45 protein-coding genes are annotated in these 40,759 nt (G+C 67.0%); 27 read left to right on the top strand and 18 right to left on the bottom strand.

Annotated elements, in window-relative coordinates:
• From xdhC to K1Y73_RS11680, 11 genes are all read left to right on the top strand, one after another.
• Nucleotides 1-697, top strand: a 697-nt coding sequence (xdhC, locus tag K1Y73_RS11730) for a xanthine dehydrogenase accessory protein XdhC (protein ID WP_225028483.1), incomplete at its 5' end; no start/stop codon positions are given.
• Nucleotides 694-2,247, top strand: a complete 1,554-nt coding sequence (locus K1Y73_RS11725; RefSeq protein WP_225028482.1) for an ABC transporter ATP-binding protein — start codon at nucleotides 694-696, stop codon at nucleotides 2,245-2,247. The genes xdhC and K1Y73_RS11725, both read left to right, overlap by 4 nt.
• Before the next feature lie 95 nt (nucleotides 2,248-2,342).
• Entirely contained in the window at nucleotides 2,343-3,437 is a 1,095-nt protein-coding gene (locus K1Y73_RS11720) for an ABC transporter permease (RefSeq protein WP_225028481.1), read from the top strand.
• Nucleotides 3,437-4,369, top strand: a complete 933-nt coding sequence (locus K1Y73_RS11715; protein WP_225028480.1) for an ABC transporter permease — start codon at nucleotides 3,437-3,439, stop codon at nucleotides 4,367-4,369. The genes K1Y73_RS11720 and K1Y73_RS11715 overlap by 1 nt, the downstream gene beginning before the upstream one ends.
• Nucleotides 4,370-4,424: 55 nt before the next feature.
• Nucleotides 4,425-5,516: a BMP family ABC transporter substrate-binding protein gene (locus tag K1Y73_RS11710; protein WP_225028479.1), complete on the top strand. Its 1,092-nt coding sequence runs from the start codon at nucleotides 4,425-4,427 to the stop codon at nucleotides 5,514-5,516.
• Nucleotides 5,517-5,677: 161 nt separating this feature from the next.
• A complete protein-coding gene (locus K1Y73_RS11705) occupies nucleotides 5,678-6,964 on the top strand; it encodes an NAD(P)/FAD-dependent oxidoreductase (RefSeq protein ID WP_225028478.1) in 1,287 nt (428 codons plus the stop codon).
• Nucleotides 6,965-7,057: 93 nt separating this feature from the next.
• On the top strand, nucleotides 7,058-8,134 hold the full coding sequence (locus K1Y73_RS11700; RefSeq protein WP_225028477.1) for an NAD(P)/FAD-dependent oxidoreductase: 1,077 nt from the start codon (nucleotides 7,058-7,060) through the stop codon (nucleotides 8,132-8,134).
• A gap of 90 nt (nucleotides 8,135-8,224) precedes the next feature.
• Nucleotides 8,225-8,569, top strand: a complete 345-nt coding sequence (locus K1Y73_RS11695; protein ID WP_225028476.1) for a carboxymuconolactone decarboxylase family protein — start codon at nucleotides 8,225-8,227, stop codon at nucleotides 8,567-8,569.
• A gap of 78 nt (nucleotides 8,570-8,647) precedes the next feature.
• Nucleotides 8,648-9,223 (top strand): EF-hand domain-containing protein, encoded by a 576-nt coding sequence (locus K1Y73_RS11690; protein WP_225028475.1) that lies wholly within the window; start codon nucleotides 8,648-8,650, stop codon nucleotides 9,221-9,223.
• Between the two features lie 59 nt (nucleotides 9,224-9,282).
• Nucleotides 9,283-10,095, top strand: coding sequence for a glycoside hydrolase family 25 protein (locus tag K1Y73_RS11685; RefSeq protein WP_225028474.1), 813 nt, complete (start codon nucleotides 9,283-9,285; stop codon nucleotides 10,093-10,095).
• 86 nt (nucleotides 10,096-10,181) lie between these two features.
• Entirely contained in the window at nucleotides 10,182-10,487 is a 306-nt protein-coding gene (locus K1Y73_RS11680; RefSeq protein ID WP_225028473.1) for an Mpo1-like protein, read from the top strand.
• A gap of 70 nt (nucleotides 10,488-10,557) precedes the next feature.
• Here K1Y73_RS11680 and K1Y73_RS11675 read toward each other — a convergent pair whose 3' ends face one another.
• Entirely contained in the window at nucleotides 10,558-13,056 is a 2,499-nt protein-coding gene (locus tag K1Y73_RS11675) for a GcvT family protein (protein WP_225028472.1), read from the bottom strand.
• Nucleotides 13,057-13,222: 166 nt separating this feature from the next.
• Between K1Y73_RS11675 and K1Y73_RS11670 the strand changes: the two genes are divergently transcribed.
• The 3 genes from K1Y73_RS11670 (at nucleotide 13,223) to K1Y73_RS11660 (ending at nucleotide 16,237) form a co-directional block, all read left to right on the top strand.
• Nucleotides 13,223-13,612: a hypothetical protein gene (locus K1Y73_RS11670; RefSeq protein WP_225028471.1), complete on the top strand. Its 390-nt coding sequence runs from the start codon at nucleotides 13,223-13,225 to the stop codon at nucleotides 13,610-13,612.
• Nucleotides 13,613-13,650: 38 nt separating this feature from the next.
• Nucleotides 13,651-15,066, top strand: coding sequence for a PepSY-associated TM helix domain-containing protein (locus tag K1Y73_RS11665; RefSeq protein ID WP_225028470.1), 1,416 nt, complete (start codon nucleotides 13,651-13,653; stop codon nucleotides 15,064-15,066).
• A gap of 250 nt (nucleotides 15,067-15,316) precedes the next feature.
• Complete coding sequence (locus K1Y73_RS11660; protein ID WP_225028469.1) at nucleotides 15,317-16,237, top strand: PRC-barrel domain-containing protein; 921 nt, start codon at nucleotides 15,317-15,319, stop codon at nucleotides 16,235-16,237.
• Nucleotides 16,238-16,306: 69 nt separating this feature from the next.
• On the opposite strand, the gene K1Y73_RS11655 is transcribed toward K1Y73_RS11660, so the two are convergent.
• The 3 genes from K1Y73_RS11655 to K1Y73_RS11645 are packed head-to-tail and all read right to left on the bottom strand — an operon-like array spanning nucleotide 16,307 to nucleotide 18,472.
• Entirely contained in the window at nucleotides 16,307-17,101 is a 795-nt protein-coding gene (locus K1Y73_RS11655) for a metal ABC transporter permease (RefSeq protein ID WP_225028468.1), read from the bottom strand.
• Entirely contained in the window at nucleotides 17,094-17,921 is an 828-nt protein-coding gene (locus tag K1Y73_RS11650) for an ATP-binding cassette domain-containing protein (protein WP_225028467.1), read from the bottom strand. The genes K1Y73_RS11655 and K1Y73_RS11650 overlap by 8 nt, the downstream gene beginning before the upstream one ends.
• Nucleotides 17,918-18,472 carry a Fur family transcriptional regulator gene (locus K1Y73_RS11645; protein WP_225028466.1) on the bottom strand — a complete coding sequence of 185 codons (555 nt, stop codon included), beginning with the start codon at nucleotides 18,470-18,472 and terminating at the stop codon, nucleotides 17,918-17,920. Before K1Y73_RS11645 ends, K1Y73_RS11650 begins: the two co-directional genes overlap by 4 nt.
• A gap of 81 nt (nucleotides 18,473-18,553) precedes the next feature.
• On the opposite strand from K1Y73_RS11645, the gene K1Y73_RS11640 reads away from it, so the two are divergent.
• Nucleotides 18,554-19,579: a zinc ABC transporter substrate-binding protein gene (locus K1Y73_RS11640; protein WP_225028465.1), complete on the top strand. Its 1,026-nt coding sequence runs from the start codon at nucleotides 18,554-18,556 to the stop codon at nucleotides 19,577-19,579.
• A gap of 25 nt (nucleotides 19,580-19,604) precedes the next feature.
• On the opposite strand, the gene K1Y73_RS11635 is transcribed toward K1Y73_RS11640, so the two are convergent.
• Nucleotides 19,605-19,799, bottom strand: a complete 195-nt coding sequence (locus K1Y73_RS11635; protein ID WP_225028464.1) for a hypothetical protein — start codon at nucleotides 19,797-19,799, stop codon at nucleotides 19,605-19,607.
• Nucleotides 19,800-19,893: 94 nt separating this feature from the next.
• On the opposite strand from K1Y73_RS11635, the gene mtnA reads away from it, so the two are divergent.
• Nucleotides 19,894-20,982, top strand: a complete 1,089-nt coding sequence (gene mtnA / locus K1Y73_RS11630) for an S-methyl-5-thioribose-1-phosphate isomerase (RefSeq protein ID WP_225028463.1) — start codon at nucleotides 19,894-19,896, stop codon at nucleotides 20,980-20,982.
• Between the two features lie 67 nt (nucleotides 20,983-21,049).
• Here mtnA and K1Y73_RS11625 read toward each other — a convergent pair whose 3' ends face one another.
• The 12 genes from K1Y73_RS11625 to K1Y73_RS11570 form a co-directional block, all read right to left on the bottom strand.
• The gene (locus K1Y73_RS11625) at nucleotides 21,050-21,829 is read right to left on the bottom strand and encodes a succinate dehydrogenase iron-sulfur subunit (RefSeq protein WP_225028462.1); all 780 of its coding nucleotides are present in this window, start codon (nucleotides 21,827-21,829) and stop codon (nucleotides 21,050-21,052) included.
• Between the two features lie 7 nt (nucleotides 21,830-21,836).
• Nucleotides 21,837-22,133 carry a hypothetical protein gene (locus K1Y73_RS11620; protein WP_225028461.1) on the bottom strand — a complete coding sequence of 99 codons (297 nt, stop codon included), beginning with the start codon at nucleotides 22,131-22,133 and terminating at the stop codon, nucleotides 21,837-21,839.
• Nucleotides 22,133-22,450 carry a hypothetical protein gene (locus K1Y73_RS11615; RefSeq protein ID WP_225028460.1) on the bottom strand — a complete coding sequence of 106 codons (318 nt, stop codon included), beginning with the start codon at nucleotides 22,448-22,450 and terminating at the stop codon, nucleotides 22,133-22,135. Before K1Y73_RS11615 ends, K1Y73_RS11620 begins: the two co-directional genes overlap by 1 nt.
• Nucleotides 22,450-22,839 (bottom strand): succinate dehydrogenase, encoded by a 390-nt coding sequence (locus K1Y73_RS11610; RefSeq protein WP_225028459.1) that lies wholly within the window; start codon nucleotides 22,837-22,839, stop codon nucleotides 22,450-22,452. Before K1Y73_RS11610 ends, K1Y73_RS11615 begins: the two co-directional genes overlap by 1 nt.
• Complete coding sequence (gene sdhA, locus K1Y73_RS11605) at nucleotides 22,839-24,644, bottom strand: succinate dehydrogenase flavoprotein subunit (RefSeq protein WP_225028458.1); 1,806 nt, start codon at nucleotides 24,642-24,644, stop codon at nucleotides 22,839-22,841. The genes K1Y73_RS11610 and sdhA overlap by 1 nt, the downstream gene beginning before the upstream one ends.
• Before the next feature lie 12 nt (nucleotides 24,645-24,656).
• Nucleotides 24,657-25,028, bottom strand: a complete 372-nt coding sequence (gene sdhD / locus K1Y73_RS11600; protein ID WP_225028457.1) for a succinate dehydrogenase, hydrophobic membrane anchor protein — start codon at nucleotides 25,026-25,028, stop codon at nucleotides 24,657-24,659.
• Nucleotides 25,029-25,035: 7 nt separating this feature from the next.
• Nucleotides 25,036-25,422, bottom strand: coding sequence for a succinate dehydrogenase, cytochrome b556 subunit (sdhC, locus tag K1Y73_RS11595; protein WP_225028456.1), 387 nt, complete (start codon nucleotides 25,420-25,422; stop codon nucleotides 25,036-25,038).
• Nucleotides 25,423-25,686: 264 nt separating this feature from the next.
• The gene (locus tag K1Y73_RS11590; protein ID WP_225028455.1) at nucleotides 25,687-26,715 is read right to left on the bottom strand and encodes a MaoC family dehydratase; all 1,029 of its coding nucleotides are present in this window, start codon (nucleotides 26,713-26,715) and stop codon (nucleotides 25,687-25,689) included.
• Nucleotides 26,716-26,742: 27 nt separating this feature from the next.
• Nucleotides 26,743-26,946: a DUF1737 domain-containing protein gene (locus K1Y73_RS11585; RefSeq protein ID WP_225028454.1), complete on the bottom strand. Its 204-nt coding sequence runs from the start codon at nucleotides 26,944-26,946 to the stop codon at nucleotides 26,743-26,745.
• 10 nt (nucleotides 26,947-26,956) lie between these two features.
• Nucleotides 26,957-27,505 (bottom strand): NnrU family protein, encoded by a 549-nt coding sequence (locus tag K1Y73_RS11580; protein ID WP_225028453.1) that lies wholly within the window; start codon nucleotides 27,503-27,505, stop codon nucleotides 26,957-26,959.
• Nucleotides 27,506-27,544: 39 nt separating this feature from the next.
• Nucleotides 27,545-28,405: an HpcH/HpaI aldolase/citrate lyase family protein gene (locus K1Y73_RS11575; RefSeq protein ID WP_225028452.1), complete on the bottom strand. Its 861-nt coding sequence runs from the start codon at nucleotides 28,403-28,405 to the stop codon at nucleotides 27,545-27,547.
• A gap of 131 nt (nucleotides 28,406-28,536) precedes the next feature.
• Nucleotides 28,537-29,286: a sulfite exporter TauE/SafE family protein gene (locus tag K1Y73_RS11570; protein WP_225028451.1), complete on the bottom strand. Its 750-nt coding sequence runs from the start codon at nucleotides 29,284-29,286 to the stop codon at nucleotides 28,537-28,539.
• Nucleotides 29,287-29,438: 152 nt separating this feature from the next.
• Between K1Y73_RS11570 and mdh the strand changes: the two genes are divergently transcribed.
• Complete coding sequence (mdh, locus tag K1Y73_RS11565) at nucleotides 29,439-30,401, top strand: malate dehydrogenase (protein WP_225028450.1); 963 nt, start codon at nucleotides 29,439-29,441, stop codon at nucleotides 30,399-30,401.
• A gap of 83 nt (nucleotides 30,402-30,484) precedes the next feature.
• Here mdh and K1Y73_RS11560 read toward each other — a convergent pair whose 3' ends face one another.
• Complete coding sequence (locus tag K1Y73_RS11560) at nucleotides 30,485-30,838, bottom strand: cupin domain-containing protein (protein WP_225028449.1); 354 nt, start codon at nucleotides 30,836-30,838, stop codon at nucleotides 30,485-30,487.
• Between the two features lie 140 nt (nucleotides 30,839-30,978).
• On the opposite strand from K1Y73_RS11560, the gene K1Y73_RS11555 reads away from it, so the two are divergent.
• The 10 genes from K1Y73_RS11555 to K1Y73_RS11510 all read left to right on the top strand — a co-directional run.
• Nucleotides 30,979-31,554 carry a GNAT family N-acetyltransferase gene (locus K1Y73_RS11555; protein WP_225028448.1) on the top strand — a complete coding sequence of 192 codons (576 nt, stop codon included), beginning with the start codon at nucleotides 30,979-30,981 and terminating at the stop codon, nucleotides 31,552-31,554.
• A gap of 154 nt (nucleotides 31,555-31,708) precedes the next feature.
• Nucleotides 31,709-31,858, top strand: a complete 150-nt coding sequence (locus tag K1Y73_RS11550) for a hypothetical protein (RefSeq protein ID WP_225028447.1) — start codon at nucleotides 31,709-31,711, stop codon at nucleotides 31,856-31,858.
• Between the two features lie 10 nt (nucleotides 31,859-31,868).
• Nucleotides 31,869-32,528 carry a class I SAM-dependent methyltransferase gene (locus K1Y73_RS11545; protein WP_225028446.1) on the top strand — a complete coding sequence of 220 codons (660 nt, stop codon included), beginning with the start codon at nucleotides 31,869-31,871 and terminating at the stop codon, nucleotides 32,526-32,528.
• 97 nt (nucleotides 32,529-32,625) lie between these two features.
• Nucleotides 32,626-33,816, top strand: coding sequence for a hypothetical protein (locus K1Y73_RS11540; RefSeq protein ID WP_225028445.1), 1,191 nt, complete (start codon nucleotides 32,626-32,628; stop codon nucleotides 33,814-33,816).
• 283 nt (nucleotides 33,817-34,099) lie between these two features.
• Nucleotides 34,100-35,293: an ADP-forming succinate--CoA ligase subunit beta gene (sucC, locus tag K1Y73_RS11535; RefSeq protein ID WP_225028444.1), complete on the top strand. Its 1,194-nt coding sequence runs from the start codon at nucleotides 34,100-34,102 to the stop codon at nucleotides 35,291-35,293.
• A gap of 43 nt (nucleotides 35,294-35,336) precedes the next feature.
• Nucleotides 35,337-36,101: a hypothetical protein gene (locus K1Y73_RS11530; RefSeq protein ID WP_225028443.1), complete on the top strand. Its 765-nt coding sequence runs from the start codon at nucleotides 35,337-35,339 to the stop codon at nucleotides 36,099-36,101.
• A 3-nt stretch (nucleotides 36,102-36,104) separates the two neighbouring features.
• Nucleotides 36,105-36,281, top strand: coding sequence for a hypothetical protein (locus K1Y73_RS11525; RefSeq protein WP_225028442.1), 177 nt, complete (start codon nucleotides 36,105-36,107; stop codon nucleotides 36,279-36,281).
• Between the two features lie 79 nt (nucleotides 36,282-36,360).
• Nucleotides 36,361-37,245, top strand: a complete 885-nt coding sequence (sucD, locus tag K1Y73_RS11520) for a succinate--CoA ligase subunit alpha (protein WP_225028441.1) — start codon at nucleotides 36,361-36,363, stop codon at nucleotides 37,243-37,245.
• 112 nt (nucleotides 37,246-37,357) lie between these two features.
• Nucleotides 37,358-40,324, top strand: coding sequence for a 2-oxoglutarate dehydrogenase E1 component (locus tag K1Y73_RS11515; RefSeq protein WP_225028440.1), 2,967 nt, complete (start codon nucleotides 37,358-37,360; stop codon nucleotides 40,322-40,324).
• Between the two features lie 11 nt (nucleotides 40,325-40,335).
• On the top strand, nucleotides 40,336-40,759 hold a 424-nt coding region (locus K1Y73_RS11510; RefSeq protein WP_318248238.1), incomplete at its 3' end, for a biotin/lipoyl-containing protein.

The following is a 40,759-nucleotide window of genomic DNA, read 5'->3' as shown; positions in this document are numbered from 1 at the left end:
TTTGGGTCAGTGCTGCGGCGGGCGGGTGACCGTGCTGACCGAGATCTTCGATGCGGCCCGCCTGCCCCCGGCCACCGAGCCGGTCTTTGCCCGCGCCGTCGAGGACCGGCCCATGCCGCTTGCGGTGAAGCGGCTTCTGGCCGCGGCGCGGGGCGAAGGGGTGCTGCCGCGCCCGGCCTTTCTGCAGGGCTGGATGGTCGAGCCGCTGGCCCGGCCCGAGCGGCAGATCTGGGTCTGGGGCGCGGGCCATGTCGGCCGGGCGCTGGTCTCGGTTCTGGCGCCCTTGCCGGGCTTTGCGGTGACCTGGGTCGATGTGGCGCCGGACCGCTTCCCCGACACGCTTCCCCCCGGGGTCTTGCCGCGCATCGCGCCCGCGCCCGAGGGGCTGATGGACAACGCGCCGGTGGCGGCCGAGCATCTGATCGTGACCTTTTCGCATGCGCTGGATCTGGCTTTGTGTCATGCGGCGCTGCGCCGGGGCTTTGCCGGCTGCGGGCTGATTGGCAGTGCCACGAAATGGGCGCGGTTCCGGTCGCGGCTGGCGGCTTTGGGCCATGCGCCGGCGGCGGTGGCGCGGATCGACTGCCCGATCGGCGATCCGGGCCTGGGCAAGCATCCGCAGGCGATCGCCATCGGGGTGGCGGCGGCGCTGCTGAGACGAAAGACCAACGCGTCACGACAGGAGAACGCGGGATGACGGGGACAGGGACGGAACCGGGGACGGCAAGGCCCGAATTGTTGCGCATCGAGGGGGTGACCAAGGCCTATCCGGGCGTGGTGGCCAATGCCGATATCGGCTTCACCGTGGGCGCGGGCGAGGTTCATGCGCTTCTGGGCGAGAATGGTGCCGGCAAATCGACGCTGGTGAAGATGATCTACGGGCTGGTGAAGCCCGACAGCGGCGCGATGCATCTGCATGGCCGCCCCTATGCGCCGGCGAAACCGGCCGAGGCGCGGCGGCTGGGCGTGGCCATGGTCTTCCAGCATTTCAGCCTGTTCGAAGCGCTGACCGTGGCCGAGAATGTGGCCCTGGGCATGGAAACGCCGCCGCCGATGCGGGAATTGGCAACGCGCATCCGCGCCGTGTCCGAGGAATACGGCCTGCCGCTGGACCCGTCGCGGCTGATCGGCGACCTGTCTGCCGGCGAGCGCCAGCGGGTCGAGATCATCCGCTGCCTGCTGCAGGATCCGAAGCTGTTGATCATGGACGAGCCGACCTCGGTTCTGACCCCGCAAGAGGTGGAAATCCTGTTCCGCACCCTGCGGCAATTGTCGGCCGAGGGCACGGCGATCCTGTATATCAGCCACAAGCTGGAAGAGATCCGCACGCTTTGCGATGCGGCCACGATCCTGCGGCGCGGCCGGGTGGTCGGCACTTGCATTCCGAAAGACCGCTCGGCCCGCGAGATGGCCGAGATGATGGTGGGCGCCACGCTGACCCCGCCGCAGCGGGTGCCGGGCCCGAAGGGCGAAGTGGCGCTGGGGGTCAGCGACCTGTCGGTCGCCTCGCCCATTCCCTTCGGCACGGCGCTGAAAGACGTGTCCTTCACCGTGGCCAAGGGCGAGGTGCTGGGCATTGCCGGCGTGGCCGGCAACGGGCAGGACGAATTGCTGCTGGCGCTGTCGGGCGAATTGAAGACCGATCCCGACAAGCTGCGGGTCAACGGCCAGCCCGCGGGCGATCTTGGCCCGACCGAGCGGCGGCGGGCGGGGCTGGTGGCGGCGCCCGAAGACCGCTACGGCCATGCCGCGGCGCCGGATATGAGCCTGGTCGAGAATGCCTTTCTGACCGCCGGGCTGCGGCGGCAGCTGGCGCGGGGCGGCTTCATCGACTGGGCGAAGACCCGCGCCTTCGCCGAAGAGATCATCGCCGATTACGACGTGCGCACGCCGGGCCCCGATGTCGCGGCACGGGCCCTGTCGGGCGGCAATCTGCAGAAATTCCTGATCGGGCGCGAATTGCTGCAGGGCGCGGGCGTCATCGTGATCAACCAGCCGACCTGGGGGGTCGACGCGGCCGCGGCGGCGGCGATCCGGCAGAAGATCCTGGACCAGGCGGCGGCGGGTGCTGCGGTGGTGGTGATCAGCCAGGATCTGGACGAATTGCTTGAGGTCTCGGACATGTTCGCGGTGCTGAACGAGGGGCGGCTGACCAGGCCGCGGCCGGTGCAGGGGCTGAGCATGGACGAGATCGGGCTGATGATGGGCGGCGCGCACGGCATGGAGGTGGCGCATCATGTGGAATGAGGCGCACCGGAGCGGGCGGCGGGCCGGACGGCAAAGCGGGGAGCCAGCCCCCCGGACCCCCCGGGATATTTTTGCAGAGAGGAAGGGGGCAGGTCATGTTCCGGCTTGAGAAACGGCCGACGCCCTCGCGGTTCTGGCTTTATGCGACGCCGGTTGCGGCGGTGGTGCTGACCATGCTGGCGGGGGGGCTTTTGTTCGCCGCCATGGGCAAGAACCCGTTCCTGGTGATCAAGACGATCTTCTGGGATCCGGTCTTCGGCGAATTCGCCTGGTATCTGCGCGGGCAGCTGCTGGTGAAGGCGGGGCCGTTGATCCTGATCGCGATCGGGCTGGCGCTGGGCTTTCGCGCCGGGATCTGGAACATCGGCGCCGAGGGCCAGTATATCATGGGCGCGATCTGCGGCGCGGCCGTGGGCCTGGCCTTCTATCCGACCGAAAGCCGGCTGATCTTTCCGGCGATGATCCTGGCTGGCGCCTTTGGCGGCTGGCTTTGGGCGATGATACCGGCGCTTCTGAAAACGCGGTTCAACACCAACGAGATCCTGGTCTCGCTGATGCTGGTCTATGTGGCCGAGACGATCCTGGCCAAGGCCGCAACCGGGTTTCTGCGCAATCCTGAAGGCGCGGGCTTCCCGGGCAGCCGCAATTTCAGCTCTTACCCCGCCGCGGCCAACCCCGAGCTGATCGCCGGGTCGGGCCTGCATTGGGGCGGCGTGGCGGCGCTGGGCGTGGCGGTGGCGGCCTATCTGCTGCTGACGCGGCATGTGCTGGGCTTTCAGATCCGGCTCTCGGGCCAGGCGCCGCGGGCCGCGCGCTTTCATGGCGTCAGCCCGACGGTGCTGACGGTTTTGTGCATGGGGATATCGGGCGCGCTGGCCGGCCTGGCGGGGCTGTTCGAGGTGACGGGGCCCGCGGGCAAGATCAGCATCGACTTTTCCTCGGGCTACGGCTTCACCGCGATCATCGTGGCCTTCCTGGGCCGGCTGAACCCGCTGGGCATCGTGCTGGCGGGGCTGTTGATGGCGCTGACCTATGTGGGCGGCGAGATGGCGGCCACCAATCTGGGCCTGCCCGCCGCGGCGATCCAGGTCTTCCAGGGCATGCTTTTGTTCTTCCTTCTGGCGGTGGACGTGCTGACCAATTACCGCTTCCGCCGGATGGCGGGGGCCGCAGCGGCGGGGGCGAAGTGATGGAGATCGGCGGGATCAACCTTGTGGTGCTGGTGGCAAGCCTGATGGTGGCCGCGGTGCCGATCCTTCTGGCGGCGATCGGCGAGTTGGTGGTCGAGCGGTCGGGCGTGCTGAATCTGGGCGTCGAGGGGATGATGATCATCGGCGCGATCGGCGGCTTCATCGCGGCGGTGACGACCGGCAGCCCGGTTCTGGGCTTTCTGGGCGGCGCGCTGGCCGGGGCCGCACTGTCGGCGGTCTTCGCGCTGCTGACGCTGGTCTTCCTGGCCAATCAGGTGGCCACGGGCCTGGCGCTGACGCTGTTCGGCCTGGGCGTCTCGTCGCTGGCCGGCCAGGGCTATAACGGCATCAAGCCGCCCCATACCGGCGATGTGCCGCTGGGGCCCCTGGCTGATCTGCCGGTGCTGGGGCCGATCCTGTTCGCGCATGACTGGGTGGTCTATTTCTCGATCGCCATGGTGGCCGCGACCTGGTGGGTGCTGAAGGCAACCCGGATCGGGCTGGTCCTGCGCGCGGTGGGAGAAAGCCACGAGGCCGCGCATGCGCTGGGCTACAAGGTCAACCGCATCCGCCTGCTGGCGATCCTGTTCGGCGGGGCGATGGCCGGCATGGGCGGGGCCTACATCAGCCTGGTGCGCGTGCCGCAATGGGTGGACGGGATCACCGCCGGAGCGGGCTGGATCGCGCTGGCCATCGTGGTCTTTGCCAGCTGGAAACCCTGGCGCGCGCTGATCGGTGCATATCTTTTTGGCGGAATCAGCCAGCTTCAGCTTAATCTGCAGGCGGCTGGAAGTGTGATTCCGGTCGAATACTTGTCGATGGCCCCCTATCTGGTAACGATCCTGGTCCTGGTGATCATGTCGTCGGGTCGGGGCCGGGCGGGGTTGAACGCGCCGGCGGCGCTGGGACAGAACTTTCACGCCTCGCGCTAGGCGGGCACAATTCGCGGGGTCGATCAGGGCCTTGCCACAACGGGGAGAGTACCGAATGAAACGCAGAAACCTGCTGGCCGGCGCCGCGATGGGGATGGCCCTGGCCATGGCGGGCGGCGCCTTCGCCCAGGGGATGGACAAGGTGAAGGCCTGCTTCATCTATGTCGGCCCGATCGGCGACGGCGGCTGGACCTTCCAGCACCATCAGGGCACGCTGGCCGTGCAGGAAGCCTTCGGCGACAAGGTCGAGACCCAGTATCAGGAAAGCGTCCCCGAAGGCGCCGATGCCGAGCGGGTTCTGACCCAGATGGCGCTGGGCGGCTGCAACATCATCTTCGCCACCTCCTTCGGCTACATGGACCAGGTGAATGCGATCGCCGCGAAGTTCCCCGATGTGAAATTCGAACATGCCACCGGCTTCAAGCGCGACAGCGCCAATGTCTCGACCTACAACGCGCGCTTCTATGAAGGCCGCGCCGTCGAGGGGCTGATCGCCGGCCGCATGACCAAATCGAACAAGATCGGCTATATCGCCTCGTTCCCGATCCCCGAAGTGATCATGGGGATCAACGCCTATTACCTGGCGGCGAAGAAGGTGAATCCGGATGTCGAAGTGACGGTGGTCTGGGCCTTCACCTGGTTCGACCCGGCGAAAGAGGCCGATGCCGCCAAGGCGCTGATCGACCAGGGCATCGACTTCATCGCCAGCCATACCGATTCCACAGCACCTCTGGCCGAAGCCGCCAAGACCAATGGCGCCGTGCTGGGCTTTGGCCAGGCCTCGGACATGGCGGAATACAAGCCCAGCCCGCGGGTGACCTCGATCATCGACAACTGGGGCCCCTATTACATCAAGCGCGTGGGCGCGCTGCTGGATGGCACCTATGAGCAGGTCGATGCCTGGGAAGGCATTGCCGGCGGCGAAGTGCTGATCGGCGAGATCACCGAAGCCGTGCCGGCCGAGGTGAAGGCCGAGGCCGAGGCGATGCGCGATGCGATCGCCGCCGGCACCTTCCACCCCTTCACCGGCCCGATCAACAAGCAGGATGGCAGCGCCTGGCTGGCCGAAGGCCAGACCGCCCCGGATGGCGACCTGCTGGGCATGGGCTTTTATGTCGAAGGCGTGAAGGGCGATATCCCGCAATAAGCCGCCCTGCCCTTGCACAATGGGAAAGGCCCGCTTCGGCGGGCCTTTTTCTTTGCGCCGGCCAGATCGTCGCGGGCCGCAATCGGCGCTTTGAAATTCATGCATTCGAATATATACAAATCAAGCCGAAGGGGAGTCGGCAGCCAGTCGGGAGGGATCAGATGGCGCATATCGTGGTATTGGGGGCGGGGCTTGGCGGGTCGATCATGGCCTATGAACTGCGCGCTCAGCTTCGGCCCGAAGATACGATCACCGTGGTGACCCGCGATCCGGTCTATCACTTCGTGCCCTCGAACCCCTGGATCGCCGTCGGCTGGCGCCGGCGCGACGAGATCTCGGTCGACCTGGCCGCGACCATGGCCCGCAAGGGCATTGCCTTCAAACCCGTCGCGGCCGAGCGGCTGCTGCCACAGGAAAACCGCATCCGCCTGGTCGATGGCAGCGATGTGACCTATGACTATCTTGTCATCGCCACCGGGCCGGAGCTGGCCTTTGACGAGATCCCGGGCTTCGGCCCTCATGGAGGTTTCACCCAGTCGGTCTGCCATGTCGACCATGCCGAACAGGCGCAGACGGCATTCGAGACGCTGCTGAAAAACCCCGGTCCCGTGATCGTGGGCGCGGCCCAGGGCGCCAGTTGCTTTGGCCCCGCCTATGAATTCCTGTTCATCCTGGAAACCGCGCTGCGCCGGGCCAGGATCCGCGACAAGGTGCCGATGACCTTTGTCACCTCCGAACCCTATATCGGCCATCTGGGCCTGGATGGGGTGGGCGACACCAAGGGCCTTCTTGAATCCGAGATGCGCGGCAAGCATATCAAATGGATGACCTCGACCCGGGTGAAGCAGGTCGAGGCCGGCAAGATGACCGTCGAACAGATCAATGACGACGGCTCGGTCAAGGCCGAGACGGAATTGCCCTTCGCCTTCTCGATGATGCTGCCGGCCTTTCGCGGCATCAAGGCAGTGTCGGGGATTGAAGGCCTCAGCAATCCGCGCGGGTTTACCATCGTCGACCAGCACCAGCAGAACCCGAAATACCGCAACATCTTTGCGGTCGGCGTCTGCGTGGCGATCCCGCCCATGGCGCCAACGCCCGTGCCCTGCGGCGTGCCGAAGACCGGCTTCATGATCGAGTCGATGGTGACCGCCACGGCGCAGAACATCGGCAATCTTCTGCGCGGCAAGGCGCCCGACCAGGTCGGCAGCTGGAACGCCGTCTGCCTGGCCGATTTCGGCGATGGGGGCGTGGCCTTCGTGGCCCAGCCGCAGATCCCGCCGCGCAACGTGAACTGGTCGTCCTCGGGCAGATGGGTGCATCTGGCCAAGGTGGGCTTCGAGAAATACTTCCTGCGCAAGGTCAGGAAGGGCACCTCGGAACCCTTCTACGAGGGGTTGGCGCTGAAGGTTCTGGGCATCGACAAGCTGAAGGAAACCCGCCAGGGGTAGGCGCGCGATTTTTCGGCGAAAAATCGGCCCGCGGCGCGGCTTGCAATGGGCGCGCCGCTTTGCTTCTCTGGCCTTGGGACGGCGGAGAAGCACATGACCCACGATTTCCTGATCATCGGCGGCGGCATCGCCGGCATATCCGCCGCGGCCCGTCTGGCGCCCCAGGGCTCGGTCCTGGTGCTGGAGGCCGAAGCGGCGCTGGCCCATCACGCCTCGGGCCGCTCGGCCGCGCTGTACGAACCCTATTACGGCCTGCCGCCCGTGGTGGATCTGTCGATGGCCTCGGGCGATTTCTTTCGCGCGCTGGACGGGCTGCTGACGCCGCGCGGCCTGCTGCTGATCGCCCGCGAAGACCAGCGCGCCGCCTTCGACGCCGATCTTGCCGCGATGCAATATCTGCCGATCCCGGTTGCCCAGGCCTGCGAGATGATCCCGATCCTGAACCCGGATGTGGTGAAGATGGCCGGCTTCGCCGCCCATGCCGAGGATATCGACACCGACCTTCTGATCCAGCATTTCGCCCGCGACGCCCGCAGCCATGGCGCGACGATCACGCAGAAGGCGCCGGTCAGCGCCATTGCCCGCACGCCCTCCGGCTGGCGGGTCGACTGGCCCGGCGGCACGGCCGAGGCGCGGGTGCTGGTCAATGCCGCGGGCGCCTGGGTCGACCGGATCGCGCAGATGGCCGGGATCGCGCCTTTGGGCTTCACGCCGCTGCGCCGCTCGATGGCGCGGATTCCGGCGCCGGCGGGCCTCGATGTCTCGCGCTGGCCAATGGTCTTCGGCCCGGGCGAAGACTGGTACATGAAACCCGATGCCGGGGCGCTGATCGTCTCGCCGGCCGAGGAAGATCCGCAGGACCCGCATGATGCCTGGGCCGACGACATGGTGCTGGCCGAGGGCCTGGCGCGCTACGAGGGGTTCGTCACCGCGCCGGTGACACGGCTGATCGCCTCTTGGGCGGGGTTGCGCACCTTCGCGCCCGACCGGGTGCCGGTGATCGGCTTCGCGCCGCAGGACCCCGCGTTTTTCTGGTGCGCGGGCCAGGGCGGCTATGGGTTCCAAAGCTCGGCCGCTGCCTCGCAGCTGGTGGGCGATCTGGTGGCGGGCCGCACGCCCGCGCTGGCGCCGGCCACGGTGGCGGCGCTGTCGCCCGCGCGCTTCGCTTAAATATTCCGCATCCTGAATATGGCTTGATTCAGGTCAAGGCCGCGCCCCGTGCGGCTTGGCAAGGTCTGGCAGCCAGAACAGGAGAAGACCATGCGCTACAAGGAAAAGATCGCCGATATGCGCGGCGAGTTGCGGGTGATGAACCGGCTGATCCCGCAGGCGGCAACCGCCTTTGGCGACTTGTCGAAGGCGGTGAAGGACAGCCCCGCCTTGGGGGTGAAGGAAAAGGAATATGTGGCCCTGGGCATCGCCATCGCCCAGCGCTGCGAGCCCTGCGTCAATTTCCATGTCGAGGCGCTGATGAAGGCCGGGGCCAGCCGCGAAGAGCTGGGCGATGTTCTGGGCATGGCGATCCAGATGGGCGGCGGGCCGGCGCTGATGTATGCCGCCCATGCGCTGGCCTGCTGGGACGAGCTGTCGCAGCCCGCGGCCTGATTTCGGCGCCGTCGCGGCGACGGAAGGCGGGCGGGGCGGCGTTTCACATTCGTCACAAGGAATGTGAAGGAGCCCGCCATGACACGGATCACAGCCAGATTTTCCGCCCTGCTGCTTGTCTCGACCACCGCATTTGCCCAGACCGCTTTTGCCCAGACCGCCCCCGGCGCGGGCGGGCAGGACGGCACGGCCCTGACGCCCGGCGCGCAATTCGTCACCATCTGGGATCAGGATGGCGACGGCGCGGTGACGCTGGACGAGGCGCTGATCCGCCGCGGCAATATCTTCGCCGCTTTCGACGCCGATGAGAACGGGGTGTTCTCGGCCACGGAATGGGCCGATCTGGACGCCCTGCGCGCGCTGGAACAGCAGATGATGCAGGACCAGCGCGAGGCGGCCGGCATGGGGAAGGAAAAGGGGAAGGGGAAGGAAAAGGGCAAGGAAAAGGACCACGACAAGAAGGGCAAGGGCAAGCATGACCCGCTGGGACTGGGCTGGGATCGGCCCGCGGCGCAGGAACGCGCGGGGTTGGATCGCAATGGCGACGGCCAGATCGACCAGAACGAATTCCTGGACGGCACGCCGCGCTGGTTCAAGCGGATGGACCGCAACGATGACGGTGTGATCACGGCGGCGGATTTCGGCCACAGCTGACCCGCGCCCCGCCCGAATGGGGGCTGACAAGGCGCGCGGCTGCGGCCAGCATGGCCGGCATGACTCGCGCCCTTGTTCTGTGTTTCGCCCTTCTTCTGGCCGCCTGTGGCGGCGGTCGCCACGCCGCGACCCATGCGCCGGCGGCCCGTCCCGCCGCCGCCCTGCCCGCCGATCAGGTCGTGGCGCCGAATTTCGCCGATGCCCATCCGATCGACAGCTGGTCGGGCAAGCCACCGCAGGCCTTCGCCGTGCATGGCATCGACGTGGCCAAGTATCAGGGCCAGATCGACTGGGCCACCGCGCGGGCCAATGGCGTCAACTTCGCCTTCATCAAGGCGACCGAGGGCGGCGACCGGGTGGATGAGCGGTTCCACGACCATTGGCGCGGCGCCGGCCGGGCGGGCCTGCGCCGCGGCGCCTATCACTTCTTCTACCATTGCCGCCCCGCCTCGGAACAGGCGGCCTGGTTCATCCGCCATGTGCCGAAGACCGCCGGCATGCTGCCGCCGGTTCTGGACATGGAATGGACCCCCTTCTCGCCCAGCTGCACCATCCGCCGCGATTCCGCGACGATCCGGGCCGAGGCCAAGGTCTTCATCGCCGCGCTGACCCGGCATTACGGCACAAGGCCGATCCTTTACACCTCGATCGACTTCTTTGAAGACAATGAGATGTGGAAGGTCCAGGGCGCCGATTTCTGGCTGCGGGCCGTCGCGAAACATCCGCAAGACCTGTATGACGGCCATCCCTGGACCTTCTGGCAATACAGCTCGACCGGGCTGGTGCCGGGGATTTCCGGCAAGGTCGACCTGAACGTCTTCGCCGGCTCGGCCGCCGATTGGGGCCTGTGGCTGGCCGCGCGCGGCCTGTAGTCCCCGGCTTGACCTGACGTCGCGCTTGCCCGGCCGGCCTGCGCGGCCCTAGCCTTGGGTCGCAGGGCCGCGGGGGGAGGGATGCGATGCTGGGCGGAAGAAGCTGGGATGACTGGATCGCGCAATATGCGCAAAGCCACAGGAACCGCTGGAATCAGCTGACCCATGCCTTCGGCATCCCGATGATCGTGCTGTCGATCGGGCTGGGCCTGCTGTCGCTTTTCGTGGCCGGGCTTTGGCCCTGGGCGCTGGGCCTGTTCCTGCTGGGCTGGCTCTTGCAGTTCATCGGCCATTGGGTCGAGGGCAAGCCGCCCGAGTTCTTCAAGGACTGGCGGTTTCTCTTGGTCGGCACGCGCTGGTGGTGGGCCAAGGTTTCCGGCCGGCTGAAATAGCACCGAAATCTTCGAAGATTTCGGACCGGAGCCTTTGAAGGCTCCGGCGCGATTTCTTCGAAGAAATCGCTTACCCGTCGACGCGGATGCGCGCGTTGGACGGATCGAACGGGCTGTCTTCGGTCACCACCGCATCCCATTCCTGCAGCAGGATCTTCACCTTCAGCTTGGTGCCCACCTCGGCCAGATCGGGGCGGACATAGCCCATGCCGATCTGCTTCCCGAAGGCCACCGAATAGCCGCCCGAGGTCAGCCGGCCGACCTTCTGGCCATCGACCAACAGGGCCTCTTTCCCCCAGGGATCGGTATCCGCAGGCCCGTCGATCAGCACGGTCACGCATTTGGCGCGGATGCCGGTTTCCAGCATCTTCGCCTTGCCGCGGAACTCCTTCTCCAGATCGACGAAACGGTCGAGCCCGCCTTCCAGCGGCGTTGCATCGCGACCCAGATCCGAGCCGAAGGCGCGATAGGATTTCTCCTGCCGCAGCCAGTTCTGCGCCCGCGCGCCCACGCCCTTCAGCCCGTGCTTTTCGCCGACCGACCAGATCAGGTCCCACAGGTAGCGGCCGAATTCGATCGGGTAATGCAGCTCCCAGCCCAGTTCGCCGGTATAGGCGACACGGATCGCGCGCACCGGGCACATGCCCAGTTCGATGTCGCGATAGGAAAGCCAGGGGAAGCGCTTGTTGCCCAGAACCGTGGCCGGGTCGCGATCCTTGACGATCTCGGCCAGCAGAGCGCGGGCATTCGGCCCGGCCAGCGCATAGACGCCCCATTGCGTGGTGACGTCATGCATATCGACATGGGCCCCGCCCGCGCCGATGAAATCCTGAATGGATTTCTTCAGGAAATCGGCATCATAGGCCGTCCAGGCCCCGGCCGAGATCAGGTAATATTCCTCCTCGGCCAGCCGCACGATCGTGTATTCCGTCCGCACCGTGCCATGATCGGTCAGCGCATAGGTCAGGTTGATGCGGCCCACCTTGGGCAGCTTGTTGCAGGTGAACTGGTCCAGGAATTCCGTCGCACCCGGGCCGCGGACCAGATGCTTGGTAAAGGCCGAGGCGTCGATGATGCCCACGGTGTTGCGCACCGCCTCGGCCTCGGCCTTGGCAAAGGGCCACCAGGCGCCGCGGCGGAAGCTGCGGCTGTCATGGTCGAACCCGGCCGGCGCATCCTTCGGGCCATAGTAATTCGGCCGCTCCCAGCCATTCACCTGGCCGAATTGCGCGCCCATCTCCTTCTGGCGGTCATAGGCCGGCGCGGTGCGCAGCGGGCGGCAGGCTTCGCGTTCCTCATCGGGGTGGTGCAGGACGAAGACGTGGTCGTAGCATTCCTCGTTCTTGCGCGCCGCATATTCGGTGGTCATCCAGCCGCTGTAGCGCCGCGGATCAAGGCTGGCCATGTCGATCTCGGCCTCGCCTTCGGTCATCAGCTGGGCCAGGTAATGGCCGGTGCCGCCCGCGGCGGTGATGCCGAAGCTGAACCCTTCCGCCAGCCACATGTTGCGCAGGCCCGGCGCCGGGCCGACCAGCGGGTTGCCATCGGGCGTGTAGCAGATCGGGCCGTTGAAATCATCCTTCAGACCCACGGTTTCCGAAGACGGCAGCCGGTGGATCATCGACATGTATTCCGCCTCGATCCGCTCCAGATCCAAGGGGAACAGGTCGGCGCGGAAACTGTCGGGCACCTCATAGGGGAAGCGCGCCGGGGCGCCCTTTTCATAGGGGCCCAGAATCCAGCCGCCGCGTTCCTCGCGCACATACCATTTCGCATCGGCATCGCGCAGGACCGGATGCTGCGGATTGGTCTTGCGCCATTCCACCAGCGCCGGGTCCGGCTCGGTCACGATATACTGGTGTTCGACCGGAATCGCGGGGATCTTGATGCCCAGCAAGCGCGCGGTGCGCTGCGCGTGGTTGCCGGTCGCCGTCACCACATGTTCGGCCCGGATCTCGAACTTCTCGGCCGAGGGCAGCAGCATCCCGCCCCGCTCTTCCATGCGCGAACAGGTGACGAGCCATTCGTCGCCGGTCCAGAAATAGCTGTCGACCTGGATCTTGCGCTCGATCGTGACACCCAGCTGCCGCGCGCCCTTGGCCATGGCCTGGGTCACATCGGCGGGGTTGATATAGCCGTCCTGCGGATGGAACAGCGCGCCCTTCAGGTCTTCGGTGCGCACCAGCGGCCAGCGCTCCTTGATCTGCGCGGGGGTCAGGAATTCGTGATAGACCCCGGCGGTTTCGGCCACGCTGCTATACAGCATGTATTCGTCCATCCGGTCCTGCGTCTGGGCCATGCGCAGGTTGCCGACGACGTAGAAGCCCGGGTTCAGCCCCGTCTCGGCCTCAAGCCCCTTGTAGAAATCCACCGAGTATTTGTGGATATGGGTCGTCGCATAGCTCATGTTGAACAAAGGCAGCAGGCCCGCGGCATGCCAGGTCGAGCCCGAGGTCAGCTCGTCGCGTTCGACCAGCATCGTGTCCCAGCCGGCCTTGGCAAGGTGATAGGCGATGCCCGTCCCCACTGCCCCGCCGCCGACGACCAGCGCCTTCACATGCGTCTTCATGGCCCGAGTCTCTCCTGCATTTGGCTGCGGCCATATGTGACAGAGCGCGGCCGGAACGGGCAAGCCGGCCCGACAATCCGCATCCGAAAACGACATGCGAAAACGACATCGCGGCCGGGCGGGATCGCGCTTGACGCGCGGCCGCGCGCTGGCCTAGGGCTGGGCCATGGTCAGGGGAAAATCACGCGGGCTGCGGCGGATGCTGGACTGGGCGCTGCTGGCGCCCTTCCTGGTCCTGTCGCTGATCTCGCCCGCGGTGATGCCGGCGCAGGCGGCCGATGGCGGGCTGGTGCTGGTGCTGTGTACCGGCGACGGCGCGGTCGAGATGGTGCTGGATCCGCTGACCGGAGAGGTGTCGAAGCCTGCGCCGAAATCGCCGGCCGACCGCTGCGCCTGGGCCTGCGGGCAGATGGCTGTGGCCGATCTGGCCCTGCCGGCGCTGCTGCTGCCCACCCAGGCCGCCCAGCGCGCGGCCCCGCCCGCCGCCCCGCCGCTTCTGGCCTTCGCCCGCGCGACGGGCCTGCCGCCCGCCACCGGCCCCCCTGCCCTGTCCTGACGTTTTCGCCCTTCCGAATTCTCAGACAGGACTGATCCATGACTGCAACACCGAACGGGGCCCGCGCCCCGGCGGCGGCTTCGCCCGTCGTCAGCAAACTGTATTTCGCCGCCTGGCGCTGGCATTTCTATGCCGGGCTTTACGTCATCCCCTTCCTTCTCATGCTGTCCGCGACCGGCACGCTGATCCTGTGGTTCACCGCCATCGCGCCGGAATATGGCGACCGGATCGCGATTGCCCGGGGCGAGCGGGCGCTGGAGGCGCACCAGCTTCTGGCCGAGGCCGAGGCCGCCCATCCCGGCAGCCAGGCCACGCGCCTGACCACGCCGATTGACGCGGAAAAACCGGCCTTGGTGCGGATCGCCACCCCCGCAGGCGCCCGGGTTCTGGCGCTGAACCCCTATGACGGCACGGTGCTGGCCGACCGGCCCGAGGCCGGAACCTGGAACGAATGGCTGACCGATCTGCACGGCACGCTGCTTCTGGGCGGCGATGGCGGGCTGGGCGATGTGATGATCGAAATCGCCGCCTCGCTGGGGCTTTTGCTGGTCGCGACAGGGCTGTATCTGGCCTGGCCGCGCGGCACCCGGCTGTCGGCGCTGTTCGTGCCGAACCTGGCCGCGCGCGGCCGGGCGTTCTGGAAATCGCTGCATGCGGCGCTGGGCGGCTGGGTCGCACTGGTGCTGGTGTTCTTCCTGATCTCGGGCCTCGCATGGGCCAGCATCTGGGGCACCCGCATCGTTCAGGCCTGGAGCGCCTTTCCCGCCGAGAAATGGGGCGCGCCTTTGTCGGACAAGACCCATGCCAGCCTGAACGACACCGCGCTGAAAGAGGTGCCCTGGGCGCTGGAACTGACGCCGCTGCCGGAAAGCGGCAGCCAGGCCGGGCTGCAGCTGATCCCGGCCGATCTGCCGGTGACCTGGGACACGGTTCTCGCCGGGGCCCGGGCGCTGGGTTTTGACGCGCGGGTGCAGATCACCGCCCCCGCGGGCGAGACCGGGGTCTGGACCCTGTCGCGCGATTCCATGAGCTATGACAGCCCCGACCCGACCTCGGACCGCACGGTGCATCTGGACCGCTATACCGGCAAGATCCTGGCCGATGTGGGCTTTGCCGAATACGGGTTGGGCGGCAAGGCGATGGCGGTGGGGATCGCGCTGCATGAAGGGCAGCTTGGTCTGGCCAATATCGTGCTGAACCTTGGCTTCTGCGCCGCGATCTGGGGCCTGTGCCTGTCCGGGCTGGTGCTGTGGTGGAAGCGCCGCCCCGCGGGCGCGCTGCGGCTGGCCGCCCCGCCCCGGCCTGAGGAACTGCCCTATGCCAGGGGTGCGATCCTGATCACGCTGGCGCTGGCGCTGACCTTTCCGGTGCTTGGGCTGGTGATCCTGGCGGTGCTGCTGCTGGATCTGGCGATCCTGTCGCCGCTTCCGGCGCTGAAGCGGCTGGTGTCGTGATCCGCGGGGCGGTCCGGCGCCCCCGGGCCGCCCTTCGCAGGCCGCTTGCACCCGCCTCAGCGCTGCCATCTGGGCCGCCGTCTGGACCTAAGACAACGCGCAAAGGCCCCGCCCGTTCCCTGCATCCCTCTGAATTCATTGTGATCGGTCGCGTCGCAACCTTATCTCCTCCAAGTTGTTTCCTCTTTGTAACCGGTGCGTGATCCAGCCGTCTGGCCGGTCCGCGCGCCCAGTGATACGGAGAAAGCCCTTGAAAAAGCTCATCGCTTCCACCGCCCTCGCCTCTGTTCTGGCGCTGTCGTCCCTGCCCGCCGTCGCGCAGACCGCGGCCGATCCTGCCGCCGATCCGGCTCTGGCGCCCGACGCCACCGCCCCCGCCACGCCCGAGATGACCTCGACCGAGGCGGGCGCCACCGCGCCGACCTTTCTGCCCGGCATCCAAGGCGGTCTGCGTGCTTCCGATTTCATCGGCAAAGACGTCTGGGTGACCGAGGCCGACACGACCGGCATGTCGGCCACCGCCGTGGCCGAAGCCGGCGCCGACTGGCAGGATGTGGGCGAGATCAATGACCTGATCATCACCCTGTCGGGCGATACCGAAGCCGTGTTGGTCGATGTGGGCGGCTTCCTGGGGATCGGCGCCAAGACCGTGGCGCTGTCGCTGTCGGAACTGACCATGGTGCCGGATTCCGATAGCCCGGACGACTATTTCATCGTCTTCCACGGCAGCAAGGCCGCTCTGGAAGCCGCGCCGGAGTTTGACCCGAATATGGTCTTCGAAGCCAAGGCGGCCGAGAACACCGACAATGTGGTCCTGCCGGCCGACCAGGCCACCGTTGCCGATCCGGCCGCGGCTCCGGCCGAGGCCATGCCGGTGGCGCCGGGGGAAACCCTGGTTCTTGACAGCTATGCCGAGACCGATCTGATCGGCAAGCGCGTGCTGGGCCCGAACGATGAAGACCTGGGCGAGATCTCGGCCGTCAAGCTGAATGCCGATGGCAAGGTCGAGGCCGCGGTCGTCGACGTGGGCGGCTTCCTGGGCATCGGCGAAAAGCGCGTCGCCCTGGATCAGACCCAGCTGATGGTCGAAAAGACCAGTGACGGCGAGGTGCAGTTCCGCACCATGGCGACCGAAGACCAGCTGAAGGCGATGGCCGATTATCAGGGCTAAGCCCCGATACAGGCAGATCAATCGGGAAAGAGGGCGCGCAAGCGCCCTCTTTTTCGTTAGCTCCGTTCGCTACCCCTGCCGGCGCATCCGCCCGAAGCCCGCCGCCAGCACGAAGACCGCCGCCGCCGCGACGATGATCGACGGGCCCGCCGGCGTGTCCTGCCACAGCGACAGCCGCAGCCCCGCCAGCGAGGCTGTGGCGCCGATCGCCACCGCCCCCAGCGCCATCGCCTCGGGGCTGCGGGCGATGCCGCGGGCGGCAGCGGCCGGGATGATCAGCATCGCCGCGATCAGCAGCGCCCCCACCACTTTCAGCGCCACCGCCACGGTCAGCGCCAGCGCCAGCACCAGAACCAACCGTTCGCGCCCGGGATGAATGCCCGAGGCATGGGCCAGATCCTCGTTCAGCGTCGCGGTCAGCAGCGCCTGCCAGCGCCAGGCGATCAGTGCGGCCACCACCGCGCCCCCGGCCCAGACCAGCGCCAGCTCGGTCTTCGACACGGCCAGGATATCGCCGAACAGCCAGGCCGACAGATCGGTGCGCACCATGGGAAAGAAGCTGACCGCGACCAGCCCGAAGGCCAGCGCCGAATGGGCCAGCACGCCCAGCGTCGTGTCCATCGCCCAGCCGCGCGCCGCAAGCCCCGCCACGGTCAGCGCCATCGCCGCCGAGACGACCAGCGTGCCAAGCGTGATCGGCAGATCGGTGGCCAGCGCCAGCGCCACGCCCAGAATCGCCGCATGCGCGGTGGCATCGCCGAAATAGGCCATCCGCCGCCAGACCACGAAGGCGCCCAAGGGACCTGTGGCCAGCGACAGGCCCACCCCCGCCAAAGCGGCACGGATCAGGAAATCGTCAAACATGATGGGGGTCCTGCCCATGGCTATGGGTGTCGCCGTGACTATGGCTATGGTCGTGGCTGTGGTCATGGTGGTGGTGATGGTGATCGGCCGGCCCCGCGTGATCATGGTCATGCTCGTGCCGGTACAGCGCCAGCGTGCCCTGCGTGCCCAGCCCGAACATCGCCCGATATTCCGGCGCCGAGGACACGACCTGTGGCGTGCCTTCGCAGCAGACATGGCCATTCAGGCAGATCACCCGGTCCGAGGCCGCCATGACCACATGCAGATCATGGCTGACCATCAGCACCGCGCAGCCGGTTTCGGCCCGCACCGCCTCGATCAGCCGGTAGAAGGCCGCCTCGCCCGGCTGGTCCAGCCCCTGGGTCGGCTCGTCCAGCATCAGCACCTGCGGCCGCGCCAGCAGCGCCCGCGCCAGAAGCGCGCGCTGCATCTGCCCGCCCGACAGCGCCGCCATCTGCAACCCGCCCTGCCCCGCCAGCCCCACCTTGGCCAGCGCCTCCTGCGCCTCGGCCTCGGTCACCCGATGTGGCAGCGACAGGAAGCGGCGCAGCGTGATCGGCATGGTCCGGTCGATCATCAGCCGCTGCGGCACATAGCCGATGCGCAGACCCGGCGCGCGGGTCACCTGGCCCTCGGCCGGGGCCAGAATGCCCAGAAGCGCCCGCAAGAGCGTGGATTTGCCCGATCCGTTCGGGCCGACAATGGTGACGATCTCGCCCGGATGCAACGCCAGGCTGACATCATGCAGCACCTCGGCGCCGCCATAGCGCAGGCACAGTCGCCGCGCCTGGATCAGCGGATCGGGTCCGGCCCCGGTCATGCGCCTGCCCCCTGGCAGGCGGGGCACAGGCCCAGCGCCTCGACCGTGGCGCGTTCCACGGCAAAGCCCATCGCCGCGGCGGCCTGGTCCAGCGCGGCGCGGATCGGGCGGCCCGGCGCCTCGGCCACCGCGTTGCAGGCCCGGCAGATCAGGAAGGCGGGCGCATGCGCCTCGCCCGGATGCATGCAGGCGGCAAAGGCGTTCAGCCGGCGAATGCGATGGGCAAGCCCTTGTTCCACCAGGAAATCCAGCGCCCGATAAGCAACGGGCGGCTGGTTGCCGAACCCCTCCGCCGCCAGCCGGTTCAGCACGTCATAGGCGCCCAAAGCGCGATGCTCTTCCAGCAGGATCTCCAGCACCCGGCGCCGCACCGGCGTCAGCCGCGCGCCCTGGCTGCGCGCCAGCGCCTCGGCCCGGTCCAGCACGTCATGGGTGCAATGCGCATGGTCATGCGCCTGGAACGCCGCGCCGGGATCGGCACAGCCGGGGCAATCGGCATCGCCAGAGGCGTGGGGATCGGTCGCCAGATGGGGTTCGGAGGGATCGGACATTTCCGCCTCTTGACCTGTTAGGTTATAACATACATAAGCTCAGGCCCGGCCCGATGGAAGGCCCAAGGCGAGGACGTATCGATGCGTTATATCATTGCACTTCTTTTGGCCAGCACGGCGATTGGCACGGCAGGCGGCGGCGCGGCGCGGGCCGAGGTGCCCAATGTGGTGACCGATATCGTGCCGGTGCAGGCGCTGACCGCGATGGTGATGGAGGGGCTGGGCACGCCCGACCTGCTGCTGGACCGCGGCGCCTCGCCGCATTCCTACCAGATGCGGCCCAGCCAGGCCGCGGCGGTGGCGGGCGCGGATCTGGTGATCTGGGTCGGGCCCGAACTGACGCCCTGGCTCGACAAGGCCGTCGATGCCCGCCCCGAAGGCGCGGCGCTGCTGGGCCTTCTGGCCGCCCCCGGCACCCATCTGCGCAGCTTTGCCGAGGCCGAGGGCGAAGAGGCCGGCCATGATCACGAACACGATCACGACCACGACCACGAACACGAACACGAACACGACGAAGCGCATGATCACGGCGCCGACCATGCCGACGACCCCGCCGATGCCCATGCCGAGGAAGACCATCACCACAGCGGCACCGATCCGCATGCCTGGCTTGACCCCGAAAATGGCCGGCTCTGGGCCGGGCTGATCGCCGCCGAACTGTCCCGGCTCGACCCGGAGAACGCCGCGCGCTACGCCCAGAACGCCAAGGCCGCCATCGCCGCCATCGACGCCGCCGATGCCGAGACCACGGCCCTTCTGGCGCCCGTCAAGGATCACCCTTTCGTCGCCTTCCATGATGCCTACGGCTATTTCGCCGATCATTACGGCCTGGCGGTCGAAGGCACGGTGGCCCTGGGCGATGCCGCCTCGCCCGGCGCCAAGCGGCTGGATGCGCTGCGCACCAAGATGCAGGGCGCGGGCCCGCTGTGCATCTTCCCCGAAGCCCAGCACGATCCCGCGCTGGTCACCCAGATGGCCGAGGCCGCCGGCGCCAAGGTGGGCGGCGCGCTGGACCCCGAAGGCTCGACCTATGCGCCGGGGCCGCAGGCCTATGGCCAGATCCTGACCGGGCTTGCGAAAACCCTGTCGGACTGCCTGGCCGGCTAACCCCCTTGCCTGACCCGATCCGGGCCTAGCGCCCGGGCCGCAGACAATCGCGCGGCTCGGGCCCGCGTTGCTCGGCCCCGCAGGCGGCGCAGCGCCAGTAATCGGGCGCGACACCACGGTCCAGGCGCCAGCGGCAGGCCCGGGTCAGGGTCGAGGTGCGGCGCACATGCCATTGATAGGCCAGCACGCCGATCAGCAGAAGCAGCAAAAGCAGCGGCATGCGCCCTTCTGCCATGCCGCGCGCCCCGGCGCAAAGCCCTTGCGGCGGGCGCCCGGGCCGGCGACTGTTCTTCGGCAGCGACCGGAGAAGCAGCATGAAGATCGACGGCAGGCCCACCCGTTCCATCTGGGCCGAAGACGGGCAGGTCAGGATCATCGACCAGCGCTGGCTGCCGCATGAGTTGCGGATCGTGACGCTGGCCGACCGCGCCGCCTTTGCCACCGCGATTGCCGAGATGTGGGTGCGCGGCGCGCCGCTGATCGGCGCGACCGCGGCCTGGGGCATGGCGGTGCAGATGGCGGCCGACCCGTCAGATGCCAGCCTGGCCGAAACCTGGCAGATCCTGCACGAAACCCGCCCCACCGCGATCAACCTGCGCTGGGCGCTGGACCGGATGCGGGCGCATCTGGCCCCGCTGCCGCCCGTCGCCCGGGCGGCGGCCGCCGAAGCCGAGGCCCAGGCGATCTGCGACGAGGACGTCGAGTTGAACCGCCGGATCGGTGCCCATGGCCTGCCGCTTCTGCGCGCGATCGCGGCGCGCAAGGGCCGGGTCAACGTGCTGACCCATTGCAATGCGGGCTGGCCCGCGACGGTCGATTGGGGCACCGCGACCTCGCCGCTGTATCAGGCGCATGAGGCAGGGATCGACCTGCATGTCTGGGTCGACGAGACCCGCCCCCGCAACCAGGGCGCCCAGATCACCGCCTGGGAACTGGGCGCGCATGGGGTGGCCCACAGCCTGATCACCGACAATGCCGGCGGCCATCTGATGCAGCGCGGGCTGGTGGATCTGGTGATCGTCGGCACCGACCGCACCACCGCGCGCGGCGATGTCTGCAACAAGATCGGCACCTATCTGAAGGCCCTGGCGGCCAGGGCCAACGGCGTGCCCTTCTATGTCGCGCTGCCCTCGCCCACCATCGACTGGCGGGTGACGGACGGCTTGGCCGAAATCCCGATTGAAACCCGCGACGGCGCCGAGGTCACCCATGTGCAGGGCCTGGACGATCAGGGCCGGATCGCCCGGGTGCGGATCTCGCCCGCCACGACGGCGGCGGTCAATCCGGCCTTCGACGTGACGCCGGCGGAACTGGTGACTGGCCTGATCACCGAACGCGGGATCTGCCCCGCCACGGCCGAAGGCCTGCGCGCGCTGTTTCCCGACCTGGCGCCGATGTCTTGAAAGACATCGGGCCGGAGCCTGCGAAGGCTCCGGCCCGGAATTTTCGAAAATTCCGGTCCCGCGCGCGTCAGACGACGCGCTCGACCATCATCTTCTTGATCTCGGCAATCGCCTTGGCCGGGTTCAGCCCCTTCGGGCAGGTCTCGGCGCAGTTCATGATCGTGTGGCAGCGGTACAGCTTGAACGGATCTTCCAGCGCATCCAGCCGCTCGCCCGTGGCTTCATCGCGCGAATCGATGATCCAGCGATAGGCATGCAGCAGCGCGGCGGGCCCGAGATAGCGGTCGGCATTCCACCAGTAGCTGGGGCAGGACGTGCTGCAGGACGCGCACATCACGCATTCATAAAGCCCGTCCAGCTTGGCCCGATCCTCGATCGACTGGCGCCATTCCTTGCCCGGCGTGTTGGTCTTGGTTTCCAGCCAGGGCATGATCGAGGCATGCTGGGCATAGAAATGCGTCAGGTCCGGGATCAGGTCCTTGACCACGGCCGCATGCGGCAGCGGGTAGATCTTCACGTCGCCCTTGATCTCGTCCAGCCCGTAGATGCAGGCCAGATGGTTCAGCCCGTCGATGTTCATCGCGCAGCTTCCGCAGATGCCTTCGCGGCAGGACCGGCGGAAGGTCAGCGTCGGGTCGATCTCGTTCTTGATCTTGATCAGCGCGTCCAGGACCATGGGACCGCATTTGTCCATGTCCAGGAAATAGGTGTCGATCTGCGGGTTCTTCCCGTCATCGGGATTCCAGCGATAGATGTGGAACGCCCGCACGTTCTTGGCGCCCTCGGGCTTGGGCCAGGTCTTGCCGGTGCGGATCTTCGAGTTCTTCGGAAGCGTGAACTGGACCATTGGGATATCAGCCTTTCCAGTCGGGTCTGTCGTAAAGCGGCCGCGAGGGCGGCTCGCCGGATTTCGCCATGACGCAGGTTTCGTAGACGGCCGAGGGGTCCTTGCCCGTCAGGTAATCGGAAGAGACATGCAGATCCAGCCCGCCGGCCAGTTTGCCGCCCGAGGTGCCGCCGATCTTGACCTGACCGCGCGGTTGCTGGGCCAGCCGGGCCCGTTCATAGCATTCGCGCTCGGCCTGCTGCACCGTCATCGGGCCGCAGGCGGTCAGCAGCACCAGCAGGGAAAGGACAGCCGCGCGCCGCATCATTTCACCGGCGGCACGCCATGCGACGCGAAGCAGCTTTGGGCTGCCGGGCGCAGGGCGATGTTGCGGATGTTTTCACGCGTCTGGCTGCCGGCCTCGACCCCGTAATCGCGGGCCAGGGCACGCTGTTCCTCAACCGCCGCCGCATCCAGGATGCATTGCGTCGCGGCCTCGGCCGGGGCGGCGGGCATGTCGCGGCCAACCACCGGGCGGACGACATCGGCCGCCATGTTGCGGGTGGTCTTGTCGGCCATCGCCTGCGGATCGCAGGCCGCCAGCGCCAGGAAAGCCAAGGGGACAAGGGCAAGCTTCGTCATCACAATCCTCCGAATGCGGCCCCCTGCGCGGCCAGCATTCCGCCGGCCGAGAGGGTCGTGACGAAGCATTGCGTCGCCTCGGGGCGGCTGGCGATGGTTCTGACCACCGGCCAGGCGCGGGTGGCGATTTCCTGCCCGCCCGCGCTGGCCGCCTGGGCCAGCTGGATCAGCTCTCCGGTCGAGGCATTGTTGATGACGCAATCGGTATAGGGCGTGACATTGACGCCCGGGACATAGCGCTGCGCGGCCGCATTCACGGCGCTGCGCGCCAGGCCGCGGGTCGTCTCCTGCATCACCGCCTGGCCCCCTGCCACACAGGCCGGAAGGACAAGGCACAGGCAGATCGCCCCCGCGCGCGCAGCCCCCCGCCCATGCCACAGCCCCGCCATCAGAACTTCCGCTCCGCCGGCGCGATCTTCTTCAGGCTGATGCCGCCATCCGCTTCGGTCGTCAGCGGATCGACATGCACCGGCCGGAAGTCGAGCGTGACCTTGTTGCCATCGACCCAGGCCAGCGTGTGCTTGCGCCAATTGGCATCGTCCCGCGTCGGATGATCCTCATGCGCATGGGCGCCGCGGCTTTCGGTCCGGGCATGCGCCCCGTAGATCGTCGCCAGCGCGTTGGGCATCAGGTTGGTCAGTTCCAGCGTCTCCATCAGGTCGCTGTTCCAGACCAGGCTGCGGTCGGTGACCTTCAGATCGCCCAGCTTGCCGGCGATGGCGGTCATCTTCTTCTCGCCCTCGGCCAGCGTGGCCTCGGTGCGGAACACGGCCGCGTCGGCCTGCATGGTGCGCTGCATCTCAAGCCGCAGCTCGGCCGTGGGCGTGCCGCCATTGGCATGGCGCAAGCCGTCGAAGCGGCTCAGCGCCTTGTCGACCTCGGCCTTGTTCACGCCCGGCACGGGCGCGTCCTTGCGGACCACCTGCCCCGCGCGGATCGCCGCGGCGCGGCCGAAGACCACCAGGTCGATCAGCGAGTTCGATCCCAGACGGTTCGCGCCATGGACCGAGGCACAGCCCGCCTCGCCCACCGCCATCAGGCCTGGGAAGACCGCATCGGGATTGGCGGCGGTCGGGTTCAGCACCTCGCCCCAATAGTTGGTGGGAATGCCGCCCATGTTGTAATGCACCGTCGGCAGAACCGGGATCGGTTCCTTGTGCAGATCGACGCCGGCAAAGATGCGGGCGCTTTCGGTGATGCCCGGCAGGCGCAGTTCCAGCGACTCGCGCGGAAGGTGGTTCAGGTGCAGATGGATATGGTCCTTGTTGGGGCCCACGCCGCGGCCTTCGCGGATTTCCATCGTCATGCAGCGGGACACATAGTCGCGCGGCGCCAGGTCCTTATAGTGCGGAGCGTAACGCTCCATGAAGCGCTCGCCTTCGCTGTTGGTCAGATAGCCGCCCTCGCCGCGGGCGCCTTCGGTGATCAGACAGCCCGAGCCATAGATGCCGGTCGGGTGGAACTGCACGAATTCCATGTCCTGCAGCGGCAGGCCGGCCCGCGCGACCATGCCGCCACCGTCGCCGGTGCAGGTATGGGCCGAGGTGGCCGAGAAATAGGCGCGGCCATAGCCGCCGGTCGCCAGAACCACCATCTTGGCGTTGAAGACATGGATCGTGCCGTCATCCAGCTTCCAGGTCACCACGCCGGTGCAGACGCCGTCGGTGATGATCAGGTCGATGGCGAAATATTCGATGTAGAACTCGGCATTGTTCTTCAGCGATTGGCCATACAGCGTGTGCAGGATCGCGTGGCCGGTGCGGTCGGCCGCGGCGCAGGTGCGCTGCACCGGCGGGCCTTCGCCATATTCGGTCGTATGGCCGCCGAAGGGGCGCTGATAGATCTTGCCCTCTTCGGTGCGGCTGAACGGCACGCCGTAATGCTCCAGCTCATAGACCGCCTTCGGGGCCTCGCGCGCCAGATATTCCATCGCATCGGTGTCGCCCAGCCAGTCGCTGCCCTTCACCGTGTCATACATGTGCCATTGCCAGCTGTCCGGGCCCATATTGCCCAAGCTGGCCGCGATGCCGCCCTGGGCCGCCACCGTATGGCTGCGGGTCGGGAAGACCTTGGTCACGCAGGCGGTGCGCAGGCCCTGTTCGGCCATGCCCAGCGTGGCGCGCAAGCCCGCGCCGCCGGCCCCCACCACGACCACGTCGTAATCATGCACTTCGTAAGGATAAGCCGTCGTCATCTGTTCCGTCCCTTACAGCGCAAGCTTGGCCAGCGCGAAAATCCCCACCGCGCCGATCAGCCAGGACAGCATCACGATGCCCAGAACCGCCAGCTTGCGGCCGGTGCCGCGGGTGTAATCCTCGACCATCATCGTCGCGCCCATGGCGAAATGGCGCATGCCGATCACCAAAAGCAGCGCCGTCAGGATCGCCGGGAAGGGGCGCGAGAAGGTGTCGACAACGCCGGCATGGTCCTGGCCCAGCGTGGTGCCGAAGACATAGATCCAGGTCGGCACCAGGAATGCCAGCCCGACCGAGGACAGGGTCATCGACCAATGGTGATGGGTGCCCGAATGCGCGGCACCGCGGCCCTCGGCCCGTTTGCGGGGGGTCAGATAGCGCATGGCGTCCTCACTGAACCAGAAGGATTGTGATCACGGTCAGCACGACCGAACCGATGATGCAGGCCCAGCCCAGCTTTTCCGCCGTGGGCACGTCCAGCCCCTTGCCCGCATCATAGTAAAGGTGCCGCAGCCCGGCGAGGTAATGGTACCAGATCGCCCAAAGCGAGCCCGCGAAGACCAGATCGCCGAACCAGCTGGTGGCGATGGCATTCACGAAATTGAAGTAGCTCTCCGATGTCGCCGCGGCCAGAAGCCACCAGATCACCAGCACGAAAGCCGCGATCAGCGCGTGGCCGGTGATGCGGGTCAGGATCGATGTCAGCATCGGAACCTGCCAGCGGTAGATCTGCAAATGGGGGGAGAGGGGCCGTTCGACCCGTTTGGCCTCTGCCATGTCATGTCCCTTCGTCGCTGGCTGCCGCCCGCCTGATCCGGTGGGCGAGCGCGCTTGTCCCTGGCCCTTGCATAACCGATTTTTCAGCCAAGTCACGCCCGGCTTTGCCGCAATTGCAGCCTGTTGGCGCTAAACCTGGCAATTTTTTCCGCATGTGATCACGCTTTTTCAGGAAGTGATCACAAATTTCGCCGGCAAGCCCCCGGCGCGGCGCGGCTGGAATCGCCCTAGCGCCGCGCGGCGCGACGGGCGCGGTGGCGGCGGTCAGACCGGCACCAGCGCCCAGTAATCCAGATCCAGCAGCACTTCGGGCCGGTACTTGCCGGCCGCGTCCTTCAGGGCAAAGGGCGCGGCGCCCTGCTTCACCGCGACCAGCCGCAGCCGCAGCGCGCCCACGCCCGGGGCGGCGGTGGGGGCGCGGTCCAGCACTTCGGACCAGGCCTTCACCGTATCGCCGGCAAAGCAGGGATTGGCATGCGCACCGCCGTTCAGCGCCACGATCATCTGCGCATTGGCCAGCCCGTTGAACGACAGCGCCCGCGCCAGGCTGATGACATGGCCGCCATAGATCAGCCGCTTGCCGTCTTCGCGGAAAGTGGCGTCGAAATGCACCTTGGCGGTGTTCTGCCACAGCCTGGTGGCCAGCATATGCTCGGCCTCTTCGACGGTCACGCCATCGACATGGTCGATGGTCTCGCCGATTTCATAATCGCCCCAGCGGTGCCTTTCCCCTGCCAGAGCGAAATCGTAGTTGGAGAAATCCAACCCCTCGGGCACCACCAGCGCCTCGGGCGGCACGAAAGCTTGCAGTTCGGGAACAACCGGCGCCGGCGCGGGTGTCGCGCGGTTCTTGCGCACCATCACCCAGCGGACATAGTCCAGCACCGGCTGGCCGTGCTGGTTCAGCCCGCGCGTGCGCACCCAGACCACACCCGACTTGCCGTTGGAATTCTCCTTCAGCCCGATCACCGTGCTTTCGGCGCGCAGCGTGTCGCCCGGCCAGACCGGCGCCAGAAAGCGGCCCTCGGCATAGCCCAGATTGGCCACCGCATTCAGGCTGATATCCGGCACGGTCTTGCCGAAAACGCTATGGAAGGCGATCAGATCGTCCAGCGGGCTTTGCGGCAGACCGCAGGCGCGGGCGAAAGCGTCCGAGGAATACAGCGCCCCGCGCGCCGGATAAAGCGCGTGATACAGCGCCCGCTCGCCGCCCGAAAGCGTGCGGGGCACGGCATGGGCGATCACCTCACCCAGCTGATAATCCTCGAAAAACCGGCCGGGATTGGTTTTCATCATGCCTCCTGCGTCGGCGGGGCCGACTTACATCTCGCCCAGTTTCAGATCGGGGGAATAGGTGCCGGGCACGTCCTTGGTCACCGCCTGGCCGCAGCGCATCACGCCGCGGGCCGCATCGAAGGCATAGGTCGGGCTGCCCTGCAGCTCCCAGCCTTTCGACAGGGCCAGGCTGACCTTGTGGCAGAAGGCCGAGGTGTCGTCATCCGACAGGAAACGGTAAAGGCGCATGGGAACCTCCTTATGGCCAGGGCTGCGGGCCCAGCCAGTTGTGGATCAGCATGATCAGCCCCAGCGCGACCGGCGTGGCCAGGGCCGCCTTCCAGGTCGCGCCCGGCTTCACGGGTTTCGGCACAAAGACCGGCACGGCACGGTTGATCACGATCACCTCGACCACCGCCCAGGCCAGCAGGCCACCAAACAGGATGACACTGGCAAGATCGCCATTCACCAGCAGATGCGCGAGGGCCCAGGTCTTGACAGCGGTAAGTTGCGGATGGCGCATCCGCCCGATCAGCGGCGCCCGCATCCCGTCGGCCGCGAACAGGAAGACGGCGATCAGCATCAGCAGGTTGTTCACATGGATCAGGAAGCGCGGCGGATCCCAAAGATAGGTGAACTCCGCGCCGCGATAGCCCAGCACCATCAGCACCAGCGCCGCCAGCAGCGCCAGCGCCACCGCGCCCTTGCCCGGATCGCCCATCCGCGCCCGGGCCGCCGGGGCCAGCCGTTTGAACAGATGCGCGCCCGCCCAGAGCGCAAGACCAACGATCAGAAGAATCAGGGACATACGCGCCTCCGCGGGGGGAAAATTCCGCCCAAGCTTATCTTAATGCCCCAGCGCCGCAATCGCCTTGGCCTTGGCCAGCAGCGCCTCGGCGGTGACGATATGCAGGTTTTCGACGATCCGGCCGTCCAGCACCGCCACGCCCTGCCCCGCGGCCTTGGCCGCCTCGAAAGCCGCGATCTGGCGGCGGGCCAGGTCGATTTCCGCATCCGAGGGCGCGAAGGCGGCATTGGCGATGGCCAGTTGCGCCGGGTGGATCAGCGTCTTGCCGTCAAAGCCCATGTCGCGGCCCTGATCGCATTCCGCCCGCAACCCGTCCTCGTCCTTGAAGGCATTGTAGACACCGTCAACAATGATCTTTCCATTGGCACGCGCCGCCAGCAGGCAAAGTCCCAGACCAGTCTGCATCGCCAGCCGGTCGGGGCGGAAGCGGCTGCCCAGCTCTTTCGCCAGGTCATTCGTGCCCATCACCATGCCCTTCAGCCGCGGATGCGCGGCGATCGCGCCCGCGTTCAGCATGCCCGCCGCGGTCTCCATCATCGCCCAAAGATCGGCGCCCGGCACGATCCGCGCCACATCGTCCAGCATGCCCGGAGCGGAGACCTTGGGCACCAGCACCGCGTCGATCTTGGCCCCTTCGCCCAGCGCGCGTTCCATCGCCGCCGCATCGGCCGCGCCCCATTCGGTATCCAGCCCGTTGATCCGCACGATCCGCGCCCGGTTGCCGAAATCGACATCCTTCAGCACCTGCACCAGCAGCGCGCGCGCCGCCGGCTTTTCCTCCGGCGCCACCGCATCTTCCAGATCGAAGATGATCGCATCGCAGGCCAGGTCGCGCGCCTTTTCCAGCGCCCGCTCTTTCGAACCGGGAATATACAGGACCGAACGGTAGGGGCGCGACATGGCAATCTCCGGCGAAGGCGCTGCGAAAGAATCTTGCGCATGACATAGCGAAGTTGCCATTTTCGGCAAGCCCGGATTTGCCGCATCGCAGAAATACGCGCCGAATTCCTGCCGCCGGGCGGCCAGCCGGGTCAGATCAGGCCCGAGACCCCGTCCCAGACCAGCTTGGCCGAGATCACCAGCAGCGACCAGGTCACGATGCCGAAGAAGGCCGCACTGGGCAGCACCCGCACCAGCCAGACCCCGGCAAACACCGCCGGCACGGCTGGAACCGACAGGATCGCGGCGATTTCCAGATTGTCCAGGCTCAGCTGGCCCAATTGCCAATAGGGGATCAGCTTCACCGCATTGATCACGGCAAAGGCAATGGTCGCGGTGCCGGCGAAGACCGCCTTCTCCATGCCCAGGGGCAGGGTATAGACCTGATAGGGCGGCGCGCCGGAATGGCTGACAAAGCTGGTAAACCCGGTGACCGCGCCCCAGAACAGGCCCGGCGCCACCTCGGCCCGCTTGGCGCCGGTCTCGCGCCCCTTGCGGATCAGCAGGTTCAGCGCGAAGACCACGCCGATCGCGCCAACCAGCAGCGTCACCGCCGCTTCGGGCACCAGCCGCGCCGTGGCCCAGCCCAGCGCGATGCCCACAACCGCCCCCGGCAGCAGAATCGCCAGCACCCGCGCATCATAGGCCCGGCGATAGGCGTAAAGCCCGAACAGGTCGGACACGACATAGACCGGCAGCAAAAGCCCCGCCGCCGTCACCGGCGAAATCACCAGCGCCGCCACCGGCACGCCCAGCATGCCGACCAGGGGAATCCCCCCCTTGCCCATGCCCACCAGCATGGCGGCAACCACCGCCGCAACCCAGAATGCCCAGCCTTCCATCAGCGCCTCCGGCCGTTACCGCTAAACCCCGTCCCGACGGAAGGGAAGCCCGGGAATTATCGCATGCAACGGTATACCGCGACCATCCCGGCGCTGGACAGAAAGGCCCGAAGGGGCTACGCCTCGCCGCGACTCAACCAATGGAGATCCCCATGGCCAGACCGAAGATCGCGCTCATCGGTGCCGGACAGATCGGCGGCACGCTTGCCCATCTGACCGCCTCCAAGGAACTGGGCGATGTCGTCCTGTTCGATATTGCCGAAGGCACGCCGCAGGGCAAGGCGCTGGACCTGGCGCAATGCGGCCCGGTCGAAGGCTTTGACGCAAGCCTGAAGGGAACCAACTCCTACGCCGATATCGCGGGCGCCGATGTCTGCATCGTGACCGCCGGCGTGCCGCGCAAGCCCGGCATGTCGCGCGACGACCTGCTGGGGATCAACCTGAAGGTGATGAAGTCGGTCGGCGAAGGCATCAAGCAATATGCCCCGAACGCCTTCGTGATCTGCATCACCAACCCGCTGGACGCCATGGTCTGGGCGCTGCGCGAATTCTCGGGCCTGCCGCATAACAAGGTCGTCGGCATGGCCGGCGTGCTGGATTCGGCCCGCTTCCGTCACTTCCTGTCGCTGGAATTCAACGTCTCGATGAAGGATGTCACCGCCTTCGTTCTGGGCGGCCATGGCGATACGATGGTTCCGCTGACCCGCTATTCCACCGTCGCCGGCATTCCGCTGCCCGACCTGGTGGAAATGGGCTGGACCACGCAGGACAAGCTGGATGCCATCGTCCAGCGCACCCGCGATGGCGGGGCCGAGATCGTGGGCCTGTTGAAGACCGGCTCGGCCTTCTACGCGCCCGCCACCTCGGCGATCGAAATGGCCGAAGCCTATCTGAAGGACCAAAAGCGCCTTCTGCCCTGCGCCGCCTATGTGAAGGGCGCCTATGGGCTGGACGGGATGTATGTCGGCGTGCCGACGATCATCGGCGCCGGCGGGATCGAGAAAGTGGTCGAGATCAAGCTGAACGCGGCCGAACAGGCGATGATGGACAAGTCCGTCGACGCGGTGAAGGGCCTGGTCACCGCCTGCAAGGGCATCGACCCGACGCTGGCCTGATCGGTCCGACACGATGCGAAAGGGGCGCCCGCTGCGGCGCCCCTTTCCATTTTCCGACCTGAAAGCTGCCCCAAGCCCCGCCGTTACTTCAGCTTGATGCAGAAATGCTTCTTCACCGGCGCCTCGATCTTCCAGACGCCCTTGAAGCCCGGCTCGACCACGAAGGCATCGCCCGGCCGCAGCGTCACCGGATCGGCGCCGTCGGGGGTGATGGTGATCTGGCCTTCGATCAGATGGACGAATTCGTAGAACTGATAGCTGGCATGCCAGCTGCCCGGCGTCGCCTCCCAGGTGCCGCTGATCACGCTGCCATCCAGCGACGTGTGCTGCACCCAGGTCTTCATCGTCGGGTTGCCCTCGACCTTCACCCAGCCGTCCAGATCGGTCAGCCTCGGCTCGGGCCCCGGCGCGGGCAGGCGGAAAACCATGTCGCTCATCTCGTTCCTTCCTGAATGGCTTTGCGGTTCGTGCCGGTGGTAGGGCCTTGCCCGCAGCCTGGCAAGCGCCGCGACAGCCCCTTGCGCCGCCCCGCGCCCTGCGGCAGGGAAGGCGCCTCAGACCGGGAAAGGGCCCAACTATGCAGATCCGCAAGGCCATTGCGTCGGATGCCGACCATCTGACGCGCTTCATCAATCTGGCGGCCGATGACCTGCCGCTGCATTTCTGGAAGAAATCGGTCGGCCCCCAGGGCGACCCCTGGGCCCTGGGCCGCGAACGCGCGGCGCGCGAGACCGGCAATTTCTCGTATTCCAACGCCTGGATGGCGGAAATCGACGGCCAGGTTGCGGCCGGCCTGTTGGGCTATCCCGCCGACGCGACCCCGGCCGTGATCGAAGCCGACACGCCGCCGATCTTCGTGCCGCTGCTGGAACTGGAAGCGCTGGCCCCCGGCGCCTGGTATCTGAACGTGCTGGCCACCTACCCGGCCTTCCGCGGCCAGGGCTGCGGCGCGGCCCTGCTGGCCCAGGCCGAGACGGTGGCGCGCGATCTGGGCCACCGCACGATCAGCCTGATCGCCGCCGACACCCATCAAGACGCCCAGCGCCTCTACCGCGCCAAGGGCTTTGCCGAACAGGCCAGCCGCCCGGTGGTCAGGGGCGATTGGCAGGTCGATGCCGCCACCTGGACCCTCTTCACCAAAACCCTAGCCTGATCCTCCAGCCTTCCTCTCTGCATAAATATCCTGCGGGGGCCCGGGGGTGCAAAACCCCCGGCGCCAGCCCCGAAGCGCCACCCCCGGATCAACCCCCATTGCCCCCGCCGCCGGAATCCGGCATCCCCTTGGGAAATCTCCCGAGGAGGCCCAGATGGACTATTCCAAATCCGGCGGCAGCCCGTCCGCCAAGCCCGCCCCCAAGGCCAAGCGCGGCGCCCAGAAAGGCGCGCCCAAGACCAAGGCGCCCGACAAATCGGCCCTGCTGGCCCGGATGAAGGCGGCGGCGCAGAAGCCCTCGTAAAGCGCGGCCCGTGACGCTTTCGCCCTATCTCGCCCCCGGCTTCTACGACAAGGCGCTGGCCGCGGGGAAACATCGCGACATCGTGGGCGGCCGCTGGGAAGAAACCGCCGAGGCGCAGATGGCCTGCCTTCTGGCCGAGGGGCTGCGGCCGCAGCACCAGCTGCTGGACATCGGCTGCGGGTCGCTGCGGCTGGGCCATATGGCGGTGCCCTTCCTCGATCCCGGTCATTACTGGGGCACCGATGCCTCGGGCGCGCTGATGCGCCGCGGCTATGAGGTGGAACTGGCCGACAAGGCCCGCCTGCCCGCGGATCAGCTGGTCGAGGATGCCGATTTCGCCTTTCCCGGCCTGCCCGAAACCATCGACTTCGCCATCGCCTGGGGCGTCTTCACCCATCTGCCACCGGGCGCTCTGCCGCCGGCCCTGGCCTCGGTCCGCGCGCGGTTTCCGGCCCTGAAGGCGCTGCTTTTGACGCTGTTCCTGGCCCCCGAAGGCCCGCCCGGCCCCTTCCGCCAGCGCGACGGCGTGGTGACCCATCCCAACCGCCCGCCCTGGCACCGCCATCGCGCCGAGGTTCAGGCCGAGGCGCAGGCGGCCGGCTTCACCCTGGCCTGGCGCGATCTGATTTTGCCGCGCGGCCAATGCCTTGCCGTTCTCTCGCCTGCGTGAGGCATGCCGCGGGGTCAGCCATCCCCGACCCTGCTTCGGCTTGACCCGCGGCGCCCCGCCGCCCATCCTGCGGCTTCAAATGCGAAGGAAGCCCCCGATGCGCCGCTTGCTGATTGCCAGTCTTGTCGCCCTTTTGCCCGGCATCGCCCAGGCCGACCGCTCGCCGATCTCGGCCGAGATCGCCCAGACCGGCATCGCCGCCACCGAGGCGCGGCTGGCCGCGCTCGATGCGCCGAAGCCCCCCGATCTTTACGCGCTGGCCGGCCTGCGCTTCCTGCGCGGGGTCGAACGCGCGCTGCAGCTGCGCTGGCAGACCGGCATGCGCGCCGATTGGTCGGAACTGCCGATCCTGCGCCTGCCGATCCCGGAAAACCCCCAGGCCCGCCCCTTCACCGGCGCCGACCTGACCGCGCTTCTGACCGGGATCGCGGATGACATGGATGCCGCCCGCGCGGCGCTGACCACGCTGGGCCCGCAGGATTTCGCGCTGGAAATCGCCCTCGCCGACCTGTGGTTCGACATCAACCTGAACGGCACCCGCGACGCGGGCGAAGACATCGCCGCCGTGGCGGGCCAGATGCTGGGCGGCGGCATCGGCATGGGTCCCGAGGGGCCGGTGGTGCGCTTCGACACCGCCGATGCGGCCTGGCTGTCGGCCTATACGCATCTGCTGTCGGCCTTCACCGAAGTGGCGCTGGCCTATGATCCGGGCCCCGCGGTGGACCGGATCGCCACCGCCTCGGAGAAGATGTATGCGCTTTGGGGCGACACCCCGCCCGAGAATGCCTTTGACATGATGTTCGGCCGCCAGGTCGACCGGGTGGCGATGATCCTGCGCGCCCTGGCGCAAGAGCCCGACCCCGCCCGCGCCCGCGCCGCGCATGCGCATCTTCTGTCGATGATCACCGAAAATCGCCGCTTCTGGGCCCTGGCCGCGGCCGAAACCGACAATGATCGCGAATGGGTGCCCGCCGAAGGCCAGGCCTCGGCCCTGGGTCTGATCATGCCGTCCGGCACGGCCGCGCATTGGCAGGCGATCCTGGCCGATGCCGAGGCGGCGCTGAAGGGCGAGATCCTGATCCCGCATTGGCGCTATGGCGCCGAGGCGGGGATCGACCTGGCCAAGCTGTTCGACAGCCCGCCGCGGCTGGATCTGGTCGGGCTGGTGCAGGGCGAAGCCTTCCTGCCCTATGCGCGCAAGGGGCCGCGGATGCGCACCGACAGCTGGCGCGAGTTCGAGCGTCTGGTGCAGGGCGACGCGATGCTTTTCGCGATTTTCTTCAACTGATTTGCCGCGCCGGCCGCGCAAAGGGGGGGCCGCGGGCGCGCCTTGGCCGCCCTCTCGCGCGGGCCGGCGAATCACGTTAGCGCAAGCGTCGCGGGGCGGTTCCGACTGCTGCGCCGCAGCACGCCGCCGGTCGGATTCGGGCTTGTGATCACACTTTTTCAAGCTGTGATCACATTTGTCGCTTTTTCGCGGCTTTTCGCCGCCCCTGCCGTCTTAGGCCTTGGGAACAGGGTCCGATCTGTGCCAGAAAGCGACAAAATCCTGAACCTGCGGGGCTTGCGACATGAACATCCACGAATACCAGGCCAAGGCCCTTCTGCGCAGCTACGGCATCCCCGTCTCGGACGGCCGGGTCGTGCTGAAGGCGGAAGAAGCCAAGACCGCCGCCGGTGAGCTGGACGGGCCGCTCTGGGTGGTCAAGTCGCAGATCCATGCCGGCGGCCGCGGCAAGGGCAAGTTCGTCGAGCCGGAAGCCGGCGAGAAGGGCGGCGTGCGCCTGGCCTTCTCGGTCGAGGAAGCCGCCGAATTCGCCCGCCAGATGCTGGGCCGCACCCTGGTGACCGTGCAGACCGGCGCGGCCGGCAAGCAGGTGAACCGGATCTATATCGAAGACGGTTCCGACATCGAGCGCGAGCTGTATCTGGCGCTGCTGATCGACCGCAAATCCTCGCGCGTGTCGATCGTCGCCTCGACCGAAGGCGGGATGGACATTGAAACCGTCGCGCATGAGACGCCCGAGAAGATCCTGACGATCACCATCGACCCGGCCACCGGCCTGCAGGATTTCCACGGCCGCCGCGTCGCCTTCTCGCTGGGGCTGAAGGGCAACCAGGTCAAGCAATGCGTCCAGATCGTGAAGAAGCTGTACCAGCTCTTCGTCGACAAGGACATGGACATGCTGGAAATCAACCCGTTCTGCGTGTTGAAGGACGGCAATCTGAAGCTGCTCGACGCCAAGATGGGCTTTGACGGCAATGCGATCTACCGCCACCCCGACATCGCCGCACTGCGCGACGAGACCGAGGAAGACCCCAAGGAACTGGCGGCGTCGAAATTCGATCTGAACTACATCGCGCTCGATGGCGAAATCGGCTGCATGGTCAACGGCGCGGGCCTGGCCATGGCGACGATGGACATCATCAAGCTCTACGGCGCCGAACCGGCCAACTTCCTGGATGTGGGCGGTGGCGCGACGAAGGAAAAGGTCACCGAAGCCTTCAAGATCATCACCTCGGACCCGAACGTGAAGGGCATCCTGGTCAACATCTTCGGCGGCATCATGCGCTGCGACATCATCGCCGAGGGCGTGATCGCCGCGGTGAAGGAAGTCGGGCTGAAGGTTCCGCTGGTGGTCCGCCTGGAAGGCACGAATGTGCAGCTGGGCAAGGACATCATCAACAAGTCGGGCCTGAACGTGATCGCGGCCGATGACCTGTCGGACGCGGCGCAAAAGATCGTCAAGGCCGTCAAGGGCTAAGGCGGGCAAGGGCTGAACCGGGCAAGGCCAGGGACACGCGAAGATGACCGAGGGCGCGCATCTGCAGACCAACCCGGAGGCGGCATCCCCGATGCCGCAGCCGGAGCCGCTGCATTTCCTGCATATCGGCAAGACCGCCGGCACGCAGATCGGCCATGTCGCGACCCTGCTGAACCAGGAAGGCAGCGGCCCGAAGATCGTCAAACATGGCCATCTGGAACTGCTGCTGCATCTTCCGCCCGAGGCGCGCTATTTCTTCTCGGTCCGCGATCCGATCTCGCGCTTTCGCTCGAGCTTCTATTCGCGCCGCCGCAAGGGCCGTCCGCTGAACGATATCGAGTGGCGCCCGGGCGAACGGATCGCCTTCGAGCGGTTCGAACATGCCAATGACCTGGCCGAGGCGCTGTTTTCCGGGGGCGAAACCGGACGCGCCGCTACCCAGGCCATCTTGTCGATCTCGCATACCGCGATGAACCAAAGCCTGTGGGTGATGACGATCGGGTATTTCCTGCACACCCGCCCGCCGGTCTGGATCATCCGGCAGGAACGGTTCGACGCCGATTTCCTGGAATTCCTGCGCCGCGCCGATCATGGCGGCACCTTCGCGCCGACCGACGATCCGGTCCGCGCGCATCGCAACGACTATGCCGGCACGCCGCCGATCTCGGCCCTCGGGCAGCAGAACCTGCGGCGCTGGTATGCACAGGACTATGCCTTCCTCGATGTCTGCGAGACTTGGATGGCCGACCGCCTGGGGCTGGACCCCGATCAGGCGGCCGCGTTTTCCCTTTACGGCAAGGACCACTAGACCATGCGCCTGCCCTTCCTTCCCCCGCTTGTTCTCACGCTTCTGGCGCTTGCCGCCTGCGGCCCCGGCGTCGGTCAGCTGCAGCACGAGGAAACGCTTGACGCGGTCTGCGCCGAGCAATCGGCCCTGGCCCAGGCCGGCACCACCGATGGGGGCCAGATCACCATCACCTGCCCCTGACGGGACAGGTGACCCGCACGCCGCTGCGGCGCGCCTCCGGGCCCGCTGAACCGAACCGTCTATTCTGAAGGAGGCCCGGATGGCCGTTCTCGTCGACAAAAACACCAAGGTCATCTGCCAGGGCATCACCGGCAGCCAGGGCACGTTCCACACCGAACAGGCCATCGCCTATGGCACGCAAATGGTCGGCGGCGTGACGCCGGGCAAGGGCGGGTCCGAGCATCTGGGCCTGCCGGTCTTCGATTCGGTCCATGATGCGGTCGCGAAAACCGGCGCCACCGCTTCGGCGATCTATGTGCCGCCGCCCTTCGCCGCCGATTCCATCCTGGAAGCGATCGACGCCGAGATCCCGCTGATCGTCTGCATCACCGAGGGCATCCCGGTCCTCGACATGATGAAGGTCAAGCGCGCGCTGATCAATTCGAAGTCGCGGCTGATCGGGCCGAACTGCCCCGGCGTGATGACGCCGAACCAGTGCAAGATCGGCATCATGCCGGGCTCGATCTTCTCGGTCGGTTCGGTCGGCGTCGTGTCGCGCTCGGGCACGCTGACCTATGAGGCGGTGAAGCAGACCACCGATGTGGGCCTGGGCCAGTCCTCGGCCGTGGGCATCGGCGGCGACCCGATCAAGGGCACCGAACATATCGACGTGCTGGAAATGTTCCTGGCCGACCCGGAAACCCATTCGATCATCATGATCGGCGAAATCGGCGGCTCGGCCGAAGAAGAGGCCGCGCAATTCCTGGCCGACGAAAAGAAGAAGGGCCGCTGGAAGCCGACCGCGGGCTTCATCGCCGGCCGCACCGCGCCTCCGGGCCGCCGCATGGGACACGCCGGCGCCATCGTCGCCGGTGGCAAGGGCGATGCCGGCTCGAAGATCGAAGCGATGAAATCGGCCGGCATCGTCGTTGCCGACAGCCCCGCCCATCTGGGCGAAGCCGTGCTGAAGGCGATCAAGGGCTGATCCTGCGGGCGGGCCAGACCGCTGGCCCGCCGCCCCGGATTTTCGTCGAAAATCCGAAGACCCCGAGTTTTCGCGGAAAACTCGCCCGATCCCGTCCCCCTGAGGTGACCCCATGACCGACCAATCCCCCACCGCCGCCTTCACCGCCTCGTCCTTCCTCGATGGGGCCAATGCCGATTACGTCGACCAGCTGCAGGCCCGTTATGCCGCCGATCCGAATTCGGTCGATGCGCAATGGGCCGAATTCTTCCGGGCGCTGGGCGATACCGAACGCGATGCCCGCGCCGCCGCGGCCGGCCCGTCCTGGGCGCGCGCCGACTGGCCGCCCGCCCCTGTCGATGACCTGACCGCCGCGCTGACCGGCGAATGGCCGGCGCCGCCCGCGAAAGAGGCCAAGGCCGCCGGCAAGAAGATCGCCGACAAGGCCGCCGAGGCGGGCGTCAACCTGACCGAAGCGCAGCTGCAGCGCGCCGTGATCGATTCGATCCGCGCCCTGATGATCATCCGCGCCTACCGGATCCGCGGCCATCTGGCCGCCGACCTCGATCCGCTGGGCCTGGCCGAAAAGACCCCGCATCCCGAACTGGACCCGGCCTCCTACGGCTTCAGCGAAGCCGACATGGACCGGCCGATCTTCATCGACCAGGTTCTGGGCCTGTCGCATGCCTCGATGCGCCAGATCGTGGCGATCCTGAAGCGCACCTATTGCGGCACGTTCGCGCTGCAATACATGCATATCTCGGATCCCGAACAGGCCGGCTGGCTGAAGGAACGGATCGAAGGCTACGGCAAGGAAATCGCCTTCACCCGCGAAGGCCGCAAGGCCATTCTGAACAAGCTGGTCGAAGCCGAGGGCTACGAGAAGTTCCTTCATGTCAAGTACATGGGCACCAAGCGCTTTGGCCTGGACGGCGCCGAGGCGCTGATCCCGGCGATGGAACAGATCATAAAGCGCGGCGGCAATCTGGGCGTGAAGGAAATCGTCATCGGCATGCCGCATCGCGGCCGGCTGAACGTTCTGGCCAATGTGCTGATGAAGCCCTACAAGGCGATCTTCCACGAATTCCAGGGCGGCAGCTACAAGCCCGAGGATGTCGACGGGTCGGGCGACGTGAAATATCACCTCGGCGCCTCGTCGGACCGCACCTTTGACGGCCATACCGTCCACCTGTCGCTGACCGCGAACCCCTCGCACCTGGAAGCGGTGAACCCGGTCGTCCTGGGCAAGGCGCGCGCCAAGCAGGACCAGTTCAACGACGCGGCCGAACGCATCGCGGTGCTGCCGATCCTTCTGCATGGCGACGCGGCCTTTGCCGGCCAGGGCGTGGTGGCGGAATGCCTGCAACTGTCGGGCATCAAGGGCCACCGCACCGGCGGCTGCATCCATATCATCGTGAACAACCAGATCGGCTTCACCACGGCGCCGCATTTCTCGCGCACCTCGCCCTATCCGACCGACATCGCTTTGATGGTCGAGGCGCCGATCTTCCATGTGAACGGCGACGATCCCGAAGCCGTGGTGCATGCCGCCAAGGTCGCGACCGAATATCGCCAGAAGTTCCACAAGGACGTGGTGATCGACATCTTCTGCTACCGCCGCTTCGGTCACAACGAAGGCGACGAGCCGATGTTCACCAACCCGCAGATGTACAACCGCATCCGCAAGCAGAAGACCACGCTGCAGCTTTATACCGAGCGTCTGGTGGCCGACGGGCTGATCCCCGAAGGCGAGATCGAGGATATGAAGGCCGCCTTCCAGGCGCGTCTGAACGAGGAATACGAGGCCGGCAAGAACTTCAAGCCCAACAAGGCCGACTGGCTGGATGGGCGCTGGAAGAACATGCAGACCGCCGGGCTTGACAGCTATCAGCGCGGCGAGACCTGGATCAAGGCCGACACTTTTGCCGAAATCGGCGCGGCGCTGACCCGGGTGCCCGACGGGTTCGAGATGCACAAGACCGTCGCGCGCCAGCTGGACGCGAAGAAGAAGATGTTCGAAACCGGCACCGGCTTTGACTGGGCGACCGCCGAGGCGCTGGCCTTCGGCTCGCTGCAGGTCGAGGGCTTCCCGGTGCGGCTGGCGGGGCAGGACTGCACCCGCGGCACCTTCTCGCAGCGCCATTCCGGCTGGGTCGATCAGGCCACCGAGGAACGCTACTATCCGCTGAACCACATCCGGGCCGGCCAGGCGCGGTATGAGGTCATCGACTCGATGCTGTCGGAATATGCGGTCCTGGGCTTCGAATACGGCTATTCGCTGGCCGAACCCAATGCGCTGACCCTGTGGGAAGCCCAGTTCGGCGATTTCGCCAATGGCGCGCAGATCATGTTCGACCAGTTCGTGAACTCGGGCGAATCGAAATGGCTGCGGATGTCGGGGCTGGTGGTCCTTCTGCCGCATGGCTTCGAAGGCCAGGGGCCTGAACATTCCTCGGCGCGGCTGGAACGCTTCCTGCAACTGTCGGCGGAAGAGAACTGGATCGTGGCGAATTGCTCGACGCCCGCCAACTACTTCCACATCCTGCGCCGTCAGCTGCATCGCGACTTCCGCAAGCCGCTGATCCTGATGACGCCGAAATCGCTGCTGCGCCATCCGATGTGCGTCTCGGATGCGGCCGATTTCACCGATGGCTCGACCTTCCACCGCGTCCTTTGGGACGATGCGCAGAAGGGCCATTCCGACACCAAGCTGAAGGCCGATGCCGATATCCGCCGCGTGGTGATCTCGTCGGGCAAGGTCTATTACGACCTTTTGGCCGAGCGCGACGCGCGCGGGCTGGACGATGTCTATCTGCTGCGTCTGGAACAGATCTATCCGGTGCCCTCGATCGCGCTGTCGGCCGAACTGGCGCGCTTCCCGAATGCCGATATCGTCTGGTGCCAGGAAGAGCCGAAGAACCAGGGCGCCTGGAGCTTCATCGAACCCGAGCTGGAAATCCTGCTCACCAAGCTGCGCGGGGCGACCACCCGCCCCAGCTACGCCGGCCGCATGGCCAGCGCCTCGCCGGCGACGGGCCTTGCCTCGCGCCACAAGGCCGAACAAACCGCGCTGGTCAATGCCGCGCTGACCATCGCCTGAAGGAGTTGAAGATGACCGACGTCATGGTGCCCGCCCTGGGCGAAAGCGTGTCCGAAGCGACCGTCTCGACCTGGTTCAAGAAGCCGGGCGATGCCGTGAAGCAGGACGAAATGCTCTGCGAACTGGAAACCGACAAGGTTTCGGTCGAAGTGCCCTCGCCCGTCGCCGGGGTTCTGGCCGAAATCCTGGCGCCCGAAGGCACGACCGTCGCCGCCAATGCGCGGCTGGCGATCGTCACCGAAGGCGCGGCCGCCAGCGCCCCCGCCGCCAAGGCGGAAGAGCCGAAGGCCGAAGCCGCCGCCGCCGTGGGCTCGCCCGGCGCCGGGCCGGAAACCCTGACGCCGCGCGCCGATGTCGAGGATGCGCCCTCGGCCAAGAAGGCCATGGCCGAAGCCGGCCTGTCGCGCGACGCCGTGCAGGGCACCGGCAAGGATG

This window comes from Xinfangfangia pollutisoli (genome assembly GCF_020179405.1).
Lineage (GTDB): Bacteria > Pseudomonadota > Alphaproteobacteria > Rhodobacterales > Rhodobacteraceae > Pseudogemmobacter > Pseudogemmobacter pollutisoli.
This window is presented reverse-complemented; position numbering and strand designations above follow the sequence as displayed.

Bases quoted from the DNA above. Each gene is read 5' to 3' on its own strand.
- K1Y73_RS11725 (WP_225028482.1), top strand. From the start codon at position 694: ATGACGGGGACAGGGACGGAACCGGGGACGGCAAGGCCCGAATTGTTG.
- K1Y73_RS11720 (WP_225028481.1), top strand. From the start codon at position 2,343: ATGTTCCGGCTTGAGAAACGGCCGACGCCCTCGCGGTTCTGGCTTTAT.
- K1Y73_RS11715 (WP_225028480.1), top strand. From the start codon at position 3,437: ATGGAGATCGGCGGGATCAACCTTGTGGTGCTGGTGGCAAGCCTGATG.
- K1Y73_RS11710 (WP_225028479.1), top strand. From the start codon at position 4,425: ATGAAACGCAGAAACCTGCTGGCCGGCGCCGCGATGGGGATGGCCCTG.
- K1Y73_RS11705 (WP_225028478.1), top strand. From the start codon at position 5,678: ATGGCGCATATCGTGGTATTGGGGGCGGGGCTTGGCGGGTCGATCATG.
- K1Y73_RS11700 (WP_225028477.1), top strand. From the start codon at position 7,058: ATGACCCACGATTTCCTGATCATCGGCGGCGGCATCGCCGGCATATCC.
- K1Y73_RS11695 (WP_225028476.1), top strand. From the start codon at position 8,225: ATGCGCTACAAGGAAAAGATCGCCGATATGCGCGGCGAGTTGCGGGTG.
- K1Y73_RS11690 (WP_225028475.1), top strand. From the start codon at position 8,648: ATGACACGGATCACAGCCAGATTTTCCGCCCTGCTGCTTGTCTCGACC.
- K1Y73_RS11685 (WP_225028474.1), top strand. From the start codon at position 9,283: ATGACTCGCGCCCTTGTTCTGTGTTTCGCCCTTCTTCTGGCCGCCTGT.
- K1Y73_RS11680 (WP_225028473.1), top strand. From the start codon at position 10,182: ATGCTGGGCGGAAGAAGCTGGGATGACTGGATCGCGCAATATGCGCAA.
- K1Y73_RS11675 (WP_225028472.1), bottom strand. From the start codon at position 13,056: ATGAAGACGCATGTGAAGGCGCTGGTCGTCGGCGGCGGGGCAGTGGGG.
- K1Y73_RS11670 (WP_225028471.1), top strand. From the start codon at position 13,223: ATGGTCAGGGGAAAATCACGCGGGCTGCGGCGGATGCTGGACTGGGCG.
- K1Y73_RS11665 (WP_225028470.1), top strand. From the start codon at position 13,651: ATGACTGCAACACCGAACGGGGCCCGCGCCCCGGCGGCGGCTTCGCCC.
- K1Y73_RS11655 (WP_225028468.1), bottom strand. From the start codon at position 17,101: ATGTTTGACGATTTCCTGATCCGTGCCGCTTTGGCGGGGGTGGGCCTG.
- K1Y73_RS11650 (WP_225028467.1), bottom strand. From the start codon at position 17,921: ATGACCGGGGCCGGACCCGATCCGCTGATCCAGGCGCGGCGACTGTGC.
- K1Y73_RS11645 (WP_225028466.1), bottom strand. From the start codon at position 18,472: ATGTCCGATCCCTCCGAACCCCATCTGGCGACCGATCCCCACGCCTCT.
- K1Y73_RS11640 (WP_225028465.1), top strand. From the start codon at position 18,554: ATGCGTTATATCATTGCACTTCTTTTGGCCAGCACGGCGATTGGCACG.
- K1Y73_RS11635 (WP_225028464.1), bottom strand. From the start codon at position 19,799: ATGCCGCTGCTTTTGCTGCTTCTGCTGATCGGCGTGCTGGCCTATCAA.
- mtnA (WP_225028463.1), top strand. From the start codon at position 19,894: ATGAAGATCGACGGCAGGCCCACCCGTTCCATCTGGGCCGAAGACGGG.
- K1Y73_RS11625 (WP_225028462.1), bottom strand. From the start codon at position 21,829: ATGGTCCAGTTCACGCTTCCGAAGAACTCGAAGATCCGCACCGGCAAG.
- K1Y73_RS11620 (WP_225028461.1), bottom strand. From the start codon at position 22,133: ATGCGGCGCGCGGCTGTCCTTTCCCTGCTGGTGCTGCTGACCGCCTGC.
- K1Y73_RS11615 (WP_225028460.1), bottom strand. From the start codon at position 22,450: ATGACGAAGCTTGCCCTTGTCCCCTTGGCTTTCCTGGCGCTGGCGGCC.
- K1Y73_RS11610 (WP_225028459.1), bottom strand. From the start codon at position 22,839: ATGGCGGGGCTGTGGCATGGGCGGGGGGCTGCGCGCGCGGGGGCGATC.
- sdhA (WP_225028458.1), bottom strand. From the start codon at position 24,644: ATGACGACGGCTTATCCTTACGAAGTGCATGATTACGACGTGGTCGTG.
- sdhD (WP_225028457.1), bottom strand. From the start codon at position 25,028: ATGCGCTATCTGACCCCCCGCAAACGGGCCGAGGGCCGCGGTGCCGCG.
- sdhC (WP_225028456.1), bottom strand. From the start codon at position 25,422: ATGGCAGAGGCCAAACGGGTCGAACGGCCCCTCTCCCCCCATTTGCAG.
- K1Y73_RS11590 (WP_225028455.1), bottom strand. From the start codon at position 26,715: ATGAAAACCAATCCCGGCCGGTTTTTCGAGGATTATCAGCTGGGTGAG.
- K1Y73_RS11585 (WP_225028454.1), bottom strand. From the start codon at position 26,946: ATGCGCCTTTACCGTTTCCTGTCGGATGACGACACCTCGGCCTTCTGC.
- K1Y73_RS11580 (WP_225028453.1), bottom strand. From the start codon at position 27,505: ATGTCCCTGATTCTTCTGATCGTTGGTCTTGCGCTCTGGGCGGGCGCG.
- K1Y73_RS11575 (WP_225028452.1), bottom strand. From the start codon at position 28,405: ATGTCGCGCCCCTACCGTTCGGTCCTGTATATTCCCGGTTCGAAAGAG.
- K1Y73_RS11570 (WP_225028451.1), bottom strand. From the start codon at position 29,286: ATGGAAGGCTGGGCATTCTGGGTTGCGGCGGTGGTTGCCGCCATGCTG.
- mdh (WP_225028450.1), top strand. From the start codon at position 29,439: ATGGCCAGACCGAAGATCGCGCTCATCGGTGCCGGACAGATCGGCGGC.
- K1Y73_RS11560 (WP_225028449.1), bottom strand. From the start codon at position 30,838: ATGAGCGACATGGTTTTCCGCCTGCCCGCGCCGGGGCCCGAGCCGAGG.
- K1Y73_RS11555 (WP_225028448.1), top strand. From the start codon at position 30,979: ATGCAGATCCGCAAGGCCATTGCGTCGGATGCCGACCATCTGACGCGC.
- K1Y73_RS11550 (WP_225028447.1), top strand. From the start codon at position 31,709: ATGGACTATTCCAAATCCGGCGGCAGCCCGTCCGCCAAGCCCGCCCCC.
- K1Y73_RS11540 (WP_225028445.1), top strand. From the start codon at position 32,626: ATGCGCCGCTTGCTGATTGCCAGTCTTGTCGCCCTTTTGCCCGGCATC.
- sucC (WP_225028444.1), top strand. From the start codon at position 34,100: ATGAACATCCACGAATACCAGGCCAAGGCCCTTCTGCGCAGCTACGGC.
- K1Y73_RS11530 (WP_225028443.1), top strand. From the start codon at position 35,337: ATGACCGAGGGCGCGCATCTGCAGACCAACCCGGAGGCGGCATCCCCG.
- K1Y73_RS11525 (WP_225028442.1), top strand. From the start codon at position 36,105: ATGCGCCTGCCCTTCCTTCCCCCGCTTGTTCTCACGCTTCTGGCGCTT.
- sucD (WP_225028441.1), top strand. From the start codon at position 36,361: ATGGCCGTTCTCGTCGACAAAAACACCAAGGTCATCTGCCAGGGCATC.
- K1Y73_RS11515 (WP_225028440.1), top strand. From the start codon at position 37,358: ATGACCGACCAATCCCCCACCGCCGCCTTCACCGCCTCGTCCTTCCTC.